Annotated in this window: 51 protein-coding genes and 2 pseudogenes (2 of these 53 only partly in view); 19 read left to right on the top strand and 34 right to left on the bottom strand. The window is 67.7% G+C overall.

Going from position 1 to position 56,836, the window contains the following annotated elements:
* Both ABW16_RS17705 and ABW16_RS17700 read right to left on the bottom strand, forming a co-directional pair.
* On the bottom strand, positions 1–185 hold the start of the coding sequence (locus tag ABW16_RS17705) for an aldehyde dehydrogenase (RefSeq protein ID WP_047320488.1). 1,288 nt of this gene lie to the left of the window's left edge; only the first 185 of its 1,473 coding nucleotides appear in the window; the start codon lies at positions 183–185; its stop codon lies off the left edge, out of view.
* A 54-nt stretch (positions 186–239) separates the two neighbouring features.
* Complete coding sequence (locus tag ABW16_RS17700; protein WP_047320487.1) at positions 240–1,010, bottom strand: class I SAM-dependent methyltransferase; 771 nt, start codon at positions 1,008–1,010, stop codon at positions 240–242.
* Positions 1,011–1,121: 111 nt separating this feature from the next.
* Between ABW16_RS17700 and ABW16_RS17695 the strand changes: the two genes are divergently transcribed.
* Positions 1,122–2,276, top strand: a complete 1,155-nt coding sequence (locus ABW16_RS17695; RefSeq protein WP_047320521.1) for a glycosyltransferase family 4 protein — start codon at positions 1,122–1,124, stop codon at positions 2,274–2,276.
* Positions 2,277–2,288: 12 nt separating this feature from the next.
* Here ABW16_RS17695 and ABW16_RS17690 read toward each other — a convergent pair whose 3' ends face one another.
* Positions 2,289–3,620, bottom strand: a complete 1,332-nt coding sequence (locus ABW16_RS17690) for an amidase (protein ID WP_327083218.1) — start codon at positions 3,618–3,620, stop codon at positions 2,289–2,291.
* 108 nt (positions 3,621–3,728) lie between these two features.
* On the opposite strand from ABW16_RS17690, the gene ABW16_RS17685 reads away from it, so the two are divergent.
* Positions 3,729–4,154 carry a thiol-disulfide oxidoreductase DCC family protein gene (locus tag ABW16_RS17685; RefSeq protein ID WP_047320486.1) on the top strand — a complete coding sequence of 142 codons (426 nt, stop codon included), beginning with the start codon at positions 3,729–3,731 and terminating at the stop codon, positions 4,152–4,154.
* Here the strand turns inward: ABW16_RS17685 and ABW16_RS17680 are convergent.
* A complete protein-coding gene (locus tag ABW16_RS17680; protein ID WP_047320485.1) occupies positions 4,151–5,854 on the bottom strand; it encodes a membrane protein in 1,704 nt (567 codons plus the stop codon). The genes ABW16_RS17685 and ABW16_RS17680 overlap by 4 nt on opposite strands.
* Before the next feature lie 7 nt (positions 5,855–5,861).
* Positions 5,862–7,130 (bottom strand): PorA family protein, encoded by a 1,269-nt coding sequence (locus ABW16_RS17675; protein ID WP_157864254.1) that lies wholly within the window; start codon positions 7,128–7,130, stop codon positions 5,862–5,864.
* A gap of 104 nt (positions 7,131–7,234) precedes the next feature.
* Between ABW16_RS17675 and ABW16_RS17670 the strand changes: the two genes are divergently transcribed.
* Positions 7,235–8,425 (top strand): acyltransferase family protein, encoded by a 1,191-nt coding sequence (locus ABW16_RS17670; RefSeq protein WP_047320518.1) that lies wholly within the window; start codon positions 7,235–7,237, stop codon positions 8,423–8,425.
* Here ABW16_RS17670 and ABW16_RS17665 read toward each other — a convergent pair.
* Positions 8,362–9,690, bottom strand: coding sequence for an oxygenase MpaB family protein (locus ABW16_RS17665; protein WP_047320484.1), 1,329 nt, complete (start codon positions 9,688–9,690; stop codon positions 8,362–8,364). The genes ABW16_RS17670 and ABW16_RS17665 overlap by 64 nt on opposite strands.
* Before the next feature lie 146 nt (positions 9,691–9,836).
* On the opposite strand from ABW16_RS17665, the gene ABW16_RS17660 reads away from it, so the two are divergent.
* Complete coding sequence (locus ABW16_RS17660; RefSeq protein WP_109519652.1) at positions 9,837–10,430, top strand: helix-turn-helix domain-containing protein; 594 nt, start codon at positions 9,837–9,839, stop codon at positions 10,428–10,430.
* 11 nt (positions 10,431–10,441) lie between these two features.
* Here the strand turns inward: ABW16_RS17660 and ABW16_RS17655 are convergent, their stop codons facing one another.
* Positions 10,442–11,773 (bottom strand): oxygenase MpaB family protein, encoded by a 1,332-nt coding sequence (locus ABW16_RS17655; protein WP_047320483.1) that lies wholly within the window; start codon positions 11,771–11,773, stop codon positions 10,442–10,444.
* Between the two features lie 95 nt (positions 11,774–11,868).
* Here ABW16_RS17655 and ABW16_RS17650 point away from each other — a divergent pair, with 95 nt between their 5' ends.
* Complete coding sequence (locus ABW16_RS17650) at positions 11,869–12,444, top strand: TetR/AcrR family transcriptional regulator (protein ID WP_047320482.1); 576 nt, start codon at positions 11,869–11,871, stop codon at positions 12,442–12,444.
* A gap of 24 nt (positions 12,445–12,468) precedes the next feature.
* Here ABW16_RS17650 and ABW16_RS17645 read toward each other — a convergent pair whose 3' ends face one another.
* Together ABW16_RS17645 and ABW16_RS17640 are read right to left on the bottom strand one after the other, a co-directional pair.
* Positions 12,469–13,446 carry a phosphotriesterase family protein gene (locus ABW16_RS17645; protein WP_047320481.1) on the bottom strand — a complete coding sequence of 326 codons (978 nt, stop codon included), beginning with the start codon at positions 13,444–13,446 and terminating at the stop codon, positions 12,469–12,471.
* A 53-nt stretch (positions 13,447–13,499) separates the two neighbouring features.
* Positions 13,500–13,958 (bottom strand): MarR family winged helix-turn-helix transcriptional regulator, encoded by a 459-nt coding sequence (locus tag ABW16_RS17640; protein WP_047320480.1) that lies wholly within the window; start codon positions 13,956–13,958, stop codon positions 13,500–13,502.
* Between the two features lie 160 nt (positions 13,959–14,118).
* Between ABW16_RS17640 and ABW16_RS17635 the strand changes: the two genes are divergently transcribed.
* The 3 genes from ABW16_RS17635 to wrbA are packed head-to-tail and all read left to right on the top strand — an operon-like array spanning position 14,119 to position 16,415.
* Entirely contained in the window at positions 14,119–15,216 is a 1,098-nt protein-coding gene (locus ABW16_RS17635) for an LLM class flavin-dependent oxidoreductase (RefSeq protein ID WP_047320479.1), read from the top strand.
* Positions 15,213–15,794, top strand: coding sequence for a CE1759 family FMN reductase (locus ABW16_RS17630; protein ID WP_047320478.1), 582 nt, complete (start codon positions 15,213–15,215; stop codon positions 15,792–15,794). The genes ABW16_RS17635 and ABW16_RS17630 overlap by 4 nt, the downstream gene beginning before the upstream one ends.
* A gap of 18 nt (positions 15,795–15,812) precedes the next feature.
* Complete coding sequence (gene wrbA / locus ABW16_RS17625; protein WP_047320477.1) at positions 15,813–16,415, top strand: NAD(P)H:quinone oxidoreductase; 603 nt, start codon at positions 15,813–15,815, stop codon at positions 16,413–16,415.
* Positions 16,416–16,425: 10 nt separating this feature from the next.
* Here the strand turns inward: wrbA and ABW16_RS17620 are convergent, their stop codons facing one another.
* Positions 16,426–17,847, bottom strand: coding sequence for an NADP-dependent succinic semialdehyde dehydrogenase (locus ABW16_RS17620; protein ID WP_047320476.1), 1,422 nt, complete (start codon positions 17,845–17,847; stop codon positions 16,426–16,428).
* 74 nt (positions 17,848–17,921) lie between these two features.
* On the opposite strand from ABW16_RS17620, the gene ABW16_RS17615 reads away from it, so the two are divergent.
* Entirely contained in the window at positions 17,922–18,848 is a 927-nt protein-coding gene (locus ABW16_RS17615; protein WP_047320475.1) for a hypothetical protein, read from the top strand.
* 78 nt (positions 18,849–18,926) lie between these two features.
* Here the strand turns inward: ABW16_RS17615 and ABW16_RS17610 are convergent, their stop codons facing one another.
* Together ABW16_RS17610 and ABW16_RS24605 are read right to left on the bottom strand one after the other, a co-directional pair.
* Positions 18,927–23,156 (bottom strand): alpha-(1->3)-arabinofuranosyltransferase, encoded by a 4,230-nt coding sequence (locus tag ABW16_RS17610; RefSeq protein WP_109519649.1) that lies wholly within the window; start codon positions 23,154–23,156, stop codon positions 18,927–18,929.
* A 49-nt stretch (positions 23,157–23,205) separates the two neighbouring features.
* The gene (locus tag ABW16_RS24605; protein ID WP_019738802.1) at positions 23,206–23,379 is read right to left on the bottom strand and encodes a DUF2613 domain-containing protein; all 174 of its coding nucleotides are present in this window, start codon (positions 23,377–23,379) and stop codon (positions 23,206–23,208) included.
* A gap of 134 nt (positions 23,380–23,513) precedes the next feature.
* Between ABW16_RS24605 and ABW16_RS17605 the strand changes: the two genes are divergently transcribed.
* Entirely contained in the window at positions 23,514–24,701 is a 1,188-nt protein-coding gene (locus tag ABW16_RS17605) for a glycoside hydrolase family 3 N-terminal domain-containing protein (RefSeq protein ID WP_047320474.1), read from the top strand.
* Between the two features lie 78 nt (positions 24,702–24,779).
* A complete protein-coding gene (locus ABW16_RS17600) occupies positions 24,780–25,406 on the top strand; it encodes a TetR/AcrR family transcriptional regulator (protein ID WP_047320473.1) in 627 nt (208 codons plus the stop codon).
* A gap of 13 nt (positions 25,407–25,419) precedes the next feature.
* Here ABW16_RS17600 and ABW16_RS17595 read toward each other — a convergent pair whose 3' ends face one another.
* Entirely contained in the window at positions 25,420–26,892 is a 1,473-nt protein-coding gene (locus ABW16_RS17595) for a PE-PPE domain-containing protein (protein WP_047320472.1), read from the bottom strand.
* Between the two features lie 64 nt (positions 26,893–26,956).
* The gene (gjpA, locus tag ABW16_RS17590) at positions 26,957–28,042 is read right to left on the bottom strand and encodes an outer membrane porin GjpA (RefSeq protein ID WP_131721517.1); all 1,086 of its coding nucleotides are present in this window, start codon (positions 28,040–28,042) and stop codon (positions 26,957–26,959) included.
* 225 nt (positions 28,043–28,267) lie between these two features.
* Here gjpA and ABW16_RS17585 point away from each other — a divergent pair, with 225 nt between their 5' ends.
* On the top strand, positions 28,268–28,873 hold the full coding sequence (locus tag ABW16_RS17585) for a TetR/AcrR family transcriptional regulator (RefSeq protein ID WP_047320471.1): 606 nt from the start codon (positions 28,268–28,270) through the stop codon (positions 28,871–28,873).
* Between the two features lie 21 nt (positions 28,874–28,894).
* Here ABW16_RS17585 and ABW16_RS17580 read toward each other — a convergent pair whose 3' ends face one another.
* Together ABW16_RS17580 and ABW16_RS17575 are read right to left on the bottom strand one after the other, a co-directional pair.
* Positions 28,895–29,737: a MaoC/PaaZ C-terminal domain-containing protein gene (locus tag ABW16_RS17580; RefSeq protein ID WP_047320514.1), complete on the bottom strand. Its 843-nt coding sequence runs from the start codon at positions 29,735–29,737 to the stop codon at positions 28,895–28,897.
* A gap of 5 nt (positions 29,738–29,742) precedes the next feature.
* Complete coding sequence (locus ABW16_RS17575; protein WP_047320513.1) at positions 29,743–31,107, bottom strand: 3-oxoacyl-ACP reductase; 1,365 nt, start codon at positions 31,105–31,107, stop codon at positions 29,743–29,745.
* Positions 31,108–31,214: 107 nt separating this feature from the next.
* Between ABW16_RS17575 and ABW16_RS17570 the strand changes: the two genes are divergently transcribed.
* On the top strand, positions 31,215–32,594 hold the full coding sequence (locus tag ABW16_RS17570; RefSeq protein ID WP_109519648.1) for an acetyl-CoA C-acetyltransferase: 1,380 nt from the start codon (positions 31,215–31,217) through the stop codon (positions 32,592–32,594).
* A 116-nt stretch (positions 32,595–32,710) separates the two neighbouring features.
* On the opposite strand, the gene ABW16_RS17565 is transcribed toward ABW16_RS17570, so the two are convergent.
* The 3 genes and pseudogenes from ABW16_RS17565 to ABW16_RS17555 form a co-directional block, all read right to left on the bottom strand.
* Positions 32,711–33,439 carry a DJ-1/PfpI family protein gene (locus ABW16_RS17565; RefSeq protein WP_047320469.1) on the bottom strand — a complete coding sequence of 243 codons (729 nt, stop codon included), beginning with the start codon at positions 33,437–33,439 and terminating at the stop codon, positions 32,711–32,713.
* A gap of 12 nt (positions 33,440–33,451) precedes the next feature.
* Positions 33,452–34,418 (bottom strand): annotated as a pseudogene (locus ABW16_RS17560) (GlxA family transcriptional regulator).
* A gap of 148 nt (positions 34,419–34,566) precedes the next feature.
* Complete coding sequence (locus ABW16_RS17555; RefSeq protein WP_047320512.1) at positions 34,567–36,402, bottom strand: acyl-CoA dehydrogenase; 1,836 nt, start codon at positions 36,400–36,402, stop codon at positions 34,567–34,569.
* Positions 36,403–36,680: 278 nt separating this feature from the next.
* Between ABW16_RS17555 and ABW16_RS17550 the strand changes: the two genes are divergently transcribed.
* The 4 genes from ABW16_RS17550 to ABW16_RS17535 all read left to right on the top strand — a co-directional run bounded on the left by ABW16_RS17550 (position 36,681) and on the right by ABW16_RS17535 (position 39,657).
* Entirely contained in the window at positions 36,681–37,157 is a 477-nt protein-coding gene (locus ABW16_RS17550) for a flavin reductase family protein (protein WP_412178214.1), read from the top strand.
* Positions 37,158–37,227: 70 nt separating this feature from the next.
* Complete coding sequence (locus ABW16_RS17545) at positions 37,228–37,623, top strand: TIGR03618 family F420-dependent PPOX class oxidoreductase (RefSeq protein WP_047320468.1); 396 nt, start codon at positions 37,228–37,230, stop codon at positions 37,621–37,623.
* Between the two features lie 55 nt (positions 37,624–37,678).
* A complete protein-coding gene (locus ABW16_RS17540) occupies positions 37,679–38,548 on the top strand; it encodes an inositol monophosphatase family protein (protein WP_047320467.1) in 870 nt (289 codons plus the stop codon).
* 239 nt (positions 38,549–38,787) lie between these two features.
* The gene (locus tag ABW16_RS17535) at positions 38,788–39,657 is read left to right on the top strand and encodes an aldo/keto reductase (RefSeq protein ID WP_047320466.1); all 870 of its coding nucleotides are present in this window, start codon (positions 38,788–38,790) and stop codon (positions 39,655–39,657) included.
* Positions 39,658–39,659: 2 nt separating this feature from the next.
* Here the strand turns inward: ABW16_RS17535 and ABW16_RS17530 are convergent, their stop codons facing one another.
* From ABW16_RS17530 to ABW16_RS17510, 5 genes are all read right to left on the bottom strand, one after another.
* Positions 39,660–40,415 (bottom strand): succinate dehydrogenase/fumarate reductase iron-sulfur subunit, encoded by a 756-nt coding sequence (locus ABW16_RS17530; protein WP_047320465.1) that lies wholly within the window; start codon positions 40,413–40,415, stop codon positions 39,660–39,662.
* Positions 40,415–42,334, bottom strand: coding sequence for a fumarate reductase/succinate dehydrogenase flavoprotein subunit (locus ABW16_RS17525; protein ID WP_047320464.1), 1,920 nt, complete (start codon positions 42,332–42,334; stop codon positions 40,415–40,417). The genes ABW16_RS17530 and ABW16_RS17525 overlap by 1 nt, the downstream gene beginning before the upstream one ends.
* Positions 42,335–42,368: 34 nt before the next feature.
* Positions 42,369–43,199 carry a hypothetical protein gene (locus ABW16_RS17520; RefSeq protein WP_047320463.1) on the bottom strand — a complete coding sequence of 277 codons (831 nt, stop codon included), beginning with the start codon at positions 43,197–43,199 and terminating at the stop codon, positions 42,369–42,371.
* A gap of 69 nt (positions 43,200–43,268) precedes the next feature.
* Positions 43,269–43,565 carry a hypothetical protein gene (locus ABW16_RS17515; protein ID WP_046286628.1) on the bottom strand — a complete coding sequence of 99 codons (297 nt, stop codon included), beginning with the start codon at positions 43,563–43,565 and terminating at the stop codon, positions 43,269–43,271.
* A gap of 178 nt (positions 43,566–43,743) precedes the next feature.
* Positions 43,744–44,223 (bottom strand): Hsp20/alpha crystallin family protein, encoded by a 480-nt coding sequence (locus ABW16_RS17510; protein ID WP_047320462.1) that lies wholly within the window; start codon positions 44,221–44,223, stop codon positions 43,744–43,746.
* Positions 44,224–44,454: 231 nt separating this feature from the next.
* Here ABW16_RS17510 and nirB point away from each other — a divergent pair, with 231 nt between their 5' ends.
* Complete coding sequence (gene nirB / locus ABW16_RS17505; RefSeq protein WP_047320461.1) at positions 44,455–47,022, top strand: nitrite reductase large subunit NirB; 2,568 nt, start codon at positions 44,455–44,457, stop codon at positions 47,020–47,022.
* Positions 47,019–47,387: a nitrite reductase small subunit NirD gene (gene nirD / locus ABW16_RS17500; protein ID WP_047320460.1), complete on the top strand. Its 369-nt coding sequence runs from the start codon at positions 47,019–47,021 to the stop codon at positions 47,385–47,387. The genes nirB and nirD overlap by 4 nt, the downstream gene beginning before the upstream one ends.
* On the opposite strand, the gene ABW16_RS17495 is transcribed toward nirD, so the two are convergent.
* From ABW16_RS17495 to ABW16_RS17450, 10 genes and pseudogenes are all read right to left on the bottom strand, one after another.
* Positions 47,384–48,517, bottom strand: coding sequence for a uroporphyrinogen-III synthase (locus tag ABW16_RS17495; RefSeq protein WP_047320510.1), 1,134 nt, complete (start codon positions 48,515–48,517; stop codon positions 47,384–47,386). The genes nirD and ABW16_RS17495 overlap by 4 nt on opposite strands.
* A 1-nt stretch (position 48,518) precedes the next feature.
* Positions 48,519–49,910: a nitrate/nitrite transporter gene (locus ABW16_RS17490; RefSeq protein ID WP_047320459.1), complete on the bottom strand. Its 1,392-nt coding sequence runs from the start codon at positions 49,908–49,910 to the stop codon at positions 48,519–48,521.
* Positions 49,911–50,131: 221 nt separating this feature from the next.
* Entirely contained in the window at positions 50,132–50,824 is a 693-nt protein-coding gene (locus tag ABW16_RS17485) for a sirohydrochlorin chelatase (protein WP_047320458.1), read from the bottom strand.
* Positions 50,821–51,132: pseudogene (locus tag ABW16_RS17480) on the bottom strand (winged helix-turn-helix domain-containing protein); the annotation flags it as partial. The gene ABW16_RS17485 and the pseudogene ABW16_RS17480, both read right to left, overlap by 4 nt.
* A gap of 82 nt (positions 51,133–51,214) precedes the next feature.
* Positions 51,215–52,618: an MFS transporter gene (locus ABW16_RS17475; protein WP_047320456.1), complete on the bottom strand. Its 1,404-nt coding sequence runs from the start codon at positions 52,616–52,618 to the stop codon at positions 51,215–51,217.
* A gap of 226 nt (positions 52,619–52,844) precedes the next feature.
* On the bottom strand, positions 52,845–54,065 hold the full coding sequence (locus ABW16_RS17470; RefSeq protein WP_047320455.1) for a sodium-dependent bicarbonate transport family permease: 1,221 nt from the start codon (positions 54,063–54,065) through the stop codon (positions 52,845–52,847).
* Positions 54,066–54,510: 445 nt separating this feature from the next.
* Positions 54,511–55,065, bottom strand: coding sequence for a GNAT family N-acetyltransferase (locus ABW16_RS17465; RefSeq protein ID WP_047320454.1), 555 nt, complete (start codon positions 55,063–55,065; stop codon positions 54,511–54,513).
* 9 nt (positions 55,066–55,074) lie between these two features.
* Positions 55,075–55,968, bottom strand: coding sequence for a 5-oxoprolinase/urea amidolyase family protein (locus tag ABW16_RS17460; RefSeq protein ID WP_047320453.1), 894 nt, complete (start codon positions 55,966–55,968; stop codon positions 55,075–55,077).
* 14 nt (positions 55,969–55,982) lie between these two features.
* Positions 55,983–56,642, bottom strand: a complete 660-nt coding sequence (locus ABW16_RS17455) for a 5-oxoprolinase subunit B family protein (RefSeq protein WP_047320452.1) — start codon at positions 56,640–56,642, stop codon at positions 55,983–55,985.
* 97 nt (positions 56,643–56,739) lie between these two features.
* Positions 56,740–56,836: the 3' end of an ABC transporter substrate-binding protein gene (locus tag ABW16_RS17450; RefSeq protein WP_047320451.1), read on the bottom strand. Its footprint extends 851 nt past the window's final position; the window shows 97 of its 948 coding nt (coding positions 852–948); the start codon falls outside the window, past its right edge; the stop codon is at positions 56,740–56,742.

The following is a 56,836-nucleotide window of genomic DNA, read 5'->3' as shown; positions in this document are numbered from 1 at the left end:
GAGTCAAACGCGGTGCGCGCGGCGGCCACCGCCGCATCCACATCGGCCTTGGCAGCCAGCGGCACCTTGCCGACATACTCGCCGGTCGCCGGGTTGTGAACCTCGATCACCCGATCGGTGGACGGAGCGGTCCACTTGCCGCCGATGAAGAGGGTGTCGTATTCGGTGATGCTGGAGTCGGTCATGGGCGCCACCCTACCTAGCCGGCGGGCGGATTAGAACACGTTGCAGTCAATCCATCAGCCCGGTTGTAGCACCAGCACCAGATTGCTCACACCGAACTCGCGAATGCCCGGCACCTTCGTCATCGACCACGCCCATCGCGGGTGATAACGGGGAAAAGCCGCGACCAGGGCGCCGGTGTGACGGGCCCAGTCCAGGCCCTCGGCGGCCGACACTGCGAACAATGACGAGCCGTAGTTGTTCTTCGGCGGGTGGCCGTGCCGGCGGGTGTAGCGCGCGGCGGCGCGCCGGCCGCCCAGATAGTGCGTCAGCCCCATCTCGTGGCCGCCGAACGGACCCAGCCACACCGTGTAGGACAGCACCGCCAGCCCGCCGGGCCGGGTGACCCGCAGCATCTCGTTGCCCAGCTGCCAGGGCCGCGGCACGTGCTCGGCGACGTTGGACGACAGGCAGATGTCCACGCTCGCGTCGGCGAACGGCAGGGCCATCCCGGAGGCCCGCACGAAGCTGCCCGTCGCGTCCGAGGGCCGGGCCGCATGCATCGCGTGGACTTCGCCGGGGTCGGGTTCCACACCGATATAGCGCAGCCCGGCGTCGGCGAACGCGGTGGCGAAGTAGCCCGGCCCGCCACCGACGTCGAGCAGGGTCCTGCCGGCCGGATCGTCGCCGCACACCCCCCGCCACAGCTCGATGACCATGGCGGCGGTGTCGTCGGCCAGCGCACCGTAGAACCGGGCCGGCGCGGTCTGCTCATAGCGGAACTGGGACAGCAGGCGCACCGAACGGGCCAGCGTCGCGCGTCGCGCGAACTTCTCGGTGGCAGCCACCGAGCCAGCCTAGATCTCGGCCAACGTGACGGTGGCCGCACGCCGGGGGCCGAACGTGCAGCTGGCTTCACGCTCGGCGGGGTGGGGAACCGGCCGACTACCCTGGTCGGCGTGTCTGCTGTCCGCTCGGTCCTGCTGCTGTGCTGGCGTGACACCGGGCATCCGCAGGGCGGCGGCAGCGAGACCTACCTGCAGCGGATCGGCGCCGAGCTGGCCGCCGCCGGCGTGGCGGTGACGCTGCGCACCGCCCGTTACCCGGGCGCGCCCAAACACGAGGTCGTCGACGGGGTGCACATCAACCGGCGCGGCGGGCCCTACACCGTGTACCTATGGGCGGGGGCGGCCATGGTGGCGGCCCGGTTCGGCCTCGGCCAGCTGCGGCGGGTGCGGCCCGACGCGGTGATCGACACCCAGAACGGGTTGCCGTTCCTGGCCCGGCTCGCCTACGGGCGGCGGGTCGCGGTGCTGGTGCACCACTGCCACCGCGAGCAGTGGCCGGTGGCCGGGCCGGTGCTGAGCCGGATCGGCTGGCTGGTGGAGTCGAGGCTGTCGCCGTGGCTGAACCGGCGCAACCAATACCTGACGGTGTCATTGCCCTCGGTGCGCGACCTGATCGAGCTCGGAGTGGGCCCCGAGCGCATCGCGGTGGTGCGCAACGGCCTCGATGAGGCACCACCGGCGACGCTGACGCACCCTCGCTCGCCGACACCGCGGGTGGTGGTGCTGTCCCGCCTGGTGCCGCATAAACAGATCGAGGACGCGCTGGACGCGGTTGCGGCACTGCGCGCCCGGGTGCCCGGTCTGCACCTCGATGTCATCGGTGGCGGTTGGTGGAGCGACCGGCTGGTGGAGCACGCCGCGGAGCTGGGGATCACCGGCGCGGTCACCTTCCACGGCCACGTCGACGAGGTCACCAAGCACGAACTGGTGCACCAGGCTTGGGTACACGTGTTGCCGTCCCGCAAGGAGGGCTGGGGCTTGGCCGTCATCGAGGCGGGCCAGCACGGCGTGCCGACCATCGGCTACCGGGCCTCCGGCGGGCTGTCCGACTCGATCGTCGACGGGGTCACCGGGATATTGGTCGATGACCGCGACGAGCTGGTCGAGCAACTCCATCAGTTGCTGGCGGACGCGGTGCTGCGCGAGCAGCTCGGCGCCAAGGCGCAGGCCCGCAGCGCCGAATTCTCCTGGCGGCAAAGCGCCGAGGGCTTGCATACCGTGCTGGCGGCCGTCCGCGAACGTCGCTATGTCAGCGGCGTGGTCTGAGCAGCCGGCTCCCTACGCAGTGCGCGGCCAGGGTTGGAGCTGCTGGATTTGAGCGGCAAGGCCCAGCAAGGTCCGCTCCGACCCGGGTTTGCCGACCAACTGCACGCCGACCGGCAGGCCGCGGCGATCGAGTCCGGCCGGCACGTTCATCGCGGGCCAACCGATCATGTTCCACGGTGCCGCGAACGGGGCGTAGCGAGCGTTGGCGACCAGCGAGGTGAGCCAGCCCCGTTCGGCCCAACGCCGTGATCTGATCGGCGGTTGAGCCAGCGTCGGCGTGACCAAGACGTCGGTGTCGGCGAAGAAGTCGAACGCGCGTTCCCGCCACACCTCGCGGCCCCGGGGGCTCGAAAGTCTCCGCTTCTCGACGGCGTCTCCGATCCACACGTGGATGCGGTTGCGGCGCTCCAACAAGGAGACGTTCGTCGAGGCGTGTGCATCGGCCGCAGCTCCCGCCGTCCACAACGCCAGCGCGGTCGTGCTCATCAGCGTGGCCGGGTAACGCGGGGTCGCGGACCGAATGAGGTGGCTACCGCGAAGAAGATCGGCAGTCCGATGGACCGCCTCGGCCCAACCGCGTGCCACCGGCGTCGCGGGACTGGGGGCCGACGTCGACACGGCGATCCGCAGAGTGGGCGGCTGGATCAGCGTCGCGGCATCGGGGTCGTCGGCCATGACCGAGAACATCAGCGCGGCATCGTCGACCGTGGTCGCGAGCGGTCCGTTCTCCGACATCCCTCCCCAGGATGTGTGCGCCTCGCCGACCGGCACCACGCCGCGACCAGGCTTGAGGCCAACCAACCCGCAGCATGCGGCCGGGATCCGAATCGAGCCCATGCCGTCGTTCCCGTGGGCGAGGGGCACCGCTCCGGATGCGACCGCGGCCGCAGATCCCCCGGACGAGCCACCCGGCGTCCGCTCCGGATTCCAGGGATTGCGGGTGACGCCGAAGGCCGAATCGGTTGCGCCCCAGATGCAGAGCTCAGGCACGCGCGTCAGCCCGACGATCACGGCCCCTGCCGCGCGGAGTCGACGAACGACCTCGTGGTCGGTTGGTTGAGGCGCCGCGCTGGTGGCCGGCGAGCCGTCCCGCATCGGTTCCCCGGCTACCGCGATGTTGTCCTTGATGGCAATCGGAACGCCCGCCAACGGAAGCGACCCGCGATCGTCGCGGGCATCGATCGCGTCCGCCTCAGCCAGTGCAGCGTCGTTGCGGATCACCTGCCACGCGTTGAAGGCCGGCTGGGTTTGCTCGATCCGGTGCAGCGCTTGCTGTGTGGCGGCTCGGGCCGTCAGCATGCCGCTCTGAACTGCGGCCGCAATCTCGGTCGCGGTGAACTCCACGTCGAGACTTTATCGCCTGGCAGTCCTCCGTCGACGTCAGCTTCCTACCGGGTAGCGCACTGCTCCATACTGGACAACGAGGTTGTGCAGACACGTGGAGGTGCACCGGTGAGCGACGACCACTCAGCTCCCGTCCTGCTCTACGACGGCGTCTGCGGAATCTGCAATCGGTCGGTGCAGAGCATTCTGCGGTTCGACCGGCGCGGCACCCTGCGATTCGCGGCACTGGAAAGTGACTTCGCTCGCGCGATCATCGAGCGCCATCCGGAGCTGCGGGATGTTGACTCGATGGTCTTCGTGGCGAACCCCGGCCGGCCCGACGAGCACATCGATGTTCGATCGGCGGCGGCGCTGCGGGTGCTGAGTTATCTGGGTGGCCCCTTCCGGCTGCTGCTCGCGGCCCGCATCATCCCGGCAGGACTGCGTGACTGGCTCTACGACCGCTTCGCCGCCGTGCGTTATCGGTTGGGCGGTCGGCACGACACCTGCCCGATCCCGGGGCCCGGGGTGCGCGCCCGCTTCCTGGACGCCTAACGCACGGCCTTGCATCGTCGGATCGACGGCGCCGCCAGACCTCCAGCGCCCACGACCAGCATGGCCAGCCACGCCAGGTGGGCAACCATCGCGGCCCGGCGCGACCCGGCCGAAGCCTTCGGCGCGCGGCCGCCGACCCGGTAGAGAGTCAGGTCGGGATCTCGGTAGGTGACGGGCAGCCGGGTCAGAGTTTTTGTTGCAGAACCTATTTCGCCGTCTACATCAGATTCCTTGACCACCCAGCCCACACCTTTGACGCCGAGGGTGGCCGGCTCAGCCCCGGACAACAGCGCCTCCTGCACCTCGCGGGCGTGAGTCCCCTCCCCGGGCACCGCCTGCCCGCCGACGGTCAGGTCGCCGGTGGTGAGCACCTCGGCGCGCACCCACCGGGGCAGCGGATCGAGCACCGGCGCCGGCCCCGCCCAGGGGAAGTGACGCATGGCGTCGGCCGGCAGCACGGCCACCGGGCGCGGGTCGGCGTTGATCTTGGCCGCCACCGCCGCCCAGCCGGGCGGGTAGTGCACCGGCGTGACCCGCCCGGCCACTCCGGCGGCCAGGTCGGGTAGCACGACGATCAGCGCGACGCAGCACACCAGCGCCGCACGCGCGGGCGGCAACCGGTCCCGCAACCCCACGACCGCCCCGGCGCCGGCCAGCAAGTAGCCCGGCACCGCCAGGGCCACCCACTTCTGCCCGTCGCGCAGCACCCCGAGCCCAGGTGCGATCTCCGTCGCCCAGCGCAGCAGCGCGAGCCCCGGCCCGGTAGCCAACAGGGTGAACGCCAGCACCGTCGAGCCCGCCAGGATCAGCAGCGGACGCACCGCAGGCAGGTCTCGCACCGACGCCCATCCCAGCCCCAGCACCCCGAGGAACACCGCCGTCGCCAGGAGCGCAAACACGGTTCGGCGCGAACCGGGTACCGCCTCGGCGTTCCAGATCCCGCCGAGCCCGGCGAGGCTGCCCAGGGTGCCCAGGCCCGGCTCGGCGCGGGCCGCGAATGCCGTCACCCCGGCCGATTCGCCCTGTGCGGATCCCGGGCTCAGCACCACCGCCATCAGCCAAGGCAGCGCGGCGGTCGCTGCGATCGCCACCGCGCTCGCCGCGCACCACCATCGCGGCGGCCCGGATCCGGGCGCCGCGACACACACCAGTGCCACCACCGCCGCCAGCAGCAGCCCGGTGGGGGTCAAGCCGGCCAGCGCCAGAAAGAACACCAGGCCGAACAGCCGCATGGACCCGGTTGCGCCGGCGCGCAACCCCAGCATCGCCGCCGCCACCCACGGCAGGCAGCCGTACCCGACCAGCAGGCTCCAATGCCCCTGCAGCAGCCGCTCGGCCACATAGGGATTCCAGATCGCCACGGTGATCGCCACCAGCTGACCGGGCAGCCCGGCCTCCGGCAGCACGATCGCCACCAGTCGTGCCGCACCGCATCCGGCCAGCCACAGCCCCGCGAACAGCAGCGCCTTGACCACGGTGCCGCCGTCGATCAGCCGCGATGCCAGTGCCACCGCGAAGTCCTGCGGCACCGCTCGCGGCGATGCCTCACCGAGCCCGAGGGCGGTCTCGGTCAGATAGGACCGCGGCGTCGAAACCGCGTCTCGCAACAGCAGATAACCCGGACGCAGCAACGGCGCCAGGATGAGCAGCGTCAGCCCGAGTGCATAGCACGGCGCGATCGCGCGCCTGGCTCGCACCACGGGGAAACTACGGCTGGTCGGGAGCCGAATCCGGGGTGCCGCGCTCCGGGGGGCTCGGCTCTGGGGGCCCCGACGGGCGGTCCAGCTGGGGACGTTGGGTCGGCAGCTTCTCGGTCTCGGCCTCGGCTCCGGAAGGCTGCTCGGTCGTCGGCGCCTTGGGCGCGAACCCACCGAAGAACCCACCGTCGGAACCGTCCCGGCCCCGCCGCCCCAACGCGGCCTCGGCCGGCAGGCTGAACCAGCCGGCCAGGACGCCGCCGATCAAGCAGATCAACCCCGCTGCGGTGAAGGTGATCGGCAGCACCCGGGACCACAGCGCCACCCGGTCGCGCTCGTTGCGGGCCGCATTGACCTGCGCTTCGATGGTCTCCTCGGAGCTGGTCACCGTGTAGTCGGCCAGTGCGATCTCCGGCTTGAGCGGGTCCCGGGCGTAGTAGTGGTTGGCGTGCACCTTCGACTTGACGATGGTGCCCGAGACGGGGTCGACCCACATCGTGCGCTGCGCCGCGTAGTACCGCGTCATCGTGACGTTCTCGTCGGGGTCGGCGCCTTCGATGTTCCAGAGCCGGGCGGGCGCGGTGATCTCACCGTCTTCGTCGTGGCCGTACAGCGACGGGTAACGCACCGGCTCGGCCAGGCTGCCGTCGCCGTCGTAGCCGACGTTCTGGACGAACCGGTAGGTGGTCAGCCCGTTGACGTCGTCCTCCCCCTCGTAGTTGGCTTCGTAGGCCTTCTGCGCGATCGGGTCGAAGTACTGGTAGGACTGCTTCTTGGTGTCGAAGGGGAACCGGTAGGACAGTCCCTCGTGCGGCAGGGCGATGTTGGTGGGCGGGCTTTCGTCCTCAAAGTTGCGCGGTCGCTGCACCGAGCCACCCGGGTGGGTGTCGTCCGAAATCGCCTCGGCGGTCGTGCGATTCAGGGTGACGGTGTCGACGATGGCCAGCAGCAGCCCGGTGTCCTTCTGCCGGTCCGCGCGCCGCAGCGACGAGCCGACCTGCAGGGTCACCACGTCGGCATTGGCGGGCGACTCGACTCCGATCTGTTGCTGGGACACCAGCGGCACGTCCTGGTCGACGACGGCGTGCTCACTGCCCAGGGACTCCGGGTCCAACGCGGCGCCGCTGCCGTTGCCGATCAGCGTGACATCGATGTCGAGCGGGATCTTGGCGATCTTTCCCGCGGTGTAGGTGGACAGCAACAGTGCCGCGACCATCAGGGCGGCGCCGAGGCCCATGACTGCGCATGCCGCGATACGCATCATGATTGCTCGGTTCACGTCGCCGCATCCTCCTTTTGACCCGGTACCCAAATTTGTTTGACCCTAACAGCAGCGGATGCAACAGCTACTGTGTGTCCATCGATGCCTCGGTCGGAAATCAGATGAGCCAGCAGGTAGGCGGCGTGCGCAGCTTCCTGCCCGCCGTCGAGGGCATGCGTGCCTGTGCGGCCATCGGGGTGGTGATCACGCACGTCGCGTTTCAGACCGGGCACTCGTCGGGGATCAGCGGCCGGCTGTGGGGTCGTTTCGACATGGCCGTCGCGGTGTTCTTCGCGCTGAGCGGATTTTTGCTGTGGCGCGGCCACGCGGCGGCCGCGCGCGGGCTGCGTCGAGAGCCGCCGACCGGGCACTATCTGCGGTCACGCGTGGTGCGGATCATGCCGGCCTACCTGGTGTCGGTGGTGGTGATCCTGGCGTTGCTGCCCGACGCCGGGGGCGCCAGTCTGGTGGTGTGGCTGGCCAACCTCACGATGACGCAGATCTATGTGCCGCTGACCCTGACACCGGGCCTCACCCAGATGTGGAGCCTGGCCGTGGAGGTCAGCTTCTACGTCGCCCTGCCCCTGCTGGCGCTGGCGGCGCGGCGGTTGCCGGTGCGCGCCCGGATACCGGCGATCGCGGGCATGGCGCTGCTCAGCCTGGGATGGGGCTTTCTGCCCATCCACACGCCCTACGGGGTGAACCCGTTGAACTGGGCGCCGGCCTACGGCTGCTGGTTCGGGGCGGGCATGCTGCTGGCGGAGTGGGTGCACAGCCCGGTCGGCTGGGTGCACCGGCTGGCCCGTCGGCGGCTGCCGATGGCGCTGCTGACGCTGGTGGCGTTCTTGGTGGCGGCGTCGCCGCTGGCCGGTCCGGAGGGGCTGACCTCGGCCACCGTCGGGCAGTTCATCGTGCGCACCGCGATGGGTGGTGTCTTGGCGTGGGCGCTGTTGGCGCCGTTGGTGCTCGACCGGCCTGACACACCGCACCGGTTCTTGGCCAGCGCGCCGATGGTGACCTTGGGCCGCTGGTCCTACGGGATCTTCATCTGGCACCTGGCCGCCCTCGACATGGTGTTCCCGGTGATCGGCCGGTTCGCGTTCACCGGGGACATGGCGGTGGTGCTGGCGCTGACGATGGTGTTCACCGTCGCCATCGCCGCGGTCAGCTATGCCCTGGTGGAACAGCCGTGCCGCGAGAAGCTACGGGGCTGGGAGACACGGCACCGAGCGGGGCGCCCCGATGCCCCTCAGGCGGCTTTGCCCGACGGGGTGTACTCGGCGACGTCGCTGGTGAATTCGGGCGTGCCGTAGGCCTTCAGCCGCCGCTTGAGCAGCCGTAGCACGTAGGCTCCTGTCAGCCGGCGCAGGCCGGGGGTGCGCACAGCGCGTTGCACCACCAGCAGGCGGCCGGCCACGAACGGAGCCGTGAGGGCGATCCGGGCATAGTCGCCCGCGCTGAGCGTGACGCTCATCTTCGCGGCCACGTCCCGTTTACCACCGCAGAACGTCTTAACGAAAAACGCTTTGCTGTAACTCTTCTCGACAGCGTCGGCGATGCGCTCGCGAAGGGTGTCCTCCTGCCGCAGGTAGGCGGCCATGGTCGAGCGGACCAGCTCCCCACAGGTGGAGTCGTCGAAGTCGTCGCGCAGCAGCGCGGCGCGGGCACTGAACACTCGGATGATTTCGTCGGGTGTGGTCGGCAAAAGCTCCTCGGGCAGGCCGAGTAGCACGCAGCGGTAGCGGGTGAACTCGACCTGGGCGCGCTCACTTGGCGTGAACTCGGTGCGTTTGTGGCGGCGGGCGTCCATCGCCAGCACGAAGAGGTTGATCATCCCGGCCGGCATCTGGTCGATCTGCGGAATCGGCAGCCCGTAGATGTCGACGTCCCATTTCGGCGATCGCTTGAGCGCGTTGAAACGGACCATCGAGTGCATGAGCCGCACCATGGCTGCCGCCTCGAAGCCCGGGCCGTACCGGTCCAGTGCGCCGGGCAGGGTGGTGACGGCGAAGAAACTGGTGGTCTCGTTGACCCGCCCGGCGGCGCGCTTCCCTGACAGGGCGCCGGTCAGTGCCATCGGCAGCGCGGCGTAGGTGTTGAGGAAGGTCGCGATGAACGCGCCGCGGACGACGAACGGCGCCAACAGCGCCATCGGGAGTCGGGAGTGCTCGGCGCCCTGTCGGACCAGGTCCATGTCCAGCCAGTCCGGCGTGGCCTCCATGTCGGCGATGAAGGCGGCCAGCTCGGGCGGCGCGTCGGGCACCGCGCCGATGCCCTGCCGACAAGCCTGCTTGAGCATGCCGATCAGGGAGCTGACGCTGTACTGGCCCATCAGTGCGGCGTAGGAGTCCGACACCACATCACCCAGCCAGGTGGCCGTCGTGATCAGCTCGACGGCGGCATCGTCGGCCAGCAACTTGGCCCGGGTAGCCGGATTGCCTGGCAGAGACGAGACGTCGTCGGGGGAGAGCGCTGTGCGGTAGGGCTGCACGTCGAAGTTCAAATCCCCGTAGAGCTCCGGCAACAGCTCGGCCTGACGGCGCACGCGCTGGTGCAGCTCGGGGTAGTGCGTGGGCATCGATGACCTCCGGTAACAAGCAGATCGTCCGCACAATGGCACAAACTCATGTAATTGTGTCACGATAACACGAGGGAAACGCGGCCAGGCCCGGCCGCCACCGCACGTCGGCCCAGCTCACCGCCGAGCATGACAGGATGAACCACATGGCCGGTCCGGCAGCAGTCAAGGTCGGCGATCCCATGAGTGGCACGGCGGGCGCCATTCTCGAGGCCGCTCGGGTGGAGTTCGCGCGGCATGCCTTTCGCCGGGCCAACATCGACGCTGTCGCCCAGCGGGCCGGAGTGAGCCGTCGAACGCTGTACCGCCACTTCCCCACCAAAGAAGCGCTGTTCGAGCAGCTGGTGGAGACCGACACCCAGGCCCTCTTCGTGGAGCTCGGCCACGCTGCCCGTGCCCAGGATGCCGCCGGTGCAATCGTGGAATGCTTCACCCTCGCCATGCGCCGCATCACCGAGAATCCGCTTGCTACCGCGGTCATCGAAAGCGAACCGGAACTGCTCATCGGAGTGAACACGCCCAACGGTGAGAAGGCTCTGGTGCGTGCCAGCCATCTGGTCGCCGCGACGTTGCGGCTCTGCGGAGTGACCATGCCCGACGAGGCGGTCCTCACCACCGCGGAGATCCTGGTGCGCCTCGTGGCATCACTGCTCACCAACAGGGCAGGGGTGCTCGACATCAACGACACGGTCGCCGTCCGCAAATACGCCCAGACCTACCTCGCCCGTTTGGTCTGGTAACCGCCCTCGGCTCATTGCGCCAGCTGCCCGGCCGGTGTGTAATCATTTGCATCGCTGGTGAATTCGGGTTTGCCGTAGGTCTGCAGCCGACGTTTGACGAGCCGCACCAGGTAGTCGTCGGTGATCTGACGCAGCGCCGGGATCCGGTTGGCGCGCCGGACCACCAGCAGGCGCCCGATGATGAACGGCGCGGTCACGCCGATCCGCAGGTAGTCGGCCAGGCCGATCGACACCCCCTTGTCCTTGGCGACGGCGCGGTCGCCGTTGCAGAAGGCCTTGGTGAAGGCGGCCTTGCTGTAGCTCTTCTCGACGGCATCGGCCATGCGTTCCCACCGGGTGTCGACGGGCCGCAGATAGGCCGCCATGGTCGAGCGCACCATCTCCCCGCAGGTGGCGTCGTCGAAGTCTTCGCGCAGCAGCGCCCCGCGGGTGTGGATGAGGTGGATGATCTCGGCGGGGGTGGTCGGCAGGAGCTCCTCGGGCAGACCGAGCAAAAACGCCCGGTAGCGGGTGAATTCGACGACGGCGCGCTCGCTCGCGCTGAATTCGGTGCGCCCCTTCCGGTGAGCGGCCGTGGCCAGCAGGTAGAGGTTGATCATGCCGGCCGGCATCTGGTCGACCTGTGGAATCGGCAGCCCGTAGATGTCGATGTCCCACTTCTCGGAGCGCTTGAGCGCGTTGTAGCGAACCATCGAGTGCATCAGCCGCACCATGGCGGCCGCTTCGAAGCCCGGGCCGTAGCGGTCCAACGCCCCGGGCAGCGTGGTGACGGCGAAAAAGCTCGTCGTCTCGTTGACCCGGCGCGCGGCACGACGGCCGGACAACGCACCGGTCAGTGCCATGGGCAGCGCTGCGTAGGTGTTGACGAAGGTCGCGATAAAGGCCCCGCGGGTGACGAACGGCGCCACCAATGCGGCCGGAATGCGTGCGTGCCGAGCACCCTCACGCACCAGGTCCATGTCCAGCCACGGGGGCGCGGCTTCCATATCGGCGATGAACGCCGCCAGCTCCGGTGGCGCGTCGGCGACCGCGTCAATGCCCTTGCGGCAGGCCAACTGGAGCATGTCGATCAACGCGGTGACGCTGTATTCGGACATCAGCGCCGCATAGGGGTCGGCCACCACATCCCCGAGCAGGGTCGTCGTGCGGATCAGTTCGACGGCCCGTTCGTCGGCCAGGTAGGGGGCGCGCTCGGCGACCCACTCAGGCAGGGCCGAGCGGTCTGCCGGATCGGTGGTGGTGCGGTAGGGCTGTTTGTCGAAGTCGATGTCGCCGTAGAGGTCCGGCTGCACCTCGCGCTGACTGCGAACACGTTCCGCAAGCTCGGGGTAGTGCGTGGGCATCACGGCCTCCAGATAACTAACATATTGTTAGTTACACAAGTAACAGAGTGTTAGTTATGCTGTCAACTATGACTTTGGGGCAGTCGCGGCGGCGGATGACGGCCGAGGCCCGGCGTGGCCAGATCCTCGATGTCGCCCACGCGATCGTGGACGCGGAGGGATTTCACGCGGCCACGCCGAACCGGATAGCCCGCGAGGCCGGGATCAACCGGTCGCTGATCTATCAGCAATTCGGCGACCCCGCCAGGCTTTTCGTCGCGTTGATCGATCGCGAAGCCGCGCGGGCGGCCGCCCAGTTCGCCGAGGTGATCGCCGAAACGACGGAACCGGGCGGCGACGGCGTTCTGGTCAGCAGGTTCGACAGCGTGCTCCGCGCGGTCGACGCCTGCCCTGCCACGTGGCGGCTGTTCCTGTTCCCGCCGCAGGGCGCGCCGCCGGAACTGCACGAGCGTCTTGCGCAGGCGCAAGAAGTCGTGCGCGCCTACTTGGTGGGCGAGTTGCTGCGCAGCTACCCCGACTTGCCGGATCCTGACTACACCGCCCGCATGCTGCATGCCGCCGCCCGCGAACTTCTGCAGTTGCGCCTCAGCGATCCCGAGGCCGCCACCCACGAGCGCCTCCACGCCCTGATTCGGTCGCTGGCGGTACGTGCTGCTGTGCCGGCGCGGTGACGTCGGCGAAGCCCAGCGGGGGCCTCAGTAGCCGCCGGAGTGCTCGAAGATCTTGCGCGGGTTGTCGACCAGCATGGTGCGCAGCTGCTCGTCGGTGACGCCACGCTGCCGCAGCGCGGGGATCACGTCGTTGTGGATGTGCAGGTAGTGCCAGTTGGGTGCGGCCACCGAGCTCAGTTCGCCGGGCAGCGCATCGAAATAGCAGTTGGCGTCGTGCGAGAGCACCATCTTGTCCGCGTGGCCGCGCTCGCACATGGCCGCCACCGTGTTCACGCGTTCCTCGAACGGCAGGATCAGATCGATGCCGAACCGGTCCATACCCAGGTACGAGCCCGCGGCGATCAGGTCCTCCAAGTAGCCCAGGTCGGTGCTGTCCCCGGAGTGGCCGATCACCACCCGGGACAGGTCGACGCCTTCTTCTTCGAAGATGCGCTGCTGTTCCAGGCCGCGACGGCTGCCGGCATGGGTGTGGGTGGAGATGGGTGCGCCGGTACGCCGGTGGGCTTGGGCGACCGCGCGCAACACCCGCTCGACGCCGGGAGTGACGCCCGGTTCGTCGGTGGCGCACTTGAGGATCGCCGCCTTGATCCCGGTGTCGGCGATGCCGGTCTCGATGTCGCGGACGAACATGTCGGCCATGATCTCCGGTCCGTCCAGCATGGTGCCGGGACCCAGATAGTGGAAGAAGAACGGCACGTCGTTGTAGGTGTAGACGCCGGTGGCCACCACGATGTTCAGTTCGGTGCCCGCGGCGACTCGGGCGATCCGCGGGATGTAGCGGCCCAGCCCGATCACCGTCAGGTCGACGATGGTGTCGACTCCGGCGGCCTTCAGCTCGTTGAGCCGAGTGATCGCGTCGGCCACCCGGGCCTCCTCGTCGCCCCAGGCTTCCGGATAGTTCTGGGCGATCTCGGTGGTCATGATGAACACGTGCTCGTGCATCAGGGTGACGCCGAGGTCGGCGGTGTCGATGGGCCCGCGCGCGGTGTGACATTGCGACATGGCTCGATCGTATGGAGATTGACGCGGCGGTCGGCTGCCTTCGCCGAGAATGCCTACGGCTGCTCCAGCAGATTGTCGCGGATTCGCGCGTAGGAGTGGGTGAACAGTTCCACCTCACGCGGACTGAGCGAGTCGAACAGGCCGGCCCGCACCGCTTGCACATGGCCCGGCGCGGCCGCTCGCAACTTGTCCATGCCCGACTCGGTGAGCTCGGCGTACTGGCCGCGTTTGTCTTCCTCGCACTTGACCTGGTGGACCCAGCCGGCGTCGGTCAGCCGTTTGACCGCTCGGGTGACTCCACTGCGGGTCGTCACGGTGATGTCGGCCAACTCGTTCATCCGCAGCCGGCGGTCGGGCGCCTCGGACAGCAGTGCCAGGATCTCGAAGTCGGACAGGTTCAGTCCTGCGTCGGCGGCCAATTGCCGGTCCAGGCTGCGGAGCAGCAAGCGCGTGCTGTCGAGGTAGCCCCGCCACATCCGCTGTTCCTCCTCGTTGAGCCACGGTGCCTCCATGAGGCCCAAATATAGTTGACGAAATCACAATCGTCCAAGTGGATAGCCGTGCTAAACAGCTAGAAGGCGAGGGAATGGATCGCAAACTAGTTGCGTTGGCAACTATCAGCTAGAGTTACGACCAACAACCCAAGGAGGGCCTGCCGTGACGAGCACCGGTATGCAGTTCGGCATCTTCACCGTCGGCGATGTCACCGTCGACCCCACCACCGGCCGTGCGCCGACGGAGGCCGAGCGGATCCGGGCGACCGTGGCGATCGCCAAGAAGGCCGAGGAAGTCGGCCTGGACGTCTTCGCCACCGGTGAGCATCACAACCCGCCGTTCGTGCCGTCGTCGCCGACAACCCTGCTGGGCTATATCGCGGCGCAGACCGAGCGCATACAGCTGACCACCGCCACCACGCTGATCACCACGAACGACCCGGTGAAGATCGCCGAGGACTACAGCGTGCTGCAGCACCTCGCCGACGGCCGAGTGGACCTGATGCTGGGGCGCGGAAACACCGGCCCGGTGTATCCCTGGTTCGGCAAGGACATCCGGGCCGCTTTGCCGCTGACCGTGGAGAACTATCAGTTGCTGCGCCGGCTGTGGCGCGAGGACGTCGTCGACTTCAGTGGTGAGTACCGCACCCCGTTGCACGGGTTCACGCTGGCGCCGCGTCCGCTGGACGGGATCCCCCCGTTCGTCTGGCACGGGTCGATCCGCAGTCCCGAAATCGCCGAACTCGCGGCGCACTTCGGTGACGGCTTCTTCGCCAACCACATCTTCTGGCCGGCGTCGCACACCAAACGGATGGTGCAGCTGTACCGCCAGCGCTTCGCGCACTACGGCCACGGTGGTGCCGATCAGGCGATCGTGGGGCTCGGCGGGCAGGTGTTCCTGCGGCCCAACAGCCAGGATGCGGTGAACGAGTTCCGACCGTACTTCGACAACGCCCCGGTCTACGGCCACGGCCCGAGCCTGGAGGAGTTCAGCGCCCAGACTCCGCTGACGGTCGGCTCGCCGCAGCAGGTGATCGACAAGACGCTGGGCTTCCGTGACTACGTGGGCGACTACCAACGCCAGCTGTTCCTGGTCGACCATGCCGGTCTGCCGTTGAAGACGGTGCTTGAGCAGCTCGATCTGCTGGGTGAGCACGTTATCCCGGTGCTGCGCAAGGAATTCGCCATCGGCCGGCCCGCGCACGTTCCCGGTGCGCCGACGCACCAGTCCCTGGTTGAGGCTGCGCGGCAACCCGAAATCCAGGAGGCGTCATGAGACTGGTCGTGATCAGCGGCGGGTTGCGTGAGCCGTCGTCCACCCGGCTGCTGGCCGACCGGCTCGCCGCGGCGGTCCGCGCCGAGCTCGGGCAGGTCGACATCGAGGTCGTCGAGTTGCGGCACCTGGCTCGGGCGATCACCGACGCCATGTTGACCGGGTTCGCCTCGGCGGAGCTGGAGGCGGTGTTCGACGCGGTCGCGGCCAGTGACGGAGCGATCGCGGTGACGCCGACGTTCAACGCGACGTTCAGCGGGTTGTTCAAGTCGTTCTTCGACGTGCTGCCCGAGCAGACCCTGGACGGCACGCCGGTGCTGATCGCGGCGACCGGCGGCACCGAACGGCACTCGCTGGTGCTGGACCACGCCCTGCGTCCGATGTTCTGCTATCTGCATGCGCTGGTGTCGCCCACCGGCGTGTACGCGGCGACGTCCGACTTCGGCGCGCAGGGACTGTCTGAGCGGATTACCAAGGCGGCCAGGGACTTCGCTCGGCTACTAGAACTGCGCGGACCCCGCCGCAGCGATACGGCCAGCGTGGAAATCAATGAGATGCAACGCCTGCTCGCAGGCGCCTAACAAAAAGGAGAGATGGCAATGACGAAGTTGGCGGTTATCTATTACTCGGCCACCGGGCACGGCACCAAGATGGCGCAGCGGGTGGCCCAGGCGGGCGAGGCGGCGGGCGCCGAGGTCCGCGTGCGGCACATCCAGGAGACGCGCGACCCGGAGACCTTTGCCCACAACCCGGCGTGGAGCGCCAACTACTCGGCGACCAAGGACCTGCCGGCGGCCACCGGCGACGACATCGTCTGGGCGGACGCCGTCATCTTCGGCTCGCCCACCCGATTCGGTTCCCCCTCAGCACAATTCCGGAACTTTCTGGACGGGCTTGGCGGGCTGTGGGCCAAGGGCGAACTCGCCGACAAGGTCTATGCCGGCTTCACCTCGAGTCAGACCGCCCATGGTGGGCAGGAAGCCACGCTGCTGAATCTCTACGTGTCGCTGATGCATTTCGGCGGCATCCTGGTCCCGCCGGGCTACACCGACCCGATCAAGTTCGCCGACGGCAACCCCTACGGCGTCGGGCACGTCACCGGACCGAACAACCAGAACGAGCTGGACGAGGCCACGCTGGCCGCACTCGACCACCTGGCCACCCGGGTGGTGGGCGTCGCCGCCAAGCTCGCGGCGGGGTGACGGGTCGGCGTCAGGCCACCCACACCGTCTTGAGGTTGCAGAACTCCCGGATGCCGTGGCCCGAGAGTTCCCGGCCGTAGCCGGATCGCTTGATCCCGCCGAACGGCAGCTCCGGGTAGGACACCGTCATGCCGTTGATAAAGACCTGGCCGGCCTCGATCTCGTCGGCGAACCGGCTGATCTCAGCCTCATCGCGGGTCCAGGCGTTGGACCCCAGGCCGAACGGGCTGGCATTGGCGATCTCGATGGCCTCGTCGATATCGGCGGCGCGGTACACCGATGCCACCGGGCCGAACACCTCCTCGGTGAAGATCGCCATGTCGCGGCTGATATCGGTGATGACGGTGGGCGGGTAGAACCAGCCTGGGCGGTCCAGTCGCTTGCCTCCGCAACGGATTACCGCGCCGGCAGCGGCGGCGGCATCGACCTGCTGCGCCACCTCGTCGCGGCCCGCTTCGGTGGCCAGCGGCCCGACGTCGGTGTCCCGGTCGGTCGGGTCCCCGACCCGCAGCGCAGACATCTGGCTGACGAACTGGGTGACAAAGTCGTCGTAGATGTCGGTGTGGACGATGAATCGCTTTGCCGCGATGCATGATTGGCCGTTATTCTGCACCCGCGCGGTCACCGCGGTGCGCACCGCGGCCTCCAGGTCGGCCGAGGGCATGACAATGAACGGGTCGCTGCCGCCCAATTCCAGCACGGTGTGTTTGACCTCGTCGCCGGCGATAGCCGCGACAGAACGCCCGGCGGGCTCGCTGCCGGTCAAGGTTGCCGCCGCCACCCGCGGGTCGCGCAACACCCGCTCGACAGCACCCGAGGAGATCAGCAGGGTCTGGAAGCAGCCATCAGGGAAACCGGCGCGGGTCAACAGGTCGGCGAGGTACAACGCGGTCTGCGGAACGTTCGAGGCGTGCTTGAGCAGGCCCACGTTGCCGGCCATCAGGGCGGGGGCGGCGAACCGCACCGCTTGCCAGAGCGGGAAGTTCCACGGCATCACCGCCAGCACCACCCCGAGCGGCTGATAGCGGGCGAACGCCTTGGACGCGTTGACCTTCGACGCGTCGGCGACCTCGTCAGCCAGCAACTGTTCACTGTGGTCGGCGTAGTACCGGAAGCCCTTGACGCACTTGAGCGCTTCCGCTTTGGCCGAGGTCAACGTCTTGCCCATCTCGAGGGTCATCATGGCGGCGACCTCGTCGGCTTCGGTCTCCAGCAGATCGGCCGCGGCGTGCATCCATCTGGCACGCTGAGCGAAATCGGTGCGACGGTATTCGACGAAGCGATTCGCCGCGCGGGTGATCGCGGCATCGACTTCCGCGTCGCTGGCGGCGGTGAACGTCTTGACCGTCTCGCCGGTGGCGGGGTTGGTCGTGGCTATGGGTGTTGCGGGCACGCGGACCTCCTTCTCAAGCGCTGCGGTGGGAGAGTGCATGTCCAGCCTGCCACCATCGAACCGCGTAGGCTCGCGACGAGCCAGCGTCAGTACATCGATACGGGAGTTGCCCGATGCGTTTCAACCCACCGCCCAACTGGCCGCCCGCGCCACCTGGCTGGGCACCGGACGCCAACTGGGCGCCTGACCCGACGTGGCCGCCCCCGCCCCCGGGGTGGCCGCTATGGGTGGAGGACGACGCTGCCGGCGTGGCCCCCGGGGGCTACCCGCCCTATGGTGCGCCGTGGCCGGTTCCGGGGCCTGAGCCCAGGTCACGCAAGGTGTTGTGGCTGTCGCTGGCCGCGGCCGCGGTGGCGGTTGTGGTGGTCGTCGGCCTGGTGCTGAGCCTCGGCGGCCGGCTCACGGCAGAGGACAAGCCGTCTCGCAAGCCTGACATCACCAACCTGACTTCGGAAATGCTGGTGGAGCGGTCCTCCTTCCCGGACTCGTCCGGCGGAAAGTGGATCAGCGGGGTGAACAGTGCCGGCGACGCGCCCTCGGACATGCCCAATCTGACGGTCGACCCGCCCGAATGCGCCGACTTCTACTCCAGTCCCGCGTCCGCCACGCAGACGGCGACGGCGACGTTGGCCAAGCTGCAGCCCGGCGGCCTGCACACGATGCGCGTGCGGCTGGCGCTGACGCCGGATCATCCGAACCTGAAGCGGTTTGTGGAGAAGTGCCAGACGTTCAAGCAGACCTTCGAGCAGAACGGGCGTTCGGTGACCACCGACATCCAGATGAACCCGCTGGATGCAGATGGGGTGCCGCCGTGGGCGGTCGCGACCGTGATCACGAGCGCCAGCAAGGCCGCCATCCGGTTGCCGATCTCGATCACGGCCTCCACCATCTCCGGCTATTACCGCGGGGTGCTCGTGGTGGCGACCAGCAACGACATCGGGTTGCGGATGGAGAGCGACGGATCCGACGACGCGACGCACGCCGAGGATCTGGTGAAGCTGTTCAACACGCAGATCGAGAAGCTCGAAGCCGCGCAGTAACCGGGCGCCCAGAAGTACAGGCGCTGGCTCTGCGTCCATGGCGCAAAAGTGCGAGTGGGACGCGCCGTACTCGCAGAGTCAACGCCTGACACCGCTGGCGACCACCGCGGTCGCGGCCACCACCGCCACCGACACCAGCGCCGCCAGCTGCACTCCCGCGGAATGGCCGGCATAGCCGTCCACCGATCGCCAAGGATGCCGGCACAGCATCGCACCCGCCGTGATCAGCCCGCCGGCGCTCAACCCGAGCCGTGCCACATCAAATGCGCGGTGCCGATGCCGCAGTGCGAACAGCAACACCAGCGCGGCCCCGAACACCGCCGCTCCGGTGATCCCGGCGATCAAGAAGCCGACCGTCAGGGCACCGGTCGCCGCCACGCGGCGGCTCGGGCCCCAGGGCTGCACCGGCGGCCCGGGATCACGGATCCGCCGCGCCGGCCACCAGGCCAACAACGCCAGCAGCGGGAGCAGAGCCAGCCCGCCGGCCATCCCGAACCGGTACATCCGGTTAGGCCCGAACTCCCATGTGATCGTGCCGTCGGTGCCCGCGGGCAGCACAAAGCCCTGCTGCCATCCGTTGACCGCCACCGGAGCCAATCGGGTGCCGTCCGACGTGCGCGCCACCCACCCGCCGTTGATGCTCTCCGGAACGACCAGTACCCGAGCGGCCGCCGCGCCGGGCACCGTCACCTCACGCCGGTCGGAGCCCCAGGCGCCGAGCACCGCCGGTGTGGTCTTTGACGCGCCGGCAACCGCTGACGGCCCGGACAGTGTCGCGCCGTCGACCACGAACGCCGGGCCGGGGCTGATCATCAACTCCTGCGCGCCGGGCGGCAACGCGATCGGACGCAGATCGCAGGCCTGCGCCGCCACCGGCTTGTCGTCGAGCAGCGCGCCGACAGTCGTGGTGATCGAGGTGTGCACGAACCGGCCCGCGATCGCGATGATCGGGCCGTGGTCGCAGTCGACGTGGACCGGCCGCGACCGGTTGCGGGCGTGATCGGCGGGGGCAACGGGACGTCCGTCGGCGCCCAGCACACTGACCTCGGCCAGCCCCGGCGGCTTGAGCTGGTCGAAGCCGATCGCGGTGCGGTCGATCACGTCCTCCCACCCCAGCAGGCTGATCGTCACGGTGTCGGTGACCCGCGGCAGCAGCCGAACCTGCTGATCGTCGGATTCCGCCAACTCCCGGACCTGGGGGCCCGAGCCCAAGTCGATCGCCACCAGCGTGGGATGCGCCGGCAGCGGCGACTGGCTGGGAGTGAACCGCACTCCGGTCACCTTGACCGGCCGCGGCAGCGTGATGGTCAGGGTCGGCGGGGACCGGTGCGCGACCACCCGCTGCGACGCCGTCCACGCCGTGCTCGGGTCACCGTCGGCGGCGGCATACGCCGACCCCAGTACGTCGAGCACGTCGGCGTCACCGCGGGCCCGCAGGCTTCCCGGCTCGGCGATCAGGTCAACCAGATTCGGGCCCTGACGCGGCCGCACCCAGACGGTCGGGGTCACCGACATGGGCCGCGGCACGTTCAGGGTGCGGCTGAAGGTGGCGGGCTCCTCGGGCTCGAGCATCATCGACGCCGCGCAGCGCACCGCGCCGTCGGCCGGCGCGCAGCCGGTTCGGCCCGGCAAGCCCGCACCCAGGTCCCACTGCGCCACCTGGGCGCCTGCGGGTGGCGCGGGAACGAGCGCCGTGTGGCGCAGGTCGACCGGATGCGCGAAGCCTGAGGCGTCGTACTGGGTGACCGCCAAATCGGTGATGCCGAACTGCACGCCGGGGGAGCCGTCGTCGGTGCCCGACGCGGTGATCCGTACCCAGGGTGTTTCGCCGTAGGGCAGCGCGGCGATCAGGGGCTCGCCGGCGCGGTCGAACCGCAGCGTGGTGGTGCCGTTGACCGTGGAGATCTGGATCCGGCGCACCTGCGCGCCGACGGCCGTCGCGCTGGGCGTCACGGTGATGGTGCCGTTGGTCAGCGGGTGGTCGAAGTCCACCTGCAGCCATTGGCCGACCGCCGACTGCAGGGCGTTGGACACCCAGGCGGTTCCCGAGTCGCCGTCGATGGCGGCGGCCGGCGAAGTCGACGGCGCGACGTCGGGCAGCGTGGTGGCGTCCGAGGACGAGCTGGACGCGGTGAGCCGGCCCCCGAGCCAACCGCCGAACACGGTGCTGGCGCCGGGCGTCGGATAGTCCGGCACCCGGCTCAGCGTGTGCCGGGGGTCGCCGGCCGCGCGGATCGTCGACGAGTGGTCATCGACCCGGCCGTAGTCGGTCTCGCGGGCCAGGGGGGTGTCGGTGACGGTGACCACCGGTGTGCCCACGTCCGCACGCCGGGCGTCAGCGGTCATCAGCACCGGGCCCAGCACCGGCTCACCGCGCAACCGGCGGTGTTCGTCGAGTCGCAGCAACACCTCCGGGCCCCCGTCGACCCGGGGCATCGCGTCAAGGTCGGCCAGATATGGCGCGCCCGCGGATGCGCCTGCCACCGGGTCGCCGACCCGGTAGATCTCGATCGCCGGGTAGGCCGGCCGCAGGCCACTGTCGGCGACGAATCCCGGGACCGTGCCCGACCCGACGGGATCGCCGAACTGGGCCACCCGTTGCAATCCCGGTGAGCCGTCGACAGCGCGGTGCACCAGCAGTGGCCGGGCCGACCGTGAGGTGTCGGGGTCCAGGTCGTTGCGCACCACCAGGTAGGAGATGCCTTGTCTGGTCAGAGTGTCGGCCAGGCCGGCGGACGGGCGGCCGGCGGCGAACAGGCGCTGCACCGAGTCGAGCGCCCGAATGGTCTGCGGCGGGGTCAGCGGGATCGAGTCGCGCACCCCCCACGGGCCGACGTCGAGGACCTGCAGGGGTTCGTCGTGGCTGGTGCCCCAGGTCTGGGTGGCGAACGGCGCTCCCGGCGCCACCAGCACCCGGCCGGGGGTCGGGCCGCCGCCGTTGTGTTCGGCGAGCCAGCTGGCGGCGTCGCGCCAATACTGCGGCAGCGCGCTGAATGTCCCCGGCGGGGTGAGTCGGCCGGTCCAGGCCAGCGAGGTGCTGACCAGCAGGGCCGTCAGGACCACCAGGCCAACAGCGGCCGACTTGTGGTGCTCGGGGTGCACGAACGCGCGCCGCCACACCAGTGCCGGCGCGCTGCCCGGCAGCGGGATGCGGCCCAGCAGATGAATGAGCCCCAGGACCACCGGGATCCGGATCACCGACTCGAGTTTGTGCAGGTTGCGCAGCGGCGCTCCCGCTCCGTCGAGGAAGGCCTGCACCGAGTGGGCCAGCGGCGAGCCCAGCCCGCCCGCATAGCCGATGGCCAGCAGCGTCACCCCGATCAGCAGCATGGTGACCAGCCGTCCGGCGCCGGGCGACCGCCGCGACAGCATGCCGGTCAGCCCGGCCAGACCGGCGGCCGCGACCAGGCAGGTGCCCAGGATCATCACCGGACGGGTGACCAGCGGCGCCCCGGCGGTGGCGTTCGGCGCGACGAACGGTGTCCAACTGTGGGTGCCGCGCAGCATTTCGGTCAGCGAGGTCCACCGGGTGGTGACGCCCGCCGATTCGATGAAATCCAGGAAGGGCGGGCTGACTCGGCCCAACAACACCAGGGCCACCAGCCACCAGGTCACCGCCAGCGTCAGCGCCAGCAGCCACCAACCGGTGAACCGCCACCAGCGTCGGTTGGGGCGGTGGCACAGCCACCAGATCATCGCCGGCAGGCAGCCCGCCAGCGTCGCGACCGCGTTCACGGCGCCCATCAGCGCAACCGCGACCCCAGCCTGGCCGGCCAGCATCCGTGCTGGCCGCTGCGGGGCGTCCTGGCTCGGATCGCCTGGCGCGCCGAGCGCCCGGATAACCGGTAGCAGCACCCACGGGGCGAGCACCATCGGCAATGTCTCCGAGGAGATCGAACCCAGCGTGGTGAGCACTCGCGGCGACAGGGCGAATGCGGCGGCGCCGATCACCCGTGCCGTCGGGGTCCCGATCCGCAACGTCTCGGCGACCCGCAGCAGGCCCCAGAACCCAAGAGTCAGCAGCACGGCCCACCACAGCCGCTGAACGATCCAGCCGGGCAGCCCTAGCAGGTCACCGGCCAGGAAGAATGCGCCGTGCGGGAACAGATAGCCGTACGCCTGGTTCTGCACCTGGCCGAACGGCAGCTCGCTGCTCCACAGGTTGGCGGCACGAGCCAGGAACCGCAGCGGAGCGAGAGTCAGATCGAGCTTGGTGTCCGGAGAGATCCGGCCGGGCGCCTGCAGCAGGCTACAAGTCAGAGAGACGGCGCCGACCAGCCACAACCAGCGCCGCGGCAACGGTGTCACAGCCTGCGACTGTGCCGGCGGACGGTCAGGTGTTGCCGGCGTCCGCAGGTCAGCCGCGGTTGCCGTATTCCACCCTGTTCAGCACCGAGGACGCCGGGTCGCCTCCGGCGATCTGCGGCTTGGTGTCTTGCTGCACCATCAGCGTGACCCCGAAGACGGCCGCCGCACCCAGCAACACCCCCACGACGATGCTTATGGCGGCCGGCACCACGAACCGAGGCATGGTCAGGCTCCTTCTGCACTCTCGTGACGTAGATCAAGGACGCCATCAACACCAGCCCCCGCTTGGCGCCCGACCGCCAACGTAGCACGTGGGCCTTGCGTACCCCCTTGTTCCGGCCGTGACAGCATGGTGCGATGCCTGGATCGCTGACTCGACAACTGCCCGGTCTGCTGCTTGCCGCCGCGGTGCTGCCGGCGCTCGTCACGTCGTGCTCGCACCGTGACGAGACGCCCGCGCCGGCGTCGGAGGCCGCACCGTCGGACACCACTGTTGCCGCGTCGCCGGTGGACCCGGTGTGTGAGCAGGTGTCGGCCCTGTCGGTCCGCGACAAGCTGGCGCAGCTGGTGATGGTGGGCGTCCGCGACGCGGCGGATGCCCGCGCGGTGGTCACCGATCACCACGTCGGCGGCATCTTCATCGGCAGCTGGACCGAGCTGTCCCTGCTCACCGATGGGTCGCTGAAGGAGATCAAGGAAAGCCAAGCGCCCACCGGCCCGCTGCCGCTGGCGGTCAGCGTGGACGAGGAGGGCGGCCGAGTGTCGCGGCTGTCGTCGCTGATCGGGAAGTCGCCGTCGGCGAAGGAGCTGGCGCAGACCAGCAGCGCCGCGCAAGTACGTGAGCTGGCCGCCGAGCGGGGCCGCAAGATGGCTGACCTGGGCATCACCGTCGACTTCGCGCCGGTGGTCGACGTGGTGGACTCCGACACCGACGACGACACCGTGATCGGTGACCGTTCGTTCGGGCCGGACCCGGCCAAGGTCACCGAGTACGCCGGCGCGTACGCGCAGGGTCTGCGCGACGCCGGGCTGCTGCCGGTGCTCAAGCACTTCCCCGGTCACGGCCACGGTTCCGGTGACTCGCACACCGCCGGTGCGGTGGTCACCCCGTCCCTGACGCAGTTGCAGGACAACGACTTGGTGCCCTACCGCACCCTGGTCACCCAGGCGCCGGTGGCGGTGATGATGGGCCACCTGGAAGTGCCCGGACTGACCGAGGATCCCGCCAGCCTGAGCCCGGCGGCGGTCAAGCTGCTGCGCACCGGCACCGACTATCACGGCCCGGCGTTCGACGGCCCGGTGTTCAGCGACGACCTGTCTTCGATGGCGGCGATCACCGAGCACTACGGGGTCGCCGAAGCGGTGCTGCGCAGCCTTGCGGCCGGTGTCGATATCGCGTTGTGGGTCACCACCGACGAGGTTCCGGCGGTGCTGGACAGGCTGGAGCAGGCGGTGTCCGCCGGTGAGCTGAAGCAGGAGGCCGTCGACGCCTCGCTGGCGCGGGTGGCCGCGGTCAAGTTGCCCGGTACGCGCTGCCACGGCTGATTCCGGCGGCGCGGGCAGCACACAAGTTACTCTTCGGTAAGATCGTGCCGAGGGGGAGCGCGGAAGGACCTCGAGGCGATGGCAGCTGGTAGCAAGCGATTACCGCGGGCCGTGCGCGAACAGCAGATGCTCGACGCTGCGGTGCAGATGTTCTCGGTCAACGGCTACCACGAGACCTCGATGGATTCGATCGCCGCGGCTGCGCAGATCTCCAAGCCGATGCTCTACCTGTATTACGGCTCCAAAGAAGAATTGTTCGGGGCGTGCCTGGACCGCGAACTGCGCCGGTTCGTCGAGTCGGTACGCACCGAGATCGACTTTCAGCAGCCCCCGAAAGACATGCTGCGCAATACGATTCGGGCATTCTTGCGCTACATCGATGCCAACCGGGCGTCGTGGATCGTGATGTACACCCAGGCCACCAGTTCGCAGGCGTTCGCCCACACCGTGCGCGAGGGCCGCGAGCGGATCATCGAGCTGGTCGGCCGGTTGCTGCGGGCCGGCACACGTAAGCCGGAACCGGGTGTCGACTTCGAGTTGATGGCGGTCGCGCTGGTGGGCGCCGGCGAGGCGATCGCCAGCCGGGTCAGCACCGGTGACACCGGCGTGGACGAAGCCGGCGAGCTGATGATCGACCTGTTCTGGCGCGGCCTCAAGGAAGCGCCCGGCGGCCGCGACGGCGCCGACGCCGCCGCGGCCGGGTGATCAGGCGCGGCCTTTAGGCCGTGAAGAGATCCTGGATGGTCGCGGTGATGCCTGCGACCGCGCCGTTGAGTGCCAGGTACTCGAAACCGGCTGCCAGCGTGCCCAATCCGACAAGGCCGGCAACCGGCAGGCCGATGGCGTCGACGATGTCGCCCTGGGAGAGTTCCTGGGCGAACACCTCGAAGGCATACGCCGGTGCGGTGGTCAGCAGGGCGTTGAGGATGTCGGCGGTCGGCAGCAGCGTGGCGTAAGCCTGCGCGGCGATGCTGCTGACCGCGTTGGCGAGTTCGCTGAGGCTGGGCAACGCGAACGACGTGACGTCGCCCGCCGAGGGGCCCAGGAAATCGGCTGCACTGGGGAAGGACAGGTTCGACAGGTCGTTGACGAAGGCATTCCAGCCCTCCTGTGCCCCATTGCCCAGCGCCGTCAGAACCTCACCCCAGTTGAGGTCTGTCGGGAACAACTCGAACGGCACCGCCACATCGGCCGGGCCGGCGGACCAGCCTTCGGTGGTGCTGCCGTAGCCGAGGTCTACCAGGACCCGCATGCTCGGTTCCAGGAGGTCGTAGATCGGCTGACCGATGACCGGGATCGACTGCAGCGGCATCAACAGCGGCAGTATCTCGCTGGGAATCATGAAGTACTGGGCGTTTCCGGTGTAATCCTCGCTCACCGGCATTTCGATGGCCGTCGCCAGCTGTTCGGGGGTCAGGCTCGGGTAGATCGTGTGCTCGTAGATGATGCCCAGGACGGCGTTGAGGTCGGCCAGGAAATTGATCGGGTACTTCGGGAAGTCGGCATAGCCGTCGTATTCCAGGGTGTAAACGCTGGTAGCCCACGGGGCGTCGTCCGGGATGGCGCCGTTGAACGTGATGCCCAGGCTCGGGATGGTCGGGTAGCTGCCATCGGTCAACACATCGAAGCGCTCGAACAGGCCGCCATTGGGATTGTTGGGGGCACCCAGCAGCACGAAGGAGAGTTGGTCGGCGGTCGGCTGTTGGTCGGGAGGCAGCGCCAACAGGTCGCGCATCACGATGGTGGAAATGGTGGTGCTCTGCGAGTAGCCCAGTACGACGAGGTTGTTCCCCTCAGCGATCTGCTTGTTGATCGTGTCGTGCAGGATGGTGACGCCCTGGGCGATCGACGGATCCAGTTCCAGGCTCTTGACGCCGCTGTTGGGGTAGAGGCCTTCCGGCGTGAACAGGGGGTTCGTCGCATCCACCGGGTAGCTGGGCTGGCCCGGGAAGAACGGGGTGGTGGGGTCGATGTAGCGGGCGAAGAGCGCGTCCATGTAGCTCTGGGGCGGGATCGGCAGGCCGCTGCCGCCCATGATCCACGCCTCGGTGTCCAGCAACTTCGCCTGGGCGAGCACGGTTTTGGCCCCGATGGTCCACGTCGGTTGCAGTGCCGGTATGGCACCCAGGGTAAGGGCCCCGGTGATCGCCAACGACACGGCACCCAGCGAACGAAACTTCGTGTTATTCACGGCAACTCCCTCTGGCAGATCTTCGATAAAACTTTGACAGGTATTCGTTTGGACTGGCGCGGATTCAGAGACCCAGCCAGCCGAGGTCGGTGCTGAGGGCGTCCCCAGGGTCGGCTACGTCGGTGGGAAGGGTGGGAAAGGTCAGGTCGGCTAACGGATTTCCTGTGCCATCCCAGCCGATTGCCCCTGCGAGAATCTGCGACAAGCTCTCCAGGGCGCCCATGGGCCCAACCGGCACACCCCCGATGCCGGCGGGAAGCGGGCTTTGCATGACGAAGGCGAGCGCGTTGAACAACGAGCCGCCGATGCCGAGATTGTCCGGGATGGTGCCGTCGGTGGCCCCGGGCGTGAGCAGTCCCCCAAACGCGATGCCCAGGGAGGTGAAGACGACACCTTCGGGCAAGATGCCCTCCTCCGACAGCAGTGGTAGCAGGCCAGAGAGGTCGAGGGTGGCCCCGTTGAGGAAGGCGTTGGTGAGGTTGGCGGGGATGTTGATCAGATCGTTGAGCGCCGCTGTGACGTCCGGGTTGTCGCCGCTGAGATCGTCTGTGATGACCTCGACGCTGTTGACCAACTCCACGATTGGGCTGACGAAGGGGCCGACCAGGCCCATGAGCACGCCGCTCAGCGGTGACGCCAGGTAATCCACCGTCGTCATCACACTGTCCACGGTTGCCGGGTCCAGCTGGAGGAAGGCTTCCAACACCAGGGGAAGCAGGTTGTAGAGCTGAGTGTGGGCGGCCTCGAGCGTGTGTGGAAGCGTCGCACTTATCACCTCGTCGGGAGCGCCGCCCAGCACGAAGGACTCCGATGCGGTCTGCAGGTGATCACCGATCTGGGTGAAGATGTCCCCGATGCTCCCCGGATTTTGAACGAGTTGGCCCAGGTAGCCGATCTGGTTGACGATCGCTTGTTGCCAGGTCGCGGCGGGGGCTTCGAAGAAGAAGTCGGAAAGGGCTGTGACATTGGCGGATGCGGTGTTGAAGGCGTCCACCCACGGGATGATGGGGTCGAACTCCCCGGCGGTGAGTTGCACCGCCGGGTTATGGAGGTTGGGCGTGGGCAGTGCCACCGGGGTGGCGGCGAGGGTGCCGGCACCTAACAGGGCCAGGCCCACTGGGATCCAGGGACGACGGGCAGTGCGGTGCATGGCTATCTCCTTGTGCGTCTAAGTGAGCGGCGAGCATCCGCCGGTGGCGGGGTATGCAATCGAGCGGTCAAGACGAAACGTGAAGCGCATATGTGTCCTTACAATGTCCTGGAGGCACTGCCGTCAGGCCTGACCAGCAGGAATGGTGGCAGAACCTCAGTTCACTGTTCATCTGATTAGTCAGATTAGCTGTGACGCACCTATCAACGCAATAGGGGAATCCCAATGAAAAATGCCACGCGGGCCGAGCAGCGCGTCGCGACGCGTCAGGCGCTGGTGAGCGCGGCGGTCGAACTCCTGCGGACCGAGGGTGTGGTCGCGGTGACGACGCGCCGAGTCGCCGGCGCCGCGAACGTGTCGCAGAGCACGGTCATGTACCACTTCCCGACCCGTGATGACCTGGTGACCGCGGCGGTCGCGCAGCTCGCCTTCGAATTGGCGAATCAGGCCCGCATCCACTTCGAAGAGACGGCGGCGGCCGCCACGCTCGACCTGAACGGGTATCTCGACCTGATCTGGCGTGAATTCACCACGCCCCAAGCACTTTCGGTCGCTCAGCTGTGGGTGGCGTGTTGGACGGACCCGCAACTGGCCAAGACCGTGAAGTCGCTGGAGCAACACATCTACGGACTGGCCGTCACCTCCGCCGAAGCGTTACCCGCACCGGCTCCGAGTTTCTCGGCGCGGGCCTACATGGACACGGTGATGGTGGTCGTCCGCGGGCTGGTGATGTCGATCCCGGTGTGGGGCATCGACGTCGTCAGCGCTCGCTGGGAGGTCAGCAAGGCCAACCTGCTGAAGGCGGCCGGCCTCGCGGTCGACAACGTCTGATTCGCAACAGCGGTGCGGGCGCTACAGCGCCCGCACCGCCCCGGTCAGGTAGGGGTAACCCTTGGCGATATTGCGCAGCGCCAGATCCCAGCCGCCGTCCACCTTGTCGATGTAGAGGCCGGGGCTGGCCGGCAGCAACATCGGCTTGCCGAACCGCACCGCGTAGTCCACCGCGTCCGGAAGCGCACCTTCGATGTTGGCCAGAACCGTTGCTGCGGAGAACATCCCGTGCGCGATAGCGGTGGGGAATCCGAACAGCTTGGCGCCGATCGAGCTGGTGTGGATCGGGTTGTGATCGCCGCCGGCCGACGCGTAGCGCCGAATCTGTGCCGGGGTGACCCGCAGCACCGCGTTGGGCGGGCCCAGTTTGGGCTGCTTGGCCGGTGGGGGCTTCGGCTCGTCGGACAGGCTGGTGCGCTGCTGATGCAAGAACGTCGTCACCTGATGCCAGGCCGGGTCGTTACCCACGTTGAGGTCGGTGACGATGTCGACCAGCAGGCCCTTGCGGTGCTCCCGCAGGTTCTCTGCCCGCACGGTCACTGCGACGGTGTCGGTGACCGCGATCGGGCGGTGTCGGGTGATCCGGTTCTCGGTGTGCACCGATCCCATTGCGGCGAACGGGAAGTCGAACCCGGTCGCCAGCTCCATCACGGTGGGGAAGGTCAGCGCGAAGGGATAGGTCAGCGGGACCTGATCGGCGAAACGCAGCCCGGTGACGGCCGCGTACGCGGCGACGTGGTTGGGGTCGATGGTCAGCTCGTCGACCCGCAGGGTCCGGTTCGGCAGGGTTTGAGTGCGCGGAATGAAGGGCAGCGCCCCGGCGACCGCACGCACCATGTTTCTCAGGCCACTTGGTTGTGTCATGCCATTCACGCACCCAGCATGGCTTGGCCGCAGACCCGGATGGTGTTGCCGGTCACCGCATTCGATGCCGGGCTGGCGAAGTAGCCGATCAACTCGGCGACATCGACGGGCTGACCGCCCTGGAACAGCGAGTTGAGCCGACGGCCCACCTCACGGGTGGCCAGCGGGATCGCTGCCGTCATCTCGGTTTCGATGAACCCCGGGGCGACGGCATTGATCGTGATGCCCTTCTTGGCCAGTGTCGGAGCCAGCGCTTCGGTCAAGCCGATCATGCCGGCTTTGGTGGCCGCGTAGTTGGTCTGGCCGCGGTTGCCCGCGATGCCGGCCATCGACGACAGGCCGATCACCCGGCCGCCCTCACCGATGCTTCCGTTGGCGACCAGACCTTCGGTGAGACGTTGCGGCGCAAGCAGGTTCACGGCCAAGACGGCGTTCCATCGGGCGTCGTCCATGTTGGCCAGCAGCTTGTCGCGGGTGATGCCGGCGTTGTTGACCAGCACGTCGGCCTTGCCGCCATGGTGTTCGGCGAGGTGCGCGGCGATCTGCTCCACCGCGTCGTCGGCGGTGACGTCCAGTGCCAGTGCGGTGCCACCTACCCGGGAGGCCGTCTTCTCCAGTGCCTCGGCGGCTGCCGGCACGTCGATCGCCACCACCTTGGCGCCGTCCCGGGCGAACACCTCGGCGATGGTGGCGCCGATGCCGCGCGCCGCGCCGGTGATGATCGCGACCTTGCCCTCCAGGGGGCGGTCCCAGTCGGCGGGGGCCGTCGCGTCGTCGGCGCCCACGTAGAACACCTGGCCGTCGACGTAGGCCGAGCGGGCCGAGAGAATGAATCGCAGCGTCGATTCCAGGCCGGTGGCGCCGGGCTTGGCGTCCGGCGACAGGTACACCAGCTGCACCGTTGCGCCGCGCTGCAGTTCCTTGCCCAGAGAGCGGGTGAAACCCTCGAGTGCGCGCTGGGCGATGTGCTCGTCGGCGCTGCCGGTCGCCTCGGGGGTGGTGCCGACGACGACCAGACGCCCGCAGCGCCCCACGTTGCGCAACAGCGGGGTGAAGAACTCGTGCAGTGCGGTCAGCCCGGCGGGCGAGGTGATGCCGGTGGCGTCGAAGACCAGTCCGCCGAACGAGTCGGCCCAGCGACCGCCCAGGTTGTCGCCGACCAGCTCGTAGTCGTCGGCCAGTGCGGCCCGCAGCGGCTCGGCCACCCGGCCCGACCCACCGATCAGCAGGGGTCCGGCCAGCGCCGGCTCGCCGACCCGGTAGCGGCGCAGGGTCTCGGCCTGCGGGACGCCGAGCTGCTTGGACAGGAAAGATCCGGGTGCGGAGTTGAGGATCTGGGACAACAGGTCGGATGAGAGCTTGGGTGCCACTGAGCTGCCTTCCATGTGGGGATGTGCCTGGTGCGGGCTACGGTGTCGACAACGAACTTACTCCAGAGTAAGAATACTGGGTAGTATCAGCCCGACCGTCCCCGGCAATGCGGGGGGACCCACCATCAAACGGAGAGATCGTGGCATCTGCATCTGCTGCTAAGCCCGCTGAGGCAACCACTGGCACACGACGTCGGGTCGCCGTCCTCGGGGGCAATCGCATTCCGTTCGCGCGTTCCGACGGCGCCTACGCGAACGCGTCCAACCAGGACATGTTCACCGCGGCGCTGGGCGGCCTCGTCGATCGGTTCGGCCTGGCCGGCGAGAAGCTGGACGCGGTGATCGGCGGGGCGGTGCTCAAGCACAGCCGCGACTTCAACCTGATCCGCGAATCGGTGCTGGGCTCCGCACTGTCGCCCTACACGCAGGCCTTCGACCTGCAGCAGGCCTGCGGCACCGGGCTGCAGGCGGCGATCTGCGCCGCCGACGGGATCGCCGCCGGTCGCTACGAGGTGGCCGCCGCCGGCGGGGTGGACACCACCTCGGACGCACCCCTGGCAATCGGCAACGAACTGCGCCGCACGCTGCTCGCGCTGCGCCGGTCGAAGTCGAATGTGCAGCGCCTCAAGCTGGCCGGCAAGCTGCCCGCCGCACTGGGCGTGGAAATCCCGGCCAACAAAGAATCGCGGACCGGCCTTTCCATGGGCGAGCACCAGGCCATCACCACCAAGCAGATGGGCATCAAGCGCGTCGACCAGGATGAGCTGGCCGCCGCCAGCCACCGCAATATGGCCGCCGCCTATGACCGCGGCTTCTTCGACGACTTGGTGACGCCGTTCCAGGGCCTCTACCGCGACGACAACTTGCGGCCCCAGTCCAGCCCGGAGAAGCTCGCCACGCTCAAGCCGGTGTTCGGCGCGAAGGCCGGTGACGCCACCATGACCGCCGGCAACTCCACCCCGCTCACCGACGGCGCGTCGGTGGCGCTGCTGGCCAGCGAGGAGTGGGCCGCCGCGCGCAAGCTGACTCCGCTGGCGTACTTCGTCGACGCCGAGACGGCCGCGGTGGACTACGTCAACGGCGCCGACGGCCTACTGATGGCCCCGACCTATGCGGTGCCGCGACTGTTGGCGCGCAACGGCCTGACCCTGCAGGACTTCGACTTCTACGAGATCCACGAGGCGTTCGCCGCCACGGTGTTGTGCCACCTGCAGGCCTGGGAGTCCGAGGAGTACTGCAAGGAGCGGCTGGGACTGGACTCGGCGCTGGGCGCCATCGACCGGTCCAAGCTCAACGTCAATGGCTCGTCGCTGGCGGCCGGGCACCCGTTCGCGGCCACCGGCGGGCGGATCGTGGCGCAGGCGGCCAAGCAGATCGCCGAGGCGAAGGCAGCCAAGAAGGGCACAGCGAAGAACAAGCCGGTGCGTGCGCTGATCTCGATCTGCGCCGCCGGCGGCCAGGGCGTGGCCGCCATCCTCGAGGGGTAGACGTTTGGCCCGCGCCGTCGCCGGGTAGTCGAGACAACGGTTCGCTTCGCGTGGCCGCTCGCCCCCGGTGGCACCGCGAAGCAACCTGCTCCGGTCCGCCGTTGAACTGAGGGGATTCAGCGGCGGACCGTTTGAGCGCGTCGGTTCCGAACGGCGCCGATCGCCTGATCCCACAGCAGCAGCGCGCTGGCCTTCAATTGGGCCGGCTTCGCCAGCTCCCTGGCCATCAGCGCGGTGGCCGCCGCCTTGGTCTGCACCGAGGCCTTCGAGGTGTGGCCGGAGTCGAACGGCGGCTGCGGGTCGTATTCCATCGACAACTGGATGGCCTTGGCGCGGCCCTCGCCGCCGATCTGGCCGGCCAGCCACAATCCCAGGTCGATACCGGCCGACACCCCCGCACAGGTGACGATGTCTCCCTCGTGCACGATGCGCTCGTCGCCGACCGCGGTGGCGCCGAAGGTCTTGAGCGCGGGCAGCGCCATCCAGTGCGAGGTGGCGCGCTTGCCGGTGAGCAGCCCGGCGGCGCCCAGCACGACCGAGCCCGAGCACACCGACGCTGTCCATGTTGCCGTCTGGTGGGCGGCCCGGACCCAGTCCAGCAGCTTGTCGTCGCGGGCATGTTCCATGGTCGTCATCCCGCCGGGGATCAGGATCACGTCGGGGGAGGGCGTCTCGTCGAACGAGTGGGTTGCCCCGACCACCAGTACCCCGGAGTCGGCGGTGATCGGCCCCGGCTCGTGCCACACGAAGCGCACCTGCGCATCCGGGAGCCAGCGCAACACCTCGTAGGGGCCGATGAAGTCCAGCGCGGTGAAGCCGGGGTAGAGCACAACGGCGATCTGCATGGGTCTTTCCTTTCAGGCGAAGGTCTTGCGGTAGTGATCGGGTGAGATGCCGAGTCGGCGAATGAAGGTGCGCCGCAGGGTTTCCGCGGTGCCGAATCCGCAGCGTCCGGCGATCGCGACGACGGTGTCGTCGGTCTCCTCGAGCTGTCGCCGTGCGGCCTCGGTACGCACCCGCTCCACGTACGCGCCCGGCGCCATCCCCACCTCGTCGGTGAAGACCCGGGTGAAGTGCCGGGGACTCATCGAGGCCCGCGACGCCAGCTCGGTAATCCGATGCGGGCCACCGGGTTCGGATTCGATCAGCTCCTGCACATCACGGATCGGCGCGCGGCGGGATCGCGGCAGCCAAGCGGGAACCGCGAACTGGGACTGGCCGCCGGGGCGTCGCAGATACAACACCAGCCAACGAGCCGCGGTCTGCGCCACCTCGGTTCCGTAGTCGTCTTCCACCAACGCCAGGGCCAGGTCGATGCCGGCGGTGACCCCGGCCGCGGTCCACACCGACGCCGAACTGCGCACGAAGATGGGCTCCGGGTCGACGGTGACGTTGGGGAACTCCCGGGCCAGTGCGTCGGCGAACGCCCAGTGTGTTGGCCCGGCACCCGTCGAGCAGCCCCGCCTGCGCGGCCAGGAACGCGCCGGTGCACACGCTGACCACCCGCCGGGTGTGGGCCGAGGCGCGGCGGACCCAGTCGACGGTTTCCGGGTCGGACTGCGCCGCCTGGACGCCGACGCCGCCGGGCAGCACCAGGGTGTCGACGGGCTCGTCCGGCTCGGGCAGTGGTCCCGGGGTGAGCGCCAGCCCGCTGCTGGTGGCGATCGGTGCGCCGTCGACGCTCGCCACCGTGACCTGGTAGCCGTCCTCGCCGCGGCCCTGACCGAGCAGGACGAGCGTTGCGGTGGCGAAGACCTCCGCCGGCCCGAAAACATCCAGCGCCTGGATGCCCGGATAGCCGAGGATGACGACCTTGCGTGTCATGCCCTCAGTGTCAGCGATCAGCCCCGGTGGCGTCTACGACATGCATCCCACAAATCAGGACAAGCCTAGGTCGAGGGAAGGGCGACCCAACAATGCAACAGGCCCCCAAGGGGTCTCCCCGGGGGCCTGCGCGGTCTGTGCGCGGCGTCTAGAACGCCGCTTCGTCGAGCTCCATGATGTCGTTGTCGATGTTCTCGATCACCGAGCGAGTGCTGGTCAGCAACGGCAGGAAGTTCTTGGTGAAGAACGACGCCACCGCGATCTTGCCCTCGTAGAAGGAGCGGTCGGCGCCCTCGGCGCCTGCATCGAGCTTCGCTACCGCCACCGCGGCCTGGCGGGCCAGCAGCCAGCCGATCATCAGGTCGCCGACGCTCATCAGGAAGCGCACCGAACCCAGGCCGACCTTGTAGATGCTGGAGATGTCCTCCTGCGCGGCCATCAGGTAGCCGGTCAGCGTCGCCGCCATGCCCTGCACGTCGGCCAGCGCGGTGGCCAGCAGCTCCCGCTCGGCCTTCAGTCGCCCGTTGCCGGTCTCGTTCTTGATGAACGTCTCGATCTCGCCCGCGACGTGGCCCAGTGCGGTGCCCTTGTCGCGGATGATCTTGCGGAAGAAGAAGTCCTGCGCCTGAATTGCCGTGGTGCCCTCGTAGAGCGAGTCGATCTTGGCGTCACGGATGTACTGCTCGATCGGGTAGTCCTGCAGGAAGCCCGAACCACCCAGGGTCTGCAGACTCTCGGTGAGCTTGGCGTAGGCCTGCTCGGAGCCGACACCCTTGACGATCGGCAGCATCAGGTCGTTGATCCGGACCGCCAGGTCGGCGTCGACACCGTGCAGCGCCTTGGCGACCGCTTCGTCCTGGAAAGTGGCGGTGTACATGTACAGCGCGCGCAGACCCTCGGCGTAGGCCTTCTGGGTCATCAGCGACCGGCGGACGTCCGGGTGGTGGGTGATGGTCACCCGCGGCGCGGACTTGTCGGTCATCTGGGTCAGGTCGGCGCCCTGCACCCGCTCCTTGGCGTACTCGAGTGCGTTGAGGTAGCCGGTGGACAGCGTCGCGATGGCCTTGGTGCCCACCATCATCCGGGCCTGCTCGATCACGTCGAACATCTGCGCGATGCCGTTGTGCACCTCGCCGACCAGCCAGCCCTTGGCCGGTACGCCGTGCTGGCCGAAGGTCAGCTCGCAGGTGGCCGAGACCTTCAGGCCCATCTTGTGCTCGACGTTGGTGACGAACGCGCCGTTACGCTCGCCGAGCTCACCGGTCTCGAAGTCGAACAGGAACTTCGGGACGAAGAACAGCGACAGGCCCTTGGTGCCGGGCTTCGCGCCCTCCGGGCGGGCCAGCACGAGGTGGAAGATGTTCTCGAACAGGTCGTCGGAGTCAGCCGAGGTGATGAACCGCTTGACACCGTCGATGTGCCACGAGCCGTCCTCCTGCTGGACGGCCTTGGTGCGGCCGGCGCCCACGTCCGAGCCGGCGTCCGGCTCGGTCAGCACCATCGTCGAGCCCCAGCCGCGCTCGGCGGCGAGGATGGCCCACTTCTTCTGCTCTTCGGTGGCGATGTTGTAGAAGATGTTGGCGAAGCCGGCGCCGCCGCCGTACATCCACACCGCCGGGTTGGCGCCCAGGATGTGCTCCTGCAGCGCCCACATCAGGACCTTGGGCATCGGAATGCCGCCGAGCTCCTCGATGACCCCGACCCGGTCCCAGCCGCCTTCCAGATGGGCGCGCACCGACTTCTTGAAGGACTCGGGCAGCGTCACCGAGTGGGTGGCCGGGTCGAACACCGGCGGGTTGCGGTCGCCGTCGACGAACGATTCGGCAATCGGGCCCTCGGCCAGGCGGACCATCTCGCCAAGCATTTCCTGAGCGGTGTCGATGTCCAGGTCGGCGTAGTCGCCCTCGCCGAAGACCTGGTCCAGGCCCAACACCTCGAACAGGTTGAACACCTGGTCACGGACATTGCTCTTGTAGTGGCTCACTGCTTCCTCCTCATGGAATGCCACCTGATGGTTGGGTACTCGGGATTAAGTTACCCACCAGTAACGTAACCTGAAATATACTCGCCAGTAGCCATAGTGCAAGCTGGTGTGAGCTATGTCCTTTGTTGGGGTAACCAACCGGTTGGTCTCGCCTCGGGAAAGCGGTCCTCAGCGGCCGATCTGCCGAGGCCAGGGGGCGGCGGGTAGGGTTCTGGGCGACCAGACCAGACGAGGCGAATGAGTCCCCGGTGAATCCCCACGTGAGTTCCGCGAGCAACCTGACCCCGCTCACCCCGTCGTCGCTGCGGGAAGCCTTCGGGCATTTCCCGTCCGGAGTGGTGGCGGTGGCGGCCGAGATCGATGGTGTTCGGGTCGGCCTGGCGGCGAGCACCTTCGTGCCGGTCTCGTTGGAGCCGCCCCTGGTGTCCTTCTGCGTGCAGAACACCTCGACGACGTGGCCCAAACTCAAGGACTCGCCCCGGTTGGGCATCAGCGTGCTCGGCGAGGCGCACGACGTCGCGGCGCGCACCCTGGCCGCCAAGACCGGTGATCGGTTCGCCGGGCTGGAGACGGTGACCAACGACGGAGCGGTATTCATCAAGGGCACCGGCGTGTGGCTGGGCAGCGCCATCGAACAGTTGGTGCCCGCCGGGGACCACACCATCGTGGTGCTGCGGGTCTGTGAATTGACCGTCGACCCGGAGGTCGCGCCGATCGTGTTCCACCGCAGCGGTTTTCGCCGTCTCGGAGGCTGATCGCCGGACCGGTGGCACCCGCCCGCTGTTGTGTCCAGACCTGACGCCTGCACATGGTGAGGAGCCAACCATGCCACTTCCGGAGGAACTGCTCGATCTGCTCCGGCGACCCAGCCTGTGCTTCATCGCCACGTTGATGCCGGATGGGGCGCCGCACCTCACGCAGACCTGGGTGACGACCGACGGCGAGCATGTTGTGATCAACATCGTCGACGGGGCGCAGAAGGCCCGCAACATCGCCCGCGACGCGCGGGTGGCGATCAACGTCGTCGACCCCGACGACACTAGCCGCTACTACGCGGTGCGCGGACGTGTCGTTGATACGACGACCGAAGATGCTGCCGCCAGCATCGACGAGATCTCACAGAAGTATCTGGGCGTGCCGTATCCCAATTTCACCGGCGGGCCCGAGACTCGGGTTCTGGTCACCGTCGTAGCCGACCGGATCACGCCGCCGGCACACTGACGAGTGGTCACGGCGGTTCGTGCGCCAGCCGCAGCGGATGTGTTGGTATGGGCAGATGGCGAATCTCAGTAGTGACCCCGTGCAACTGAGGTCCACGGCCGAGACGCTGGTAGCCGAGGCCGCCGCCTTCGTCCGGCGTCGACGCGCCGAGGTGTTCGGCGCGCAAGGGGTCGAGTCGTCCTCTGGCCTGGTCCAGACGAAAAGCAGCCCGACCGATCCGGTCACTGTGGTCGACACCGAGACCGAGAGCCTCATCCGGGATCGGCTGACACAGCTGCGGCCCGGTGACGCGGTGCTGGGCGAGGAAGGCGGAGGTTCCGGCGACCTCTCCGGAGGTGAACCGGGTCTGGTCACCTGGGTGGTCGACCCGATCGACGGCACGGTGAACTTCATGTACGACGTCCCCGCCTACGCGGTTTCGGTGGCAGCGCAGATCGGCGGGGTGTCGGTAGCCGGCGCGGTTGCAGACGTGGTCGGTGGCCGGATCTATTCTGCCGGCGCCGGATTGGGCGCGCGGGTCGCCGATGAGCAGGGAACTGTTGGGCTGCGCTGCACCGATGTGAGCGAGTTGTCGCTGGTGCTGCTGGGCACCGGGTTCGGCTATTCGCCCCGGCGCCGGGCCGCCCAGGCGGCGTTGCTCGCCCGGCTGTTGCCGGCAGTGCGTGACGTCCGCCGGATCGGTTCGGCCGCGCTGGACCTGTGCATGGTCGCTGCCGGGCGGCTGGACGCGTACTACGAGCATGGGATCAAGCCGTGGGACTACGCCGCCGGAGCGCTGATCGCCGTGGAGGCGGGGGCACGGGTGGTGCTGCCCGGGCCGGAGATCGACAGCGGCGAGGTGTGCGTCGCCGCGGCGCCGGGCGTCGCCGATGCCTTGATCGCACTGCTGCAGCGTGAAGGTGGCTGGGCCGCCATTCCGCAGTAGCCGGGTCATGCCAGAAGCATTGTGAGCGGGTTCACTTCGCGGCCGGTTTATTACCTATCACCTGTTGACCACCGTTCGACTGCGTCGGTAGAACGGGACGTGCAGAAGCGCTGAAGCTTCCGCGGCCGCATCGGCGCGGCAATCGCCAGATAGTGAAAACTGGCCAGTAGCAGCTGGTTTCCCAGCTGATCGACACGTAACTAGTGATGGCAAAGTAACGGAATGTGTAGGTCGAAGAGATGACGATTTCATTCGAGTTGGAATCCGCCGCAGATACTTCAATGTCGATTCCCCAGGTGGCCCTCAATGACGAGGTGGCCATGCCCGTGCTGGGTCTCGGGGTCGCAAAACTGTCCGACGAGCAGACCGAGGCATCGGTGCTGGCAGCCCTGGAAAGCGGCTGCCGGCTGATCGACACCGCCGCGTCCTACGGCAACGAAGCCGTGGTGGGACGGGCGATCGAGGCGTCCGGTGTGCCGCGTTCCGAGTTGTTCGTCAGCACCAAGTTGGGCACTTCCAGTCAGGGCTACTCGGCTGCCAAGCAGGCCTGTGAACACAGCCTGGAGCAGCTCGGTCTGGACTACATCGACATGTACCTCATCCATTGGCCGGCACCGCAGCTGGGCAAGTATGTGGAGAGCTTCGAAGCGATGATCGAGGCCCGCGACGCCGGCCTGGTGCAGTCGGTCGGGGTGTGCAACTTCACCGAGGAACACCTGACCGAGGTGATCGACGAGACCGGCGTGACCCCGGCGATCAACCAGATCGAACTGCATCCGCGGCTCAACCAGGCCGAGCTTCGCGACGTCAACGCCAACCGCGACATCGTCACCCAGTCCTACAGCCCGCTGGGCGTGGGACGGCTGCTCGATGACCCCGCGGTGACGGCGCTGGCGAGCGCGCATGGAAGAACGCCGGCGCAGATCTTGATCCGGTGGAATCTGCAGTGCGGCAACGCGGTGATCTCACGGTCCGGCAATCCTGAGCGGGTTGCGGCGAACCTGGACGTCTTCGAGTTCGAGCTGTCCGAGGCCGACATGGCCACCCTGGACGGCCTGCACGACGGCACCCGGGTTTTACACGACCCGATGACGTTCCTGGGAACCTAGCGTCAGTCGGCCTTGCGGCGGAAGATCTTTCGACCGAGCCAGACCACCGGGTCATAGCGGTTCCCAGCCACCCGTTCCTTCATCGGGATGATGGCGTTGTCGGTGATCGTGATGTGCTCCGGGCAGACCTCGGTACAGCACTTGGTGATGTTGCACAGTCCCAGACCGGCGTCGTCCTGGGCGAAGTCACGCCGGTCGGCGGCGTCCAGCGGGTGCATGTCCAACTCCGCGAGCCGGATGAACATCCGAGGCCCGGAGAACCGTGGCTTGTTCTCCTCGTGGTCCCGGATGACGTGGCAGACGTTCTGGCACAGGAAGCACTCGATGCATTTGCGGAACTCCTGGGAGCGCTCCACATCCACCTGCTGCATCCGGTACTCACCGGGCTTGAGATCCGCCGGGGGCTTGAAAGCCGGCATCTCGCGGGCCTTCTGGTAGTTGAACGAGACATCGGTGACCAGGTCGCGAATCACCGGAAAGGTCCGCACCGGGGTCACCGTGATCGTCTCATCCGGGGCGAACGTCGACATCCGCGTCATGCACAGCAGTCGCGGGAGCCCGTTGATCTCCGCCGAACATGATCCGCACTTGCCGGCCTTGCAGTTCCAGCGCACCGCCAGGTCCGGGGTCTGGGTGGCCTGCAGGCGGTGGATGACGTCGAGAACCACCTCGCCCTCGTTGACCTCGACCTCGAAATCCTGAAGTCCACCGCCGTCAACGTCACCGCGCCAGACTCGCAGGTGGGCGTTGTGTGTCATTACGCTCTCCGTCCCGGATGTTGCGCCAGCTCTTGGTCGGTGTAGTACTTCTCCAGTTCGGAGATCTCGAACAGCTCCAACAAGTCCTCGCGCATCCCGGTCTGAGGCTCCGGGGTGATCGTGATGTCGGGAACGGCGCTGTGGTCCGAAACCCGGCAGACCAGTAGGGTTTTGCGCCAGTTGGAGTCCATCCCCGGGTAGTCGTCGCGGGTGTGCCCGCCGCGGCTCTCGGTGCGTTGCAGTGCGGCTTTGGCCACGCATTCGCTGACCAGCAGCATGTTGCGCAGGTCGACGGCCAGATGCCAGCCCGGGTTGTAGTGCCGTCCACCGTCGACGGTGAGGGCCCCGAACCGGGCCTTGAACTCCTCGATGCGGACCAGGGCTTGTTCCAGCTCGCCGGCATTACGGATGATGCCGACCAAGTCATTCATCGACTGTTGCAGCTCGGAGTGCAGGGTGTACGGGTTCTCCGGCGTGGCGCCGCCGGATGGACCGTTGAACGGGGCCAGTGCCAGCTCGGCGGCGGCCTCCAGCGCTGCCGGTGTCACCGCAGGGCGGGTGTCCAGACCCTGCACGTACTGCGCGGCGCCTAAACCGGCGCGGCGGCCGAACACCAGCAGGTCCGACAGGGAGTTGCCGCCCAGCCGGTTGGAACCGTGCATCCCGCCGGAGCATTCACCGGCGGCGAACAGTCCGGGCACCGCCGCCGCGCCAGTGTCCGGGTCGACCTCGATGCCACCCATCACGTAGTGGCAGGTGGGGCCGACTTCCATTGCGTCCTTGGTGATGTCGACCTCGGCCAGCTGCATGAACTGGTGATACATCGAGGGCAGCCGGCGCTTGATCTCCTCCGGCGTGAGCCGTGAGGCGATATCGAGGAACACCCCGCCGTGCGGCGAACCGCGTCCGGCTTTGACTTCGGAGTTGATGGCGCGGGCCACCTCGTCACGCGGCAGCAGGTCGGGGGTGCGGCGGGCCGAGTCGTTGTCCTTGAGCCACTGATCGGCCTCTTGCTCGGTCTCGGCGTACTGGCCCTTGAACACCGGCGGGATGTAGTCGAACATGAACCGGGTTCCGTCGGAGTTCTTGAGCACTCCGCCGTCGCCGCGCACGCCCTCGGTGACCAGAATCCCCTTGACGCTGGGCGGCCACACCATCCCGGTCGGGTGGAACTGGACGAACTCCATGTTGATCAGCGTCGCGCCGGCCCGCAGCGCCAGCGCGTGCCCGTCGCCGGTGTACTCCCAGGAGTTCGACGTCACCTTGAACGACTTACCGATGCCGCCGGTGGCCAGCACCACCGCCGGCGCTTCGAACAATACGAAGTTGCCGCTTTCCCGCCAGTAGCCGAAGGCACCCGAAATAGCGCCGGTTGCTTCGTCTTTGAGCAGTTCGGTGATGGTGCACTCGTGGAAGATCTTGATCCGCGCCTCGTAGTCACCGAACTGGGCGTAGTCGTCCTGTTGCAGCGAAACCACTTTCTGCTGCATGGTGCGGATCAGCTCGAGACCGGTGCGGTCTCCGACGTGGGCCAGCCGCGGGTAGGTGTGGCCACCGAAGTTGCGCTGGTTGATCTTTCCGTCGGGGGTGCGGTCGAACAGCGCGCCGTAGGTCTCCAACTCCCAGACCCGCTCCGGTGCTTCCCGGGCGTGCAGTTCGGCCATCCGCCAGTTGTTGAGGAACTTCCCGCCACGCATGGTGTCGCGGAAGTGCACCTGCCAGTTGTCCTTGGAGTTGACGTTGCCCATCGACGCCGCGCAACCGCCCTCGGCCATCACGGTGTGCGCCTTACCGAACAGCGACTTGCACACCACCGCCACGCTCAGGCCCTGTTCGCGAGCTTCGATCACCGCGCGCAGGCCAGCGCCGCCGGCACCGATCACGACCACGTCGTAGGAGTGCCGTTCGACTTCAACCATGAATTCTCGCTTACCCTTCGTGTGATCGCGGCAGTCAGCCGACGAACCGGAAATCGGTGATGACGCCGCTGGACACCAGTGCGACGTAGAGGTCGGTGAAGGCCAGCGTGCCCAGGGTGATCCAGGCGAACTGCTGGTGCCGGCCGTTGAACCAGCTGATCTTCGTCCAGAACCAGTAGCGGACCGGGTGTTTGGAGAAGTGGTTGAGGCGACCGCCGAAGATGTGCCGGCAGGAGTGGCAGCCGCCGGTGTAGGCCCACAGCATCGCCACGTTCGCGAACAGCACGATATTGCCGACGCCGAAGCCGAATCCGCCGGGCCCGTCGTCGGAGTGCAGCGCGGCGAACGCGTCATAGGTATTGAGCGCGGCCAGCGCGAACGCGGCGTAGAAGAAGTAGCGGTGGCTGTTCTGCAGGATCAGCGGGAATCGGGTCTCACCGGTGTAGTGGGCTCGAGGCTCGGGAACCGCGCACGCCGTCGGCGACTGCCAGAAGGCCCGGTAGTAGGCCTTGCGGTAGTAGTAGCAGGTGAGCCGAAAACAGAGCAGGAAGGGCAATACCAACGCCCCCAAGGGGATCCACCGGGGGAATTCCGGCAACCAGACGCCGAGGTGGCTTGACCCGGGCACGCACGACGCGCTGATGCACGGCGAGTAGAACGGCGTCAGGTAGTGGTACTTGTCAACCCAGTAGGCGCTGCCCCAGAACGACCGGATGGTCGCGTAGATGATGAACGCGTCCAGTCCGAGGTTCACCCGCAGCGGCGAGAGCCACCAGCGGTCGGTACGCAGGGTGCGATTCGCGATCCGTGCGCGAGTCGCCGAGAAGACGCCGGGGCCGGGACGGTTCACGGCGGGTGCGCTCATCTGGTGGGGTTCCCTTCGGCTCAGTTCGTCGGAGGGCGCCCCTTGGCCGCAAGCAGCACCCGGTGTGGGTCAGTACCTGCCTTGGCCGCCGACGCCTTCGTCGTCGACGTCACGCCAGAATTCACTGTCGTATTCGGTGTCGGGGATGGTGATCTTCTCGTGCGACCGCTCGGCCGCCCAGCGCTCCAAGTCCATCTCACCGGCATCGGATTCGAGGAGTTGGACGTCGGTGAGGATGCGCTCCGCGTCCAGCTCGATGCGGCGCATTCCGGGAATGTCCCCAAACCGGGTCTTCAGCCCCAGCACGCAACGCCGCAGGTCACCGATCAGGGTGTGCAGTTCGGCGAGTTCGGTAGTGCTCGACACCAGACCTCCTCGGGTGGTACGGATCACAGTACGTACACCCGATGCTAATCACATGGGGAACGGAACGTGAGACAGATCACGTTGCGCACATTACGTGTTTGGACGCCGAAACCCCCGCACACCGGCGTGTGCGGGGGTTTTCGGGCCTCTCGGCGCTGAGCCGGCCTACGCGGCTCTGCTATTTGGTGATGGCGATGGTTTGCGGCTGGGCGCCCGCGTATACGCCGGCTACCCGGACCGTGAGTACGCCGGCGTCGTACGACGCCGTCACGGCGTCGCCGGTTACGTGCGCCGGAACCGCGAACGAACGGCGGAACGCTCCATAGCGCACCTCGCGCAGCGTGCGGTGGGTGTCGGCGTCGGTCTCGGCGTGCTCGTCGCGGCGTTCGCCGCGCACCACCAGGCGACCGCCGTCGAGTTCGACGGTCACGTCCTTGTCGACGTCGATGCCGGGCAGTTCAAGCCGGACCACGGCGTCGTCGCCGTCCTTGGTGATCTCGGCGGCCGGGCTGAACCCGCTCGCTGTGGGCGTCCGCCAGTCGGTGGCGGTGGCCGGGCTGAAGAAGTCGCGGACCCAGCCGTCGGTGTCGAAGGCGGGGCTGAAGGGGTGGCTTGAATAGGACTTGAATGGACGCTGCCACAGAGTCAGGGTGCTCATGGGTGTCTCCTCGCGGTGGTTGCTTGCGTGCCGGTCGGGTACCGGTCCGTCACCGGATGCAACTTGAGTCAACCACGCTAAAGTTCCGTGTTCGCCGAGGGTGAACGGCCTGCGTACCGGTAGGCAGTCAACAACCTCACAGCGGGCCCGCCACCAATCTCACAGCGGTCCGTCACATGGTTGTAACGCATGGCGATATTCCTGCAACATCACCTTCCTAACGTCATTCGCATGACCACGATCGAAACCCCGCGCGCCGTCAAAGACCTTGTCGTGGTCGGACACGGCATGGTGGGGCACCGCTTCGTGGAGGCCCTGCGCAGCAGGTCCGGCAGCGGAAACTGGCGGGTCACGGTGCTCGCCGAAGAGTCCGATCCCGCCTACGACCGGGTCGGGTTGACCTCCTACACCGACGGGTGGGACCGGTCCCGGCTGGCGCTGCCGGGCAATGACTACGCCGACGACGAGCAGGTGCGGCTGATGCTGAGCACCCGGGTCGAGAAGCTCGACCTGGCCGACAAGTCGGTGCTCGCGGCGGATGGGCAGCGTTACGGCTACGACACCCTGGTACTGGCGACGGGGTCGCGCGCGTTCGTCCCCCCGGTGCCGGGCCACGATCTGCCCGGGTGCCACGTCTACCGGACCTTGGACGATCTGGACGGAATCCGGGCCGACATCGAGTGCATGCTGGAAGCCGGAAACACCCGCGCCGGAGTGGTGATCGGGGGCGGCCTGCTGGGGCTGGAAGCCGCGAACGCGCTGCGCGCGTCCGGGATCGAACCGCACATCGTCGAGATGGCGCCGCGACTGATGCCGCAACAACTCGACGACGCCGGCGGTGTGCTGCTGAGCCGGATGATCTCGGACCTGGGTATCGCGGTGCACGTCGGCGTGGGTACCGAGTCCATCGAGCAGCTGACTCACCAATACGGCTCGCCCAGCCTGCGGGTGCAGCTCTCCGACGGCACCGCGATCGAGGCCGGACTGGTGATCTTCGCCGCCGGGGTGCGCCCGCGCGACGAGCTGGCTCGGGAGGCCGGCCTGGCGATCGCCGAGCGCGGCGGTGTGTTGACCGATCTGTCCTGTCGGACCAGCGAGTCCGATGTGTACGCGATCGGCGAGGTGGCCGCCATCGAAGGCGTCTGCTACGGGCTGGTCGGGCCCGGCTACACCAGTGCCGAGGTGGTCGCCGACCGCCTGCTGGACGGTGCGGCCGAATTCGGCGAGGCCGACATGTCCACCAAGCTCAAGCTGCTCGGCGTCGACGTGGCCAGCTTCGGCGACGCGATGGGGGCGACCGAGAACTCGCTGTCGGTTGTGGTCAACGATCCGGTGAAGCGGACCTACGCCAAGCTGGTGCTCTCCGACGACGCCAAGACGCTGCTCGGCGGAATCCTGGTCGGCGACGCTTCCTCTTACGGTGTGCTGCGCCCGATGGTCGGCGCCGAGCTGCCCGGCGATCCGCTGGACCTGATCGCCCCGGCCGGCTCCGGCGACAGCAAGAGCGCCTTGGGGATCAGCGCGTTGCCTGGCGCGGCACAGATCTGCTCCTGCAACAACGTCAGCAAGCAGCAGTTGTGCGACGCGATCGCCGGCGGCTGCCACGATGTGCAGGGCCTGAAGGACTGCACCAAAGCGGGAACCTCGTGCGGATCCTGCATTCCGCTGCTCAAAGAGTTGCTGATCGCCGAGGGCGTCGAGCAGTCCAAGGCGCTGTGCGAACACTTCGCGCAGTCGCGCGCCGAGCTGTTCGAGATCATCCAGGTCACCGGAATCCGCACCTTCTCCGAACTGCTGGATCGGTTCGGCACGGGCTACGGCTGCGATATCTGCAAGCCAACCGTCGCCTCCATCCTGGCGTCCACCGGATCCGACCACATCCTCGAGGGCGAGCAGGCGGCCCTGCAGGACACCAACGACCACTTCCTGGCCAACATTCAGCGCAATGGCAGCTACTCAGTGGTTCCGCGGGTGCCCGGCGGTGAGATCAAGCCCGAGCACCTGATCCTGATCGGCCAGATCGCCCAGGAATTCGGTCTTTACACCAAGATCACCGGCGGGCAGCGCATCGACATGTTCGGTGCCCGGGTGGATCAGCTGCCGGCAATCTGGCGCAAACTGGTCGACGCCGGCATGGAATCCGGTCAGGCGTACGGCAAGTCGTTGCGGACGGTGAAAAGCTGCGTGGGCAGCGACTGGTGCCGCTACGGGCAGCAGGACTCCGTGAAGCTGGCCATCGACTTGGAGCTGCGCTACCGCGGGCTGCGCGCCCCGCACAAGATCAAGATGGGCGTGTCGGGTTGTGCCCGGGAGTGCGCCGAGGCGCGCGGCAAAGACGTCGGCGTGATCGCCACCGAGATCGGTTGGAACCTTTACGTCGGTGGCAACGGTGGCATGTCGCCCAAGCACGCGCAGTTGCTCGCCAGTGACCTCGACACCGAGACCGTGTTCCGTTACATCGACCGGTTCCTGATGTTCTACATCCGCACCGCAGATCGGTTGCAGCGCACGGCACCGTGGATCGAGTCGATGGAAGGCGGACTCGACCACGTCCGCGAGGTCGTCTGCGACGACTCCCTGGGGCTCGCCGAGGAATTCGAGGCGGAGATGGCCCGCCACGTCGACAACTACGCCGACGAGTGGAAGGGCGTGCTCGACGACCCGGAGAAGTTGTCGCGGTTCGTGTCGTTCGTCAACGCCCCCGACGCCGAAGACCCGACCGTCGCGTTCACCGTGCGTGACGGCCGCAAAGTCCCGTTACCCGTCCCGGTCCTGCGCTCATCTGAGGAGGAATCATGAACAACAGCACCATCGACACTTGGACCACCGCGTGCCGCTACGACAGTCTGATTCCCGGACTCGGCGTTGGTGTCCTGCTCGCCAACGGTGAGCAGGCGGCCCTGTTCCGGCTTGACGACGGTTCGGTGCGCGCGGTGTGCAACATCGACCCGTTCTTCCGGGCGGCGGTGCTGTCGCGCGGGATCGTCGGTGATCGCGGCGGCCGGCTGTCGGTCATCTCGCCGCTGAAGAAGCAGGCGTTTGCGCTCGACGACGGCAGCTGCCTGGATGACCCGAACGTCTCGGTGCGGGTGTACCCGACTCAGATCACCGCCGACGGCTACGTGCAGATCGGCCAGACCTTCTCGGAGCGGGCGGTCGCCTAGCCGGCTTCCTGGTCCACTTGGTCCACGGCCAGCCGATACCCTCGCTTGACGACTGTGGCGACAATATTCTTGTCGCCCAAGGTGGTCCGCAGCCGCAGCACGGCGGTCTCCACCGCATGAGTGCTGGCGCCGTTGCCGGGTAACGCTTGGAGGAGGGTCTCTCGCGAGACGACTCTGCCGGGCTGGTGAGCCAGCGCCCGTAACGTCGCCATACCGGAGGGCGATATCGGCTTGGGCACCCCGTCGACGATCACGCAATTGCCGCGGACTTCGATTCGGTGGCCGGCGGCATGAACGGTGTGGGTGCGCAGTCGAGGCAGCTCGTCGACGATATGGCGGGCCAACGCCCCCAGCCGCATTCGTCGCGGTGACGAGGTCGGCACATTGAGGAGCGCCAGGGGCCGCGCAGTCAGGGGCCCGACGCACATCGCGTGCACGTCAGACCGCAGGGCGAGAAGCAGGGCGTCAGAGATGCCGAGATCGGCGGCGCGTGTCAGCGTCGCCATCACGGCGGCGGCCGAGGTGAAGCTGACCGCGTCGAACTGGCGTTGGGCGATCTGGGAGGTCAGCTGGTCGAACTCTCCGCCTCGCTGGGCCGGCCGCCACCGATAGACGGGGATGGGTAGGACTTCGGCGCCAGCCTTACGAAATTGGTCGAGCAGCTCGGGGGCCGGATCCCAGTCGCCGGTGGTGCCGTGTAGCTGTACTGCCAGGCGGGAGCCGGCAATATCGGACTTCAGGTAATCGACCATCGCGGATGATGATTCAGAATCGGGCGACCACTCCTCGGGTAAACCCACGGTGCGCAAAGCTCCGACGGCCTTCGGCCCACGGGCCACGATGCGGGCGGTGGCCAGGGCCGCGATCAGCTGGTCGGCGATGCCCCATCCTTCAGCGGCGGCGATCCAGCCGCGGAAGCCCATGGCGGTCGTCACCACCAGGACGTCGGGCGGTGTCTCGATCAATGATTGGGTGCGCGCGCGCAATACAACGTCGTCGGTCAAGTCAATCATGGTGATGGCCGGGGCTGCGCAGACCGACGCGCCGTGGCGCCGCAGCAGCGTGCAGAGCTCGTCAGCGCGGCGCGCTGACGTCACCGCGACCCGGTAGCCGCTCAGCGACGTGGACACCTTACGCCGGCGCCAGTGCGGCCCGGGCCGGCTGCGTGGCGAAGACCGGCCGGCGTACATACCTCAGCCAGGTCAGCGCCGCAGCTCCGACATATCCCACCAGGAAGATCCAGAACGCGGTAGTCGCCGAGCCGCTGGTGATATACGACTGGCGCAGCGCCAGATTGATTCCCACGCCGCCCAATGCGCCGATTGCACCGGCAAACCCGATCAGCGCCCCCGACATGGCGCGCGCCCAGTGCCGGCGTTCGCTCTCGTGCATGCCCATTCGGTGACTGCGGGCCTCGAATACCGACGGAATCATCTTGTACACCGAGCCGTTGCCGATTCCGGACACGATGAACAACGCCACGAAGCCGATGACGTAGCCGACCATGGTGGCACCGGTCGTGGGACCGGTGCGAGTGCCGTCCAGGGTGCTCACGCCAACGAGCAACCCTGAGGCTGCGAACAGACCACCGAAGGCCGCCAGTGTGACTCGGCTACCGCCGAGTCGATCGGCCAGGCGGCCGCCGAAGATCCGGGACAATGACCCCAAAAGCGGTCCCAGGAAGGCGATTTGAGCAGCGTGCAACGATGCCTGAGCGGCGCTTTGGCCGCTGCCCACGAAGCTGATCTGCAGGACCTGGCCGAATGCGAACGAAAATCCGATGAAGGAGCCGAACGTGCCGATGTAGAGCAGCGCGACGATCCAGGTGTCGACCTCGGGAAGGATCGAACGCATCGCGGTCAGGTCGGCCCGTTGACCGTCGAGGTTGTCCATGAACAGCGCCGCACCGATTGCGGCAACCGCGAGGACGACCAGATAGATCGCACACACCCAGTACGGCTGGCGATTGCCCACGGTGGCCAGCACTCCCAAGCCGACCAGCTGGATCACCGGCACGCCCAGGTTGCCGCCGCCGGCATTGACCGCCAGCGCCCAGCCCTTGAGCCGATGGGGGTAGAAGGCATTCACGTTGGTCATTGAGGCGGCAAAGTTGCCGCCGCCCAAACCTGTTAGCGCCGCGCACGCCAGGTACGGCCACAGCGGCAGACCCGGATGGACCAGCAGGCCCATCATCCCGATGGTCGGGATCAACAGCACCAGCGCGGAGAAGATCGTCCAGTTGCGGCCACCGAACGCCGCGGTGGCCAGCGAGTACGGTATGCGCAGCACGCCGCCGGCGAGCGTAGCCGTGGCCGCCAGCAGGAACTTGTCGCCGGCGCTGAAGCCGTACACCGACTCGGGCATGAACAGCACCATCACCGACCAGATCGACCAGATCGAAAAGCCGGCGTGTTCAGCCACTGTCGACCAGATCAGGTTGCGTCGTGCGATCTTGTCGTTACCGGCTGTCCAGGCAACCGTGTCTTCGGGATCCCACTGGGTGATTTGGTGTGTACGAGCCATGTGGTCACGGTAGAAATCTTTCGTTACCGCCATGCTGCACGAGGTGACCCGGCCGTGAACTTCTCCTCACCGTGCTGTGGGCCGCGTGTGAGGTTCGAAGCCGCTCCGGAAATGTTGACGAAGCGCTGGTTGACGATCAACATGGCGCAGCTAGAAAGGAATTCACTACGCGCAGTGCCGTCGTGGACTGCGTGTCGCCCCAGACTGTGGCTGAAGGAGTTTCAGCGCACCGGAATCCGGCTGAGGGCGGTGATGAACCGGTCGGCGACGACCCGGGCGATCTCGGGATGCGTGCCCAGCGGCTCGGTCACCAGATCCGCGCCGGTAGTGCGCAGGCGACGCTGGAAGAGGCCGTCGGCCAACAAGTACGACGCGATCACCACGCGTGCGGCGCCCTGGCTACGCAGGGCGGCGACAGCTTCACCGACGCTGGGGCCGCCGGTCGCGGCGAACGCCACGTTGACGCGTGAACCGAGCAAGCCGGACAGCATCTCCGCCGCCTGCATCAGGTCGGTGTGCGCGACCGGGTCTGATGAACCGGCAGCGGCGAGGATCACCGAGTCCCCGGGGCGCCAGCCTGATTCGGCCAGCCGAGCCGCGACCACCGCGGCGACGCGCGGGTCGGGTCCCAGCGCTGGAGTGATCGTGACATCGGGGTGTCCGCTGGCCGCGACCTGGGTCGGTACGTCGACGCCGACGTGGTACCCGCGGGCCAGAAAAGCGGGTACGAGGATCGCCGGACGACCGCTGTCGGCTTCAGCGGCAAGGATTTCGGCCGGGTTAGGTCCCAACACGTCGACGAATGCCACGCGCACTGGTTGCGCCAACAAGCCACCGACCCGTTCGGCGAGTTCGCCGATCATGACAGTTCCCTCAGGCGCGCGGGTGCCATGTGCGACCAGGATGGGGATCATGCCGCGCCCTCTTCGCTGTCGACCGCCAGCCGGTACCCGCGCTTGATCACCGTCGCGACGATCTGACTGTCGCCCAGCGCTGTTCGTAGCCGGAGCATGGCGGACTCGACGGCGTGCATGTTGTTGCCGCGCCCCGGTAGCGCGCGCAGCAGCGTTTCCCGGGCAACGACATTGCCCGGGCGGTGGGCCAGGACGCGGAGGGCGGCCAGACCGGCTGGAGAGACCGGCTTGACCATCCCATCCACGAGCACCCGGCTCTCCTCGATTTCGATTCGGTGACCGGCGGCGTGAACGGCGGTACTCCCCATGTACAAGGTTTAGCCCCAGCCAATGTCATCTGTGTTACCGACCGATTTCGGAACCGTTGCCCGATCGGCTTAGTGCTCCCCGTCACACCGAGATCTTCTCGACGCCCCGCGAAACCCGGGCGCTGCCGGCGCCGCGCATCCGCGGCGGTCGGCGGACGTACATCACCCAGGTCAACCCCGCAGCGGCGCAGTACGAGGCCAGAAAGACCCAGAATGCCGGCGTCTCGCTACCGGAGCTGGCGTAGGCCTGACGCAGGATCAGGTTGATGGCAACCCCGCCGAGCGCACCGACCGCGGTGGAGAACCCGATCAGTGCGCCGGAATGCGAACGTGCCCAATGCCGCCGCGCGGCTTCGGGGGCGTCCAGCGAGCGGCTGCGGGCCTCGAAGATCGACGGAATCATCTTCAACACCGACCCGTTGCCCATCCCGGCGAGGATGAACAGCACCATGAATGCGGCGATGTAGAGCACGATCGTCGATGTGGTTGCGCGAGTGGTGTGGTCGTCGATGGTGCTGGCCACCACCAGCACCGCCGAGGCCAGGATCATGCCGAGGAACACCACCAACGTGACACGGCCCCCGCCGCGGCGGTCGGCCACCCGGCCGCCGTAGATGCGGGACAAGGCGCCCAACAGCGGGCCCAGGAACGCGATTCGCGCGGCGTAGAGCGCAGCCTCGGCGGGGCTGTGGCCGGCCTTCTCGAAAGTGACGTGCAGCACTTGGGCGAACGCGAATGCGAAGCCGATGAACGAACCGAAAGCTGCGCAGTACAACGCCGAAACGATCCAGCTGTCCGGGACCGACAGGATCGATCGGATGCTGCCGACCTCTTCCATGCCGTGGTCGAGGTTGTCCATCCACAGCGCGGCACAGGTGCCGACCACGGCGAGCAGGATCAGATAGACAGCGCAGACCAGTTCCGGTTTGGTGTTGCCGACGGTGGCCAGCACCAGCAGGCCGACCAGCTGGATGGCGGCCACCCCGAGGTTGCCGATGCCGCCGCACAGCCCGAGGGCGACGCCCTTGAGGCGCTGGGGGTAGAAGGCGTCGACGTTGGCCAACGACGCGGCATAGTTGCCGCCGCCCAGGCCGGTCAGCGCTGCGCACACCATGTACATCCACAGCGGCTGGCCGGGGTTGACCAGCAACAGCAGTGTCCCCACGGTCGGGACCAGCAGGATCAGGGAGGAGAACACCGCCCAGTCCCGGCCGCCGAACTTCGCGGTGGCCCGCACATACGGCACCCGGGCGCAGCCACCGACGAGCGTGGCGACGGCTGCCAGCAGCAGCTTGTCGCCGGCCTTGATGCCGTAGACCGACTCCGGCATGAACAGCACCACCACCGACCACAGCGACCAGATGGAGAACGCGACATGGGTGCTGACCGTGGACCAGATCAGGTTGCGCCGCGCGATGGCGGCGTTGCCGGCCTCCCAGGCTGCACAGTCCTCCGGATCAAAATTGCTGATGTGGCCGTTCGTCATGCGGTCTCCTCGGGCTCTGGGCCACCGTCACGCGGTGAATCTCGCATCACGATGGACGGTGTGCGAACCTACCGACCCGAACTGGCAAGTCGCAGAGCAGAACCTGAAAAAGAGGTGCGCCCAGGGCCTATTAGTGGCGCATGTCACGTATCAGCTGCGCGCGCAGGACATTTCGCCTGGTTACTCCGCCAAATGGCAAAGCGTTGTGTTCCGTTGGAACCTTCTGTCAGCTGACTGGAAGCCAGACGTTGACCGCCTTGGCGATCTGGAGATACAGCGGAATCCCGATGGTCACGTTGTAGGAGAACGTCAGGCCCAGCGATGCGGCCAGTGGAACCGTCGGACTGGCCTCGGGGATTGCCATTCGCTGCACCGCCGGCACGGCGATGTAGGAAGCTGCGCCGCACAGCACCGCGAACAGTACATAGCTGCCGGCCTCGAAATGGGTGCCGGTCAATTGCGAGTAGGTGTGGATGATGAAAATTCCTGCTATCGCAAAGAGATTGGGGGCCAACAACCCAAAGGCGATCAAACCGCGCCCTGCGGACCGCAGGTCCTTGAGCTTGCGCGAGGCCGTCATCCCCATTTCGAGCAGGAAGAGGCACAGCATCCCCTGAAACGCGGTGACGAAGACGTGGTCACCGTCTTCGATGACCGACGCCCCCTGCAGTCGGCCGACGAAGCCGATGAGGATCCCACCGAACAGCAGGTAGAGCCCCGGGTTGAGCAGCACCTCCCGCAGCAGCGCTCCACTGGGCGGTGGCGCGGGCGTAGTCACCGTTACTGCGCCCGGCTGGACGTGCTCCTGCCGTTCCAGCGCGAGGTCGATTTCGTCCTGGATGCCCTGGTCGTGGCGCGTGGTGGATTGTGCCCCGCTGACCTGGACAGCGGCGACGAGTTGCCGGCTGACCTTCTGGTTGTAGCCGGGCTCGTCGGCCATGTTGCCCTGCGCGTCCATCCCGCGTGCACGCAATCGTCCCACCAGGGCCAGTGCCACGATGCAGCCCGGAATCTCCATGACGGCCAACATCACGGGCATATAGGCGTCGAACGCGATATCCAACGTGGCGAGCACGCCCAGGCAGGTGGCGAAGGTGCCGGCGGAATCCGACCCGTAGTAGCCGGCGACGGTGGCACGGTCGATACGCCTCATCTTGGTCATCCGGGTCAGCAACCAGTAGGCGACGAATCCGATGATCAAGTTGGTTGCGAAGCCCAGCACGATGAAGCCCAGGACGCCACCGATGCTGGATGCGTCGATGGTTGCGAGTTCCTCGCCGCCATGCCAACCGATGGCCAGCAGCAAATACAACGTCAACCCCTGATACAGCACGTAGGGGAACTCGAACTTGATCTTCAGCAGTGGGATGAGGAACCCCATGTAGAAGAAAAGCAACAGTGGCTTGAACAAGTTGTGGGTGAAGTTGTGCCAGAACTCGTACAGCATGAGGGTGTGTCTTTCCAGAGGGGGGCCGTGCAGGGCCGGGGGAAGCCGTGACGGTCACACCATAAGGCCCGTTTCGCTGGACGTCGCCTTGAAGTCAGCCCCCCGCGACGATTGGCAGCAGAGTGGCAGGGAGCCACGAAATCCGGCCTTGCGTCCGAGGCGCCCGCACGGGGGGCGCGGGGCTTCGCTGCGGTCAGCGCGATCGGTATTCCCAGGTCAGGTCCCTGGCCTCTTCCTGGTCGGGGGGCGAACGGCCCCGATGTGGGCGTCGGCGCGCCGGTTTGGCCGTGAGCTTGACGCAATATTAAGTTAACAACCAATCCGGCCGACGCTTCAATCACACGGCTGATTCTTATGAACACTCCAGGGATCGCGCGCGGTTTGGGCCGCGAGCCGCTCGGCTACCGGATATACACCAGGTGTCTACCGGTCGTTAACCGTCCGGCTACCAGACGTGGCCGTCGCGCCAGTCACACGCCAGCTCGGCGGTGGGGTCGGTGGCGTCCAGGTCGATCCCCACCGGCATGACGAACACGGTTCCGTCCGCCTCGGGGGTGCGGACCAGCCCGGTCGGAGCAAGGACAGCCGTGGGACCGCGCCACAGCAACCATCCTCGCGCGGTGTAGAGCCGACGGCTGATACTGGGCGAACTGAGAGCGCCGAGCTCGAAAGCGCCCCGAATCACCTGTTCACACGCCTGAAGCACCGCAGTGCCCAGGCCCTGCCCCCGGTGATCGGCCTGGACGGTGACGGCTTCGATATAGCCGCAGCGTAGGGATCTGCCGCGATAGAGCAGTTGGCGCCGGATCACCGAACCGTGGGCGATCAGGACGCCGTGGTGCCAGATCAAGGCGTGCATGCCGCCAAGCGCGTGCTGCCAGTCGGCGTCGGAGAGTGTGCCCCCGGAGGCCTCGGTGACCAGCCGATGGGCGCCGCGGCGGGTCTCCTCGTCCAGATCGCTGGTGTGGATCAGGCGGGCGGTATGAACCTGGCCGGGCACCCGACCTGCCTACCAGGCCGAGCGCGAGGCGGGATGTTGGCGGGGTCGCGACCAGTGCATGCGCACGGTCTGCCCGGGCCGGACCTGGGCCAATGTGTCGATGTCCTCGTCGACCACCACGCCCACCACCGGGTAGGCGCCGGTCACCGGATGGTCGGGGCCCAGGATTATCGGAAAGCCGTTCGGCAGGATCTGGATTGCGCCCCGGTCGGCGCCCTCTGCCGGCAATTGTCTTTCTGGCCAACGGTATTCCAGCGGCATTCCCACCAAGCGCATGCCGACGCGGTCGCTGCGGTTACTCACCAGCCAGTTGGTGCGCACCATGATGTCCGGGTCGACGAACCAGTCGTCACGCGGCCCGGGCGCCACCCGCAACTCGACCACATCGTCGGGGATGGTCGCCACCGGCGCCTGATCGATCTCGGGGTAGTGGCCGGTCCGTTCGCCGATCTGCAGGACGTCGCCGTCGCGCAACGGGGCGGGGCCGATCTCGCCCATCACGTCGTAACTGCGGGAGCCCAGCACCGGGGTGACGTCGATGCCGCCCCGCACCGCCAGGTAGCTGCGCAGACCCGAGCGCGGCGTGCCCAGCGAAACCACCTGACCGTTGCGGACCCGCTGAATGCTGTTGGTGCCGAAAGTGACTCCGTCGACGTCGGGGCCGGCGTCGGCGCCGGTGACCGCGATGTCGACGTCGCCGCCGCAAACCCGCGCCGAAAATCCACCGAATGCCACCTCGATGGTGGCTCGGTCGTCGGGATTGGCCAGCAAGCGGTTGGCCAGCTTGTGCGAGCGACGGTCGGCGGCACCGGATCGGCTGACACCCAGGTGTCCTAACCCGGCCCGGCCCAGATCCTCGACCAGGGCCAGCGGGCCGGTGTGCAGAATCTCCAACGTAGTCATCGTCGTCCTCCGCCTCACGCTGCCCGGAATTGCACCGACAGGCCCGGCGTCAACAGCGCCGGGTCGGGACGGTCCAGGTCCCACAACACGGCGTCGGTGTGGCCGATCACCTGCCAGCCGCCCGGCCACTGCCGCGGGTAGATGCCGCTGAACCGGCCGGCCAGCGCCACCGAGCCTGCCGGAACCGCGGCACGCAACTCGGCGCGACGGGGCACCTGCAGCCGGGGGTCGCCGCCGAGTAGGTAGGCGAAACCCGGTGTGGACCCACCGAATCCCACCAACCAGGGCCTCGCGGTGTGGGCGTTGATGACCTGAGCGACGCTCAGGCCGGTCCGTTCCGCCACCTCGGTCAGATCCGGCCCGTCGTAGACGACGTCGATCACCACGTCCGCGGGGCCGTCGGGCGCGCTGGTCTGGACCGCGTCGGTGTCGACGTCCAGGCTCGCCAGGCGGCGCCGGATACCCGCCTGGTACCTGGGTGCGGCCACTTTCACCAACACCGTGTGCGACGCCGGGACGATGTCGACGACGCCGGGCAGCGCGGCGGAATGCAGTGCCGCGGTCCATGCCAGCACGTCGGTGGTGGAGTCGAACTGCAGCAGCAGCGCGCTGTCGCCGTAGTCGTGGATGCTGTCGGTCTTGGTGAGATCAGTGAAATCCAATGCCACGCTCATGCCACGACCGTAGCCCCGAATGACGCCAAATAGTGACGCAGGACACAATTCTGCGGGGTATGCCAGAGGGGTCTTACTGAACGTGCAGAGTTGGCCCCTAGCCGGTGATCTTGGCGATCAGGGCCGGGAGTTGCCCGGCCACCAGCGGGTAGCTCAGCGGGGAGGCGAAGGCGATCGCGCCGGCCTGATCCTTG

It is taken from the genome of Mycolicibacter heraklionensis, assembly GCF_001021505.1.
GTDB classification, from domain to species: domain Bacteria; phylum Actinomycetota; class Actinomycetes; order Mycobacteriales; family Mycobacteriaceae; genus Mycobacterium; species Mycobacterium heraklionense.
The sequence above is the reverse complement of the archived record's forward strand: the minus strand, read 5'-3'. Positions and strand labels throughout refer to the sequence as shown.

What these genes read in the sequence shown, in the direction of transcription:
- ABW16_RS17540 (WP_047320467.1), top strand. Translation starts at nt 37,679, where the DNA reads ATGGCGAATCTCAGTAGTGACCCCGTGCAACTGAGGTCCACGGCCGAG.
- gjpA (WP_131721517.1), bottom strand. Translation starts at nt 28,042, where the DNA reads ATGCACCGCACTGCCCGTCGTCCCTGGATCCCAGTGGGCCTGGCCCTG.
- ABW16_RS17455 (WP_047320452.1), bottom strand. Translation starts at nt 56,642, where the DNA reads ATGAGCGTGGCATTGGATTTCACTGATCTCACCAAGACCGACAGCATC.
- ABW16_RS17530 (WP_047320465.1), bottom strand. Translation starts at nt 40,415, where the DNA reads ATGACACACAACGCCCACCTGCGAGTCTGGCGCGGTGACGTTGACGGC.
- ABW16_RS17615 (WP_047320475.1), top strand. Translation starts at nt 17,922, where the DNA reads ATGCGTTTCAACCCACCGCCCAACTGGCCGCCCGCGCCACCTGGCTGG.
- nirB (WP_047320461.1), top strand. Translation starts at nt 44,455, where the DNA reads ATGACCACGATCGAAACCCCGCGCGCCGTCAAAGACCTTGTCGTGGTC.
- ABW16_RS17600 (WP_047320473.1), top strand. Translation starts at nt 24,780, where the DNA reads ATGGCAGCTGGTAGCAAGCGATTACCGCGGGCCGTGCGCGAACAGCAG.
- ABW16_RS17655 (WP_047320483.1), bottom strand. Translation starts at nt 11,773, where the DNA reads ATGCCCACGCACTACCCCGAGCTTGCGGAACGTGTTCGCAGTCAGCGC.
- ABW16_RS17665 (WP_047320484.1), bottom strand. Translation starts at nt 9,690, where the DNA reads ATGCCCACGCACTACCCCGAGCTGCACCAGCGCGTGCGCCGTCAGGCC.
- ABW16_RS17585 (WP_047320471.1), top strand. Translation starts at nt 28,268, where the DNA reads ATGAAAAATGCCACGCGGGCCGAGCAGCGCGTCGCGACGCGTCAGGCG.
- ABW16_RS17645 (WP_047320481.1), bottom strand. Translation starts at nt 13,446, where the DNA reads ATGTCGCAATGTCACACCGCGCGCGGGCCCATCGACACCGCCGACCTC.
- nirD (WP_047320460.1), top strand. Translation starts at nt 47,019, where the DNA reads ATGAACAACAGCACCATCGACACTTGGACCACCGCGTGCCGCTACGAC.
- ABW16_RS17490 (WP_047320459.1), bottom strand. Translation starts at nt 49,910, where the DNA reads ATGGCTCGTACACACCAAATCACCCAGTGGGATCCCGAAGACACGGTT.
- ABW16_RS17580 (WP_047320514.1), bottom strand. Translation starts at nt 29,737, where the DNA reads ATGACACAACCAAGTGGCCTGAGAAACATGGTGCGTGCGGTCGCCGGG.
- ABW16_RS17670 (WP_047320518.1), top strand. Translation starts at nt 7,235, where the DNA reads ATGAGCCAGCAGGTAGGCGGCGTGCGCAGCTTCCTGCCCGCCGTCGAG.
- ABW16_RS17525 (WP_047320464.1), bottom strand. Translation starts at nt 42,334, where the DNA reads ATGGTTGAAGTCGAACGGCACTCCTACGACGTGGTCGTGATCGGTGCC.
- ABW16_RS17660 (WP_109519652.1), top strand. Translation starts at nt 9,837, where the DNA reads ATGGCCGGTCCGGCAGCAGTCAAGGTCGGCGATCCCATGAGTGGCACG.
- ABW16_RS17635 (WP_047320479.1), top strand. Translation starts at nt 14,119, where the DNA reads ATGCAGTTCGGCATCTTCACCGTCGGCGATGTCACCGTCGACCCCACC.
- ABW16_RS17485 (WP_047320458.1), bottom strand. Translation starts at nt 50,824, where the DNA reads ATGATCCCCATCCTGGTCGCACATGGCACCCGCGCGCCTGAGGGAACT.
- ABW16_RS17630 (WP_047320478.1), top strand. Translation starts at nt 15,213, where the DNA reads ATGAGACTGGTCGTGATCAGCGGCGGGTTGCGTGAGCCGTCGTCCACC.
- ABW16_RS17620 (WP_047320476.1), bottom strand. Translation starts at nt 17,847, where the DNA reads ATGCACTCTCCCACCGCAGCGCTTGAGAAGGAGGTCCGCGTGCCCGCA.
- wrbA (WP_047320477.1), top strand. Translation starts at nt 15,813, where the DNA reads ATGACGAAGTTGGCGGTTATCTATTACTCGGCCACCGGGCACGGCACC.
- ABW16_RS17535 (WP_047320466.1), top strand. Translation starts at nt 38,788, where the DNA reads ATGACGATTTCATTCGAGTTGGAATCCGCCGCAGATACTTCAATGTCG.
- ABW16_RS17475 (WP_047320456.1), bottom strand. Translation starts at nt 52,618, where the DNA reads ATGACGAACGGCCACATCAGCAATTTTGATCCGGAGGACTGTGCAGCC.
- ABW16_RS17510 (WP_047320462.1), bottom strand. Translation starts at nt 44,223, where the DNA reads ATGAGCACCCTGACTCTGTGGCAGCGTCCATTCAAGTCCTATTCAAGC.
- ABW16_RS17605 (WP_047320474.1), top strand. Translation starts at nt 23,514, where the DNA reads ATGCCTGGATCGCTGACTCGACAACTGCCCGGTCTGCTGCTTGCCGCC.
- ABW16_RS17545 (WP_047320468.1), top strand. Translation starts at nt 37,228, where the DNA reads ATGCCACTTCCGGAGGAACTGCTCGATCTGCTCCGGCGACCCAGCCTG.
- ABW16_RS17640 (WP_047320480.1), bottom strand. Translation starts at nt 13,958, where the DNA reads ATGGAGGCACCGTGGCTCAACGAGGAGGAACAGCGGATGTGGCGGGGC.
- ABW16_RS24605 (WP_019738802.1), bottom strand. Translation starts at nt 23,379, where the DNA reads ATGCCTCGGTTCGTGGTGCCGGCCGCCATAAGCATCGTCGTGGGGGTG.
- ABW16_RS17460 (WP_047320453.1), bottom strand. Translation starts at nt 55,968, where the DNA reads ATGACTACGTTGGAGATTCTGCACACCGGCCCGCTGGCCCTGGTCGAG.
- ABW16_RS17650 (WP_047320482.1), top strand. Translation starts at nt 11,869, where the DNA reads ATGACGGCCGAGGCCCGGCGTGGCCAGATCCTCGATGTCGCCCACGCG.
- ABW16_RS17570 (WP_109519648.1), top strand. Translation starts at nt 31,215, where the DNA reads ATGCGGGGGGACCCACCATCAAACGGAGAGATCGTGGCATCTGCATCT.
- ABW16_RS17520 (WP_047320463.1), bottom strand. Translation starts at nt 43,199, where the DNA reads ATGAGCGCACCCGCCGTGAACCGTCCCGGCCCCGGCGTCTTCTCGGCG.
- ABW16_RS17565 (WP_047320469.1), bottom strand. Translation starts at nt 33,439, where the DNA reads ATGCAGATCGCCGTTGTGCTCTACCCCGGCTTCACCGCGCTGGACTTC.
- ABW16_RS17470 (WP_047320455.1), bottom strand. Translation starts at nt 54,065, where the DNA reads ATGCTGTACGAGTTCTGGCACAACTTCACCCACAACTTGTTCAAGCCA.